Below are 56325 nucleotides of genomic sequence, written 5' to 3' on the forward strand. Positions count from 1 at the left end.
CCCCGAGCTCCCCCGCCCTCACCCCCGCCCGCCCGTGCGCCACCACAACCCCCCCCCCCCCCCCCCCGCCCGCCTCTACCGGGTGGTCACCGGGCATGGCCCGGCGCCACCTGCGGCTCAGTGCGCCGGGGCGCCGTTGCCGTCGATCTTGCTCAGCTGATACAGCTCCAGGCCGATGCGCTTGATCAGGCCCAGCTGCTGTTCCAGCCACCAGGCGTGGTCTTCCTCGGTGTCCTTCAGCTGCGCCAGCAGGATGTCGCGGCTCACGTAGTCGCCGTTCTCTTCGCACAGCTTCATGCCGGCGGCGAGGTTGTTCCGAACCGCGTATTCAGTGTCGAGATCCTTCTGCAGCATCTCTTCCACGGTCCTGCCCGGCTCGGTGGCATGCGGGCGCATGTCCGGGTCGCCGCCGAGGAACAGGATCCGGCGCAGCAGCGCATCGGCGTGCTGGGTTTCCTCTTCCATCTCGTGGTTCAGGCGTTCGTACAGCGCGAACAGGCCCTGGTCCTCGTAGCGGCGGGAATGGATGAAGTACTGGTCGCGGGCAGCAAGCTCGCCGCGCAGCAGTTCCTTCAGGCAGGCGATGACGTCCGGGTTGCCTTTCATGGGGGGCTCCTGTGAATCGATGTGGCATAGGGTGCCGCATTTCAAAATACGGTGATCTAATCGGAATCAGTCGCAGTTGCGCCTGCGGCTACAATCGGCCCACGAGTTCGAAAAGGACGTGCGATGCGACGTACATGGCGTTGGGTGCTGGGCGTGTTGGTCGCCATCGTGCTGGTCACCGCACTGGCCCTGTGGCTGCTGCTGCGCGGCAGCCTGGCCGACCTGGACGGCGAGCATGCGCTGCCGGGCCTGGCCAAGCCGGTCACCATCGAGCGCGATGCGCTGGGCGTGGTCACCATCACTACCGGCAGCCAGACCGACGCGATGCGCGCACTCGGCCATGTGCATGCGCAGGAACGCTATTTCGAGATGGACCTGATGCGCCGCAGTGCCGCCGGCGAGCTGTCGGCGTTGTTCGGGCCGAAGGCCATTGAAGCTGACAAGCGCATGCGCGTGCACCGCCTGCGCGCCCGCACCGAGGCGCATCTGGATACCGCGCTGGGCGACAACGGCGCGGCCGTGCGTGCCTATGTGGAAGGCGTCAACGAAGGCCTGGCTGATCTCTCCGTGCGGCCATGGGCCTACCTGCTGCTGCGGCAATCACCGCACCCGTGGCGGGCCAGTGACAGCGTGCTGGCCGGTCTGGCCATGTACGCCGACCTGCAGGACCCGAACAACCAGACCGAGCTTGCACTGAGCCGCATCCGCGCGGTGGTGCCGCCGGCGCTATACGCGCTGATCGCCCACGACGGCACCGAATGGGATGCACCGCTGTTTGGCGGAGCCACCGGCAATGCGGCCCTGCCCGATGCCAGCCAGCTGGACCTGCGCACTTTGAAGAGCAAAAAGGGCACCGAGCAGGAGGAGGCGGACGTCATCGGCAGCAACAACTTCGCGGTGGCCGGCGCACTCACTGCCGACGGCCGCGCCATCGTCGCCGACGACATGCACCTGGGCCTGCGCGCGCCTGGCCTGTGGTTCCGGGTGCGCCTGCGTTACCCCGACCCGCAGGCTGCCGGCGGCCAGGTCGACGTCACTGGTTTCTCGCTGCCTGGCCTGCCGGCGGTGATCGTCGGCAGCAATGGCCACGTCGCCTGGGGCTTCACCAACAGCTACATCGACACGGCGGATTACCGCACGGAACCGGCCAACGCCACGGTGACCGTGCACGAAGAACGCATTGCGGTGGCCGGCCAGGCCGACGTGCTGTTCCCGGTACGCGAAACCGCCTGGGGGCCGATCCTGCATACCCATGCCGATGGCAGTGGCGATGCGCTGCGCTGGGTCGCGCACCTGCCCGGCGCCGTGCGCCTCGACTTCGCTGATCTGGCCCGCGCCGGTGACCTGGACGGTGCACTGCACTTCGCCGACCGCGCCGGCATCCCCGCGCAGAACCTGGTGGTCGGTGATCGCAGCGGGCGCATCGCCTGGCGCCTGATCGGCGCCCGCCCGGACCGTGGCCCCGGCTGTGCACCGGTCGGCTTCAATGCCGCCAGCAACCAGGACTGCGCGCCATGGCCGATCCGCAGCGATGCCTCGCCGGCATTGATCGATCCCCCCAACCATCGCCTGTGGACCGCCAATGGACGCGTCCTCAACAGCGAGGCACTGGCCAGCGTCGGCAACGGTGGCTATGACCTCGGTGCCCGCGCGCGGCAGATCCGCGACCTGCTCGCCATCCAGGACCGCTTCGACGAACACGACCTGCTGGCGATCCAGCTCGATGATCGCGCCGTGTTCCTGCAGCGCTGGTGGGCGTTGCTGCATGACGTCATCGAACGCAGTGACGATCCTGCACTGAAGCGCTTGAAGGCGATCAGCCATCAATGGGGCGGCCGGGCCTCGGCCGACTCGGTCAGCTACCGGGTGGTGCGTGAGTTCCGCACGCAGGTGATGGATACCCTGTCCGATGCACTGCTGGCGCCGGCAAACGCGCAGCTGGGCGATGACTATCTGGACCCGCGCCTGGCACAACTTGAAGGCGTGGCCTGGCCGATGCTGCAGCAACGCCCCGCCAACCTGCTGCCACCGGCCTACGACAGCTGGGACGCGCTGCTGCTTGATGCCGCACGCCGCACCGAGAGCGAGCTGGCCAAGCAGGGCCCACTGGCCCAGCGCAGCTGGGGAGAGCGCAACACCGCGGCGATCTGCCATCCCATCGCGCGTGCATTGCCGGACATCGCCAAGCGCTGGCTGTGCATGCCCGCCGATCCCCTGCCCGGCGACCGTGACATGCCGCGCGTGCAGACGCCGAACTTCGGCGCCTCCGAACGCATGGTGGTTTCGCCTGGCCACGAGGCCGACGGCATCGTGCACATGCCCGGCGGCCAGAGCGGGCACCCGCTGTCGCCGTACTGGGGCGCCGGCCACGAAGACTGGGTGCACGGGCGGCCGACGCCGTTCCTGCCCGGCAAAGCGCAGCACACGATGACGCTGGTACCGGCGCGGTAGTGCCGGCCGCTGGCCGGCAACCTCACGATCCTGGACACACCCGCATGGATGCTGGCCAGCGACCGGCACTACTGCAGAGCGCTCAGCCCCTCCGCCGCTCGATCAGGTTCAGCAGTGGCCCGGTCATCGCCGTGGTCACCAGCGCCATGATCACCAGCACCGCGAACAGCCGATCGCCGAGCAGGCCCAGCTCGTAGCCCAGGTTGAGCACGATCAGCTCCATCAGGCCGCGGGTGTTCATCAGCGCCCCCAACCGCCACGCTTCGCGCGTGGGCATGCCCGCGCTGCGTGCGGCACTGAAGGTGCCCAGCAGCTTGCCGGCCGTGGCCACCGCAATCACCACCACGCACAACACGATATCGCTGGCCTGCAGCGCATCGGCGCGCATGCGCAGGCCGGTCATGGCGAAGAACAACGGCAGCAGCAGGGTCACCGCGAACGGTTCGACGCGGGCCATCAACAGGTCACGCAGCTGCGCGTTGGACGATACCGCGACGCCCGCAGCGAATGCACCGAACAACGCGTGGATGCCCAGCATCTCGGTGACCAGCGCACTGGCCAGCGACAACAGCAAGATGCCCAGCAACCAACGTCCCTCACGGCCCGGCGCGATCTGCTGGCGGGCGAACCATGGCTTCACCAGCCCCAGCATCAGCGCTACGAACGCGACCACGCACAGCAGGTTGAGGCTGGCCGGCAACCAGCCGCTGGCCTGGGCGGCGGCGACGATCAAGGCCAGCAGGCACCAGGCGGTGGCATCGCCCAATGCCGCGCAGGCGATCGCGGTCTGGCCCAATGGCGTCTGTGTGATCCCACGATCGGCAAGGATGCGCAGCAACACGGGGAACGCGGTGATGCTCATCGAGATGCCGACGAACAACGCGAATGCAGTAAAGCCCACACCCCGTGGGCCGTGCTGCGGGTACAGCCAGATCGCCAGCGCCACGCCGAGCCCGAACGGCACTGCAATACCGGCATGGCTGACCGTGAAGGCGAAGCGCCGGCGGCCACGCAGCGCCGCCAGATCGAGCTCGGCACCGGCCACCAGCAGGAACATCAGTACGCCCAGCTGGCTGAGCATGCCGAGCGGCCCCAGCGAGCTGGCCGGGAACAACGCACCATGCAGCTGCGGCAACAGGCTGCCGAGCACCAGCGGCCCCATCATCAGACCGGCGGCCATCTCGCCGATCACCGCCGGTTGTCCCAAGCGCTTGAGCAGCGCACCCGCGCCCTTGGCCACCAGCAGCAGCACCAGCAGCTGCAGCAGGAACAGGCCCAGCGGTGACGCCAGGTGCTGCACCCAGCCACCTTCAGCGGCGGTGGTGGCGCGGGCAACCGCCTCGGGCGCCGCCGGCCCGGCATACCGCGCCAGCAGTACGCCAGCCAGCAACGGCACCCCGGCCCAGGCCAGATAACGCCATCCCCATTTCGTGGGCGGCACGTCGCCACCTGCCTGTACGTCCATGAACATTCCCCAATGCGCAGGGGGCGATCATACAAAAAGGGGACGGAGGGAATTAAGTCGTTAGTGGCACAAACGACTTAATCCCCTTCGTCCCCTTTTTGGGGGCTTAGGCCAGTGCCTGTTCGTGCACGCCGGCGATCGCGCGGCCCGACGGATCTGCCGCCGCGGCGAAGCTGGCGTCCCAGGCAATGGCGGCCGGCGACGAACAGGCGATCGACTTGCCGCCCGGGACGGTTTCGGCGGCCGCACGGCTCGGGAAGAACTGCTCGAACAGGTGGCGGTAGTAGTACGCCTCCTTGGTCTGCGGCGGGTTGTGCGGGAAGCGCTTGTCGGCCGCCGCCAGTACACGGTCGCTCACCTGCGCTTCGGCATGCGCCTTCAGCCCGTCGATCCAGCCGTAGCCAACGCCATCGCTGAACTGTTCCTTCTGCCGCCACAGGATGCTGTCCGGCAGGTAGCCATCGAACGCCTCGCGCAGCACCGCCTTCTCGATGCGGCGGCCGCCAAAGCCGGCACCGACCATCTTGTGCGCGGCATCGAAGCGCATCGCCACATCGAGGAACTCACGATCGAGGAACGGCACGCGCGGCTCCACGCCCCAGGCCATCATCGACTTGTTGGCACGCAGGCAGTCGTAGTTGTGCAGCGCGTCCAGCTTGCGCACCAGCTCGTCGTGGAATTCACGTGCATCCGGCGCCTTGTGGAAGTACAGGTAGCCACCAAAGATCTCATCGCTGCCCTCGCCGGACAGCACCATTTTCACGCCCATCGCCTTGATCCGCCGTGCCAGCAGGAACATCGGCGTCGAGGCGCGGATGGTGGTGACGTCGTAGGTTTCGATGTGGCGGATCACTTCCGGAAGTGCATCGAGGCCTTCCTCGAAGGTGTATTCGAAGCCGTGATGCACGGTACCAAGTGCCTCGGCAGCGATCGCTGCGGCCGCCAGATCGGGCGAGCCCTTCAAGCCGATCGCGAACGAATGCAGGCGCGGCCACCAGGCTTCGGTCTGCCCGCCATCCTCGATGCGACGACGCGCATAGCGTGCGGCCACCGCCGCCACCAGCGACGAATCGAGGCCACCGGACAGCAGCACCCCATACGGCACGTCGCTCATCAGCTGGCGCTCCACTGCATGCTCGAAGGCCTGGCGCAGTTCGGCCAGGTCGGCCTGGCGGCCCTGCACGTCGGCGTAGTCGCGCCACGGCTGCTGGTAATAGCGCACCAGCTCACCGCTGGCACTGTCGAAGTAGTGACCCGGCGGGAACTGTGCGACGTCGGCACAGGTGTCGACCAACGCCTTCATTTCCGAGGCCACCCGCAGGCGCCCCTGGGCATCGTGGCCCCAGTACAGCGGCACCACGCCGACCGGATCGCGCGCCACCAGCACGCGTCCGCTGTCACGGTCCCACAGCGCGAAGGCGAAGATGCCGTTGAGCTGTTCCAGCCACTGCGCCGGCGAGCTGCCCTGGCGATACAGCGCGTTGATCACCTCGCAGTCCGAGCCGGTCTGGAAGTCGTAGGTGGTGGTCAGCGCCGCCTTCAATACCTGGTGGTTGTAGATCTCGCCGTTCACCGCCAGCGCCAGTTGGCCATCGGCCGACAGCAGCGGCTGCGAACCACCGGCCGGATCGACGATGGCCAGCCGCTCATGGACCAGCAGCGCGCCTTCATCGAGGTACACGCCGCTCCAGTCCGGGCCACGGTGGCGCTGGCGCTGCGACAGTTCCAATGCATGGCGGCGCAGGGAAGGAAGATCGTCACCGGCCTGCAGGCCGAAGATTCCGAAGATCGAACACATGGGGGAGCTCCTGTTGGGATTTCACGGGTGGGAAGGTGTTCGACCGGCCATCCAGGCCCGGGTGGGGCTGCGCCCGGGCACAAAAAAACCCGCATCGGCTGATGCGGGTTTTCTGGTGTCCGGGCGTGTGTTGCTGTCTATCTACCCAGGGCGCAGTCCCGCATCGGCCGCGCACGATTATTCGCGCGCAGATTATTGCGGTTGTTGTTATTGACGGCGGTGGTCAGGCAGATCGACATGGCATCGACCCTACCCCGGTTTCCGGCGCGGCGCAACCGTTGCATTGGCAACCACGCCTGGAGCGCATAATGGCGCGCCCTGGGCCGTGTAATGGAAATGCAACACCGCAATGGACGCACCGGGGCGCTGGCCGCCCTGCTCTGCCTGGACCTGGCGGCCTGCCAGACCCTGCCTCCGCCGCCGGCTCAGCTGCAGGGCCTGGAACAACGCGGCACCGACGGCAGCTTCGAGAGGGCGGTCGAGCCGCCGTTCTTCATTTTCTCAGAGTAGAGCCGGCAGGAGGCATGCCGACCAACGGCCGGCACCCACCGTCGCAGCGTCACGCCAGCAGCCGTTCCACCAGGCGCTGGTACAGCCCCGGCAACGCGTCCAGATCGTCCACGCGCACATTCTCGTCCACCTGGTGGATGCTGGCGTTTACCGGCCCCACTTCGATGCACTGCGCGCCCAACGGCGCGATGAAGCGTGCATCCGAGGTGCCGCCGCCGGTGCTTTCTTCCGGGGCACGGCCGATGTGCTCGGCCAGCACCGCACGCGCGGTGGCGCGCAGTGTGCCTTCCGGGGTGTAGAACGGCTCGCCGCTGCGATGCCACTTCAGCGTGTACTGCAGGCCATGGCGGTCCAGCAATGCAGTGATCTCCGCCTCCAGCTTCGGTGCATCCCAGTGCGGGTTGTAGCGGATGTTGAAATCCACCTCCAGCTCGCCGGGAATCACGTTGTTGGCACCGGTGCCGGCATGGATGTTGGAAACCTGCAGGCTGGTCGGCGGGAAACTCTCGTAGCCCTCGTCCCAGCGCCGCGCGCTCAGTTCGGCCAGGGCCGGCGCCGCCTGGTGGATCGGGTTGCGTGCCTTCTCCGGATACGCCACATGCCCCTGCACGCCCTGCACCCGCAGCTTGGCCGACAGGCTGCCACGACGCCCCACGCGCAGCAGGTCACCCAGGGTCGCGGTGGACGACGGTTCGCCGGTGATGCACCAGTCGATGCGCTGGCCACGCTCGGCGAACAGTCGCGCGACGTGGCGCACGCCGTCGATGGCATCGCCTTCCTCATCGCTGGTCAGCAGTACCGCCAGCGTACCGGGGTGATCGGGATGCGCGGCGACGAACTGCTCGGCGGCGACCACGAACGCCGCCACGCTGCCCTTCATGTCGGCGGCGCCACGGCCATACAGCACGCCATCGCGAATCTGCGGCGTGAACGGGTCGCTGGCCCAGGCCTCGCGCGGGCCCGTCGGCACCACGTCGGTGTGGCCCAGCAGCACCAGCACCGGCGCGCCCTGGCCGTGGGTCGCCCACAGGTTGTCGACCTCGCCCAGGCGCAGGTGATCGCACTGGAACCCGGCCTGCTTCAGGCGTGCCGCCAGCAGGACCTGGCAGCCAGCATCATCCGGCGTCACCGAAGGTCGTGCGATCAGTTCGCAGGTCAGGTCGAGAACCGCACTCATGCGTCACCCACGCCGAAGCGTGCCTTGAAGCCGTTGTCACTGAAGCCCTGGCTGACCATGCCATCGGCCGTGACCACCAGCGGGCGCTTGATCAGCTGCGGGTATTCACGCAGCAGCAGCTTCCATTCGGCCTCGGAGTCGGCGGCCTTGCGGTTGTCCGGCAACTGCCGCCAGGTGGTGGACGACTTGTTCACCATCGCGGCCAGGCCCCCCAGCTGCCCAGCCCACGCCAGCAGTGTTTCCGGGCTCGGCTTGTTGTCGCGGTAATCGACGAAGGTGTAAGGCACGCCGAAGCGGTCCAGCCACTTGGTCGCCTTCTTGCAGGTATCGCAGTTCTTCAAACCGTAGACAGTGGTGCTCATGGCCATCTGTGATGCTGGAAAACAGAGGACCAGAATCTCACAACAGGCGCTCGGACACGACCCGGAACGGCACCCTTGGCAGCCGGAAGGCCAGCCCCTCGTGCAGCGCCACGCCCATTGCCTGCAGACGCGGGCACTGTGGTTTCCCTTCCAGCTGCAGCGGTTGCAGCTGTGCGATCTCCACCGGCAGCGCGATGCGGGTGCTGGCCCAGCGGCCGTCGCAGGTACGGGCGATGGCCTCGTCCTGGCAGGTGAGGAAACGCAGCAGGGCCTGGTGGCCGCCGAAGGCCGCCGACCACGCCGCCGCATCCTCCCGGCCTGCAGCGGCCTGCCAGTGCAGGTGCAACCTCGGCGCACTGCCCTGCCCGCCTTCGATCAGGGTGTGCCCATCGCCATCGGTGCGCACCACATGCTCGAAGCGGGTGGACAGATGCGGCTGCATGGCATCGCTGAAAACGCGCGCGCCGGCGACGAAGGCCAGCTGGTCCATCACGTTGCGATCAAACAGCACCACCGGCGTCCCGTCCGGATCGTCGTCACGACGCAGGTACCAGCGTCAGTTGCTCTGCCTTGGCGACGACATCAGGGAACGCAGCGGCCCGGCCAACGCGGGCCCGAAGTGGCCGTGACGGTAACTGAGAATGGTGTAAGGCGTGCGTCCGGCATGGACCACGTAATGGTGGCCCGGCGGTGGCATTGGTGCGTGACGCACGTCGACCCACCAGTTCACGTAGACCACATCGCGCACATCACTGACCAGCGCCGGCATCGGCCAGCGCCGCGACAGTGCACGGCGCAGCCGGGTCCAGCGCGGGGCGTGCAGCAGGCGCGGCAGCATCCGCCCGACCAGGGTGTCGGACGGATGCCGGTAGATCGCGGACTGCGCCAGATCCTCCGGCGCAGTCACCTTCAGTCGGCCAGGCCGCGCAGCAGGTCGTTGACGCTGGTCTTGCTGCGGGTCTTGGCATCAACCTGCTTGACGATCACCGCGCAGTACAGCGAATGGGTACCGTCCTTGCTCGGCAGCGAGCCGGACACCACCACGCTGTACGGCGGGATGTAGCCGTAGGTGATCTCGCCGGTGGCGCGGTTGTAGATGCGGGTGCTCTGGCTGAGGAACACGCCCATGCCGATCACGCTGTGGTGACCGACCACCACGCCTTCCACCACTTCCGAACGCGCACCGATGAAGCAGTGGTCCTCGATGATGGTCGGGCTGGCCTGCAGCGGCTCCAGCACGCCGCCGATGCCGGCGCCGCCGGACAGGTGGCAGTGCTGGCCGATCTGCGCGCAGGAGCCGACCGTGGCCCAGGTATCGACCATGGTGCCTTCGCCGACATAGGCGCCGATGTTGGTGAAGCTCGGCATCAGCACCACGTCCTTGCCGAAGTAGGTGCCGCGGCGCGCGATCGCACCCGGCACCACGCGCACGCCACCACGGCGGAACTTCGCTTCGTCATAGCCGGCGAAGCGCGATTCGACCTTGTCCCAGAACGGCGCCGGGCGCGCATCGACCACCGCCATGTCATTGACACGGAAGTACAGCAGCACGGCCTTCTTCAGCCACTCGTTGACCTTCCAGCCACCGTGGCCGTCCGGCTCGGCGACGCGGAATTCGCCGCTCTCGAGGCCGTCAATCACGCGGTTGACCAGCGGCTTGGTCGAGCCTTCCAGCTCGTGCAGGGTCAAGGTGGCGCGACGTTCGAAGGCACTTTCGATGCCGAACTTCAGTTCTTCCACGCCCGGCGCCGACGGCTTGCGCAGCGACTTGCGCGCGATGGTTTCGGCGCGAACCGCTTCGACACTCCTGGCCGGCGTCTTCTTCACCTCAGCCGCTTTCTTCGCCGGGGCCTTCACCGCAGCGGCCTTCTTCGGCACTGTGGTCTTCTTCGCGGCCGGTGCGGCAGCAGCAGGTTTCCGGGCCGCTGCGCTCTTGGGGGTCGCGGCGGTCTTCTTGGCGGGCTTGGTGGCCATCAGGCGGGGTCTCCGGCGTTTCGATCAGGGTCCAGGCAGGCCAGCATCGCGTCATGCAGCTGCTGCCGGGCAGGTTCAGTCAGGGGGAGGTCGTGTTCGTCACTGATCACGAAGGTGTCTTCGGCGCGCTCGCCGAACGTGGCAATGCGTGCATCATGCACGCGCAGGCCCTGATTGCGCAGCACGAACGCCACATCGGCCAGCAGGCCGGGGCGGTCGGGGGCGACCAGGGCGAAACGGGTTGCGCCCGGCTCATCGCGGAATTCGATGCGCGGGGCGAAGCGGAAGTGCCGCAGCTGCCGTGGCACCACCCGGCGTGACGGCCGCAGGCGCGACAGGTCACCACTGAGTGCCTCGCGCAGCGCCGCTTCCAGGTTGGCACTGCTGCCATCGGCGAAAGTATCGGCCGGGTTCACTTCAAAGGTATCGAAGATGGTATCGGCCGGACCGTCCAGCACGCGTGCGCGGTGGATGCCGTAGCCCTTGCGGTCCAGCGTCATCACGATCGCGGCGAACAGGCCGTCGCGGTCCGGCGAATGCACGAATACTTCCAGCGCGGGGTCGTCGACACTGATCCGGCGTACCTTCACCAGCGCCTGGCCCTGCTTCACCGGCACCAGCGCGGCAGCCTGCCAGGCCAGCTGCTCCGGGCGCAGGCGGATGAAGCCTTCGTCGGGCATCACCGCGAACTGGCGGTCGATGGTGGCATCGTCGTAACCCCGCTCGCGCACCAGCGCGCGCACGCTGTCACGCGCTTCGGCCACGCGCTCGGCCGCCGGCACCGGATGCTCAAGCCCCTCGCGCAAAGCGCGCCGGGTGGCGAAGTACAGATCGGCCAGCAGGCGATCCTTCCAGGCGTTCCACAGCTTGGGACTGGTGCCGGCGATGTCGGCGCAGGTCAGCAGGTACAGGTAGTCCAGGCGGTCGCGGCTGCCGACCAGCGTGGCGAAGCGATGGATCACCTCCGGGTCGGCGATGTCCTGCTTCTGCGCGGTCACCGACATGCGCAGGTGCTGTTCGACCAGCCACGCCACCAGTTCGGTGTCGGACGTGCTCAGCGCATGCGCCTGGCAGAACGCGCGCGCGTCCACCGCGCCCAGCTCCGAATGGTCACCGCCACGGCCCTTGGCGATGTCATGGAACAGGCCGGCCAGCAGCAGCAGCTCGGGCTTGCGCAGGCGCGGCCACACTTCGTGCGCGATCGAGAAGCGCTCGTCGGCACGACTGCTGGCGAACAGGCCGATGTTGCGCAGGACCATCAGCGTGTGCTGGTCGACGGTGTAGACATGGAACAGGTCGAACTGCATGCGCCCGCTGACCTGGGCAAAAGCGGGAATCCACTGGCCAAGCACGCCCAACCGTGCCATGCGCGAGAGCGTATCGACCGGTCGCTGGCCGCGCAGCAGCGCCAGGAACTGCTCGCGCGCATCGGCATCGGCCTGGTCGTAGGCCGGCAGCAGCGGCAGCGCTTCGGCCAGCGCGCGCGCGGTCAGCGAATGCAGGCCGCGCACCTGCGGATTGTTGGCCCAGCTGGCAAACAGCGCGAACACCTGGCCGATATCACCACGCGGCCAGTCGGCCTCATTGGCCGCCAGGTAGCCACGGCGCAGGGAAAAACCCACGGTCAGCGGCTCCGGCTGCGCCTCGCCATCGAACTGCTCCTCGAAGCGCTGCAGCAGGCGGTCGCTGATCCGGCGCACCACCAGCGCGGCGCGGTAGAAGCCCTGCATCATCTTCTCGACACCGAGGTTCTCGGCATCGTCTTCAAAGCCCAGGCGTGCGGCCAGGGTCTTCTGGTAATCAAAACGCAGGCGCTCTTCCGGGCGACGCGCGACCAGATGCAGGCCAAAGCGCAGCCGCGCCAGCACCGCACGTTCACGCTTCAGTGCTGCCGCTTCGTCTGCGCCCAGATGGCCGAGCCCGACCAGCGCCTCCAGGTCACGCACGCCGAACGCACGCAGTGCCATCCAGCCAAGCGTGTTGAGATCGCGCAGGCCACCGGGGCCATCCTTCAGGTCCGGCTCCAGGTTGTCGGCGGTGTCGCCGAAGCGCTGGTGTCGGTTGCGCAGCTCTTCCAGCTTGGCCAGGAAGAAAGTGCGCGCCGGCCACAGTTCACGATCGTCGACGGCCTCGCGCAGCGCGCGGCGCGCCACATCATCGGCCAGGATCGGGCGCGCCTCGATCAGCGCGGTCAGCACGGTCTGGTCCGCTGCCGCCTCGCGGCACTGCGATGCAGAACGCACCGCATGGCTGACGGCCAATCCGCAGTCCCACAGCAGCGCGAACAGGCGCGCCAGCGCCGCCTCATGGGCCAGCTGCGCCGGCGGATCGCCGAACACCAGCAGATCGATGTCCGAACGCGGAAACAGTTCACCGCGGCCATAGCCGCCGACCGCGAACAGCGAAAGCCCGCTGTTGGCCGGCAGGCAGCGCTGCCAGGCCAGGCGGATCAGATGGTCGGCAGCACGCGCGCGCAGCGCCAGCAGGCGCTCGATGTTGTCGCCCTGGTCGAAGCGGCGGTACAGGCGTGCGTCGGCCTGCTGCAGCGCCTGGCGCGCGGCAGCAGCCCAGTCCGGGTCGTTGAGCGACGCAGCCGGCGTGTCCAGCAGCGAACTCGCCGGCAGCATCTTCAGGAAACCTGCGACTCGCCCGGCGACAGGGTCAGCACGTCCACGCCGGTCTCGGTGACCGCGATCATGTGCTCCCACTGTGCCGACAGCTTGCGGTCCTTGGTCACCACGGTCCAGCCATCCGGCAGCACCTTGTTGTAGCGGGTGCCCTCGTTGATCATCGGTTCGATGGTGAAGGTCATGCCCGGCTGCAGCACCAAGCCCTGGCCCGGGCGGCCGTAATGCACCACCTGCGGTTCATCGTGGTAGACCTTGCCGATGCCGTGGCCGCAGTACTCGCGCACCACGCTGAAACGCTCGCCTTCGGCATAGCTCTGGATGGCATGGCCGATGTCGCCCAGGGTCGCGCCCGGACGCACCGCGCGGATGCCGCGCCACATGGCTTCGTAGGTGGTTTCCACCAGGCGGCGGGCCATCACCGACGGGGTGCCGACGAAGTACATGCGGCTGGTGTCGCCGTGCCAGCCATCCTTGATGACGGTGACGTCGATGTTGATGATGTCGCCATCCTTGAGCACCTTCCCTTCGCTGGGAATGCCGTGGCAGATGACGTTGTTGACCGAGGTGCACACGGTCTTGGGGAAGCCGCGATAGCCGACGTTGGCCGGAATGGCGCCCTGCACGTTCACGATGTGGTCGTGGCAGATGCGGTCCAGTTCCTCGGTGGTGACACCGGGCTTGACGTGGGGAGTGACGATGTCGAGCACTTCGCTGGCCAGGCGGCCGGCGATTCGCATCATCTCGATTTCCTGCGGGGTTTTCAGATTCACGCTCATGGCGCCCATTATCGCCGATCCGGCCGCAATCTGAACGAACGCCAGCCAACTCGCGATCCCGCCCATGCACGGTTCCGGCAATGAGGGTGAAAGCGTGATGACCCGCACCCTTTCGATTCCCTCTTTCTCACGAAATACAGACACTTGCGCTGCCTAAGCTGGGGTCACCGACGTAAAAGCGGCGCTGAATGCGCTGTCTTCGCTCTGTTCAACGGACCTTCGGGTCAGGGAGGTTGTCCATGCGATCCGCCGTTCGTTCCCCGCTGGCCTGGGCCCTGGCCCTGCTGGTGGCAGGCCCCGCCGCCGCCGCCGACACCGTCACCTTCAATGTGCTGCTGACCATCAACAAGGCCTGCACGATCACCGCGGCGTCGGCCACCAACGTCAACTTCGGCAATGCCGATTCCAGCTCGACCACGCCGCTGAACGCGCAGGGCACGGTCACCGCGCAGTGCAGCGTTACCACGCCCTACACCATCGCGCTCAATGCCGGCCTCAACCCGACCACGGCCGGCGACGTCACCACCCGGCGCATGCGCAATACCGATCCGGCGGTGACCGCCAACAACTTCGTCGGTTACCAGCTCTACCAGGACTCCGGACACAACACGGTCTGGGGCGCGACCACCGGCACCAACACGGTGGCCGGCACCGGCACCGGCGCCAACCAGGTCTACCAGGTCTACGGGCAGGTGGCCAACCCCAGCGTCAACAACGCCGCACCCGGTTCCTACCAGGACACCATCACCGCCACCATCACCTACTGAGGGCGTGCCGATGCCACTGCCCCCTGTGCGCCGGTTGCTGCGGCTGGCGTTGAGCGCGTTCGCGCTGCTGCCGGCCGCCTGCCTGGCGGCCAGCCTGCAGGTTTCGCCGACCCAGTTCGAGCTGCGCCCCGGGCAGAATGCCGAGGCGCTGTGGATCAGCAACAGCGGTACCGAGCCGGTGCAGGTGCAGGTCCGCATCTACCGCTGGCAACAGGTCGACGGCCGCGACCAGCTGGAACCCAGCGATGCGCTGCTGCCCAGCCCCCCGATGCAGTCGCTGGCCGCCGGCCAGCGCCAGCTGATACGGCTGGTCCGTACCGCCCCGGGCGCAGCGGCCGGGCAGCAGGCGTTCCGGGTGGTCGTCGATGAGATACCGGCCTACGACCCGGCACGGCAGGGCATGCAGTTCGTGCTGCGCTATTCGATTCCCCTGTTCGTGCAGCCCGACGGCGAGGCGCCGGCGCCGCAGCTGCAGGCGCGGCTGCTCGCGGCAGATGCCGGCCCGGCCACGCTGGAAGTGCACAACCGTGGCAACGGCCAGGCCCAGATCGCCGACCTCGCCGTTGCCATCGGCGGGCGCAGCACCCCCCTGCTGCCGGGCCTGGTCGGCTATGTGCTGCCCGGCCAGACCATGCGCTGGGCCCTGCCGCAGGCGCCGGCAGGCCTGGCCAGCGGCACCTTCAGCGCGAGGATCAATGGTGGGTCGCAGCTTACGCCCCTGCCTGCAACGCCGCCGGCTCGCTGAGGCCTGCGTGCTGGCCTGCTGCACCGGTCTGGCTTCCGTCTCCGCGCACGCGGCCGGCCGTGCGCTGAGCGCGCCGGGCGCCGATATCGCCGCCGAGGCATCGCTGCCGGCGCCGACCCCGCTGACCGCACCGCAGGCACTGTACCTGGAGACCACGCTGAACCAGGCGCGGCGTGGCCTGCTGCTGTTCCATGAACTGGGCGGGCGTCTGCAGGCGCCGGCGGCGACCCTGCGCCAGCTCGGCTTCCCGGTGCAGGGCGACGCGCCGGTCTACCTGGACCAGATCGCGCAGCTGGTGGTGCACTACGACGCCAGCCTGCAGGTACTGGACCTGCAGGTCCCGCTGCAGCAACTGCAGCTGCCGGTCACGCAGCTGGGCAGGACCGCGGAAGCCGACGCCGTCGCCCAGGCATCGCCCGGCATGGCGCTCAACTACGACCTCTACGCCAGCCACAGCGACGGCCTGGGCAATGTCAGCCTCAACAGTGACTTGCGCGTGTTCGGCTTCGGCAACGGCAGCCTGCGCAACACGGCGCTGATGCGCAGCTACCAGCTGCCCGGCGAAGGCTGGCGGCAGGAGTCGGTACGGCTGGACACCAGCTGGCGGCTGGACCTGCCCGATCAGGCCCTGAGCCTGACCGTGGGCGATTTCTACAGCGGCTTCCTGGAGTGGACGCGCCCGGCGCGCATGGCCGGCGTGCAGATCGGCCGCAACTATGGCCTGCAGCCGTATCGCGTCCTGACACCGACGCCGGCCTTCCTTGGCGAAGCGGTGGTGCCGTCCAGCGTGGAGCTGTACATCGACGGCCTGCGCCAGTACAGCGGGCAGGTCCCGGTGGGGCCGTTCCAGCTGGCGGCGCAACCCGGCATCAGCGGCACCGGCAGCGCCCAGGTCGTGGTCACCGATGCCTTCGGCCGCATGCAGACCCTGGATTTCGCCTTCTACGGCACCCAGCAGCTGCTCGCCGCCGGCCTGTCGGACTGGTCGGCCGGCATTGGCCGCCTGCGCCGTGACTATGGCATCCGCTCGTTCCGCTACGACGCCGATACCGTGGCCAGCGCCACCCTGCGCCGCGGCGTGAGCAACCGCTTCACCGCCGAAGCCCACGCCGAAGGTGGCGGCGGCATCGTCAATGCCGGCCTCGGTGGCGCCTGGCTGCTCGGCCAGGCCGGCGTGCTCAGTGCCAACTGGAGCGAAAGCCGCGACGGTCCGCGCAGCGGGCGCCAGTATGGGCTGGGCTACAACTGGAACAACCGCCGCTTCAACGTCAATCTCGCCAGCCGCCGCACCCACGGCGACTACCGCGACCTCGGCAGCTTGCAGGACAGCGTGCCGCCACGGGTCAGCGAGCAGGCCTCGTTCGGCGTCGACCTGCAGCAGCTGGGGTCGTTCAGCATCAGCTACCTGCGCCTGGACCAGCCGCAGCCGCTGCTCGACGCCCCACAACCGGCGCCGCCGCAGGCACTGCCGTTCAGCCGCAGCCGCTACCTCAGCCTGTTCTGGTCGCGCGCCTTCGGCCGCTGGAACGCCTACCTGTCCGCCACCCAGGACATCGACCAGCGCCGCAATCGCAGTGTCTACCTGTCGCTGGGCACCCGCCTGGGCGAAGACCGCCAGGCCAGCGTATCGGCCCAGCGCAATGGCGACCGCCACTACGCCAGCGCCGAGGTGATGCGGCCGGTGCCCGGCGACGGCGGCCGCGGCGGCCCGGGCTGGCGGCTGCAGGCCCGCGATGATGGTGGCGGACTGGCCGAAATCGGCGCGCTGGGCACCCATGGCCGCTACTCGGCCGGCGTCTCGCGCGACAGTGGCCAGACCTTCGCCTATGCCAATGCCAGCGGCAGCCTGGTCTGGATGGCCGGCAGCGTGTTCGCCGCCCGCGAGGTCCCGGACGCGTTCGCGGTGGTGTCCACCGGACGCCCCGGCGTGCCGGTCCTGCTTGAGAACCGGCCGATCGGCGTGACCGATGCCAAGGGCCTGCTGCTGGTCACCCCGCTGCTGTCGTGGCAGCGCAACCGCCTGACCATCGACACCCTGGGCCTGCCGGCCGACCTGCGCGCCGACCAGGTGGAGACACTGGCCACGCCGCGCCAGGGCGCAGGCATGCGCGTGGACTTCACCCTGCGCCAGTCGCGCGGCGCGCTGGCCACCCTGCTCGACGCCCAGGGCCAGCCACTGCCGCTGGGTGCCCGGGTGCAGGGCGACGGGGTGACGTCGACCGTGGTGGGCCACGATGGCCAGGCATGGCTGGAGTTCAGCGCCGATGCGGCCACGCTGCTGATCGACAGCGAACAGGGCCGCTGCCGGGTGCAGGTGCAACGGCCGGAGGCGGGCGTGCGACGGCTTGCACCGGTGCGCTGCCTGCCGGAGCCGCAGCCATGACCCGCGTGCTCGGCCTGCTGCTGGCGCTGTGGCTGGGCAGCCTCGCACTGCCGGCCCAGGCTGCCACCAGCTGCTCGCTGACCAGCCCCACGCTGTCGTTCGGCCCGGTGTCCAACGGCCAGGTCGATACCACCACCACCTTCACCATCAACTGCACCACCGGTGCGGTCGCGCTGCTGGCCAATGTCCGGGTGACCTTCTGCGTGGGCCTGCCGGCCGGCACCGGCGGCACCACCATCACTCCCTCGCGCACGTTCGCCAATACCTTCGGCGACCGCCTCAACTACCAGATCTACAGCAATTCCACCCGTACCACCGTGATCGGCAGCAGCAGCGCCAGCAGCCCGGCGTGGGCCATGTACCAGATGCAGTACTCGGTTCCCGCGCTGGGCGGCTCCGGCGCCGGCACGGTCACCCTGTATGGCCGCTACCCTGCCAACCAGGTGCTGTCGGCCGGCACGTTCACCAGCACCCTGGCCGCCACCTTCCAGTACGCCTACAACGAGCCGGTGCTGGGCACCCCGCCCTACCCGGCCAACTGCACGACCGCCCCGCCCGCCGTGACCGGCAATTCCGGCCTGATCACAGCGACGATGTCGGTGGTTGCCAACGCCACGGTCAACCCGGCCTGTGGCACCTATGTGACTGCACCGATGGATTTCGGCATCAGCACCGGCGCGGTGACGGCCAATATCGACCGCACCGCCGTGTTCAGCCTGACCTGCGTCAACCGCAGCCCCTTCCAGGTGGGACTGAACAACGGCAGCAATGCCGATGGCAGCGGCAACCGGCGCATGCGCATCGGCAGCACCGGTGCCACCGTCCCGTACGAGCTGTACCAGAACGCCGCGCGCACCGTGCGCTGGGGCAACGTGCTCAACACCAGCACCGTGCCCGGCACCGGCACCGGATCGGCGCAGACCCTGACCATCTACGGACGGGTCGCCCCCACCAGCGCAACGCTCACGCCGCCCGGCGCCTACACCGACACCGTTACGGTCACCATCACCTACTGAGCGACCGGCCCGCGCCCTGCCGTGCTTCAGATCGGACCGAAGCGGCCGATACCGCCAGCGTCTCCTTCCACCGGCCTACGATGCACCTGCGTTCTCTCCTCGCGCTGGCCTGCGCCGCGTCATCGTGCATCGCCTCCGCGCAGGCGGCCGATGCGCCCGCGCAGGTTGGCCTGGCCATCACCCTGCAGATCACCGACGCGCGCGCCGCGCCACCGCCCCAGCAACGCAGCGATGCCGCCGAAGCGGTGCCGCCGCAGGTCCAGGCGTTGTCGCCGGCACTGTCTGCGGACGAGGCCGCACAGCGCACGGTAACGGTGACCTACTGATGCTGCGCCGGCTCTGCCTCGCGCTCGCGCTGGCGGTGCCGGCGCACACCTTGGCGGCGCTGGAAGTGTCCAGCACCCAGCTGCGGCTGCCGGCCACCCAGGCCGATGGCGAGCTGTGGCTGCGCAATCCGGAGGCGATGGCGTGGAGCGGTGAGGCGCGGCTGTACCGTTGGGAGCAGCAGGGCGCGGATGAACGGTTGCTGCCCGCAGACGGGGTCGCGCTCAGCCCGGGCCGGCTGCAGATCGGCGCCGGGCAGCGGCAACGGCTGCGGGTGGTCCGGCTGCGTCCGGCGCCCGTCGCCACGCAGCAGGCCTACCGGCTGGTGATCAGCCCGACGCCCGGCCCGCAGGCCGCATCCGCCATCCGCTACTCGCTGCCAGTGTTCCTTGATCCGCCTGCGCCGCTGGCCGCCGCCCTCCAGGTGAAGCTGCAGGCGGAGGCCGGACAGCCGCCCCGGTTGTGGCTCTACAATGCCGGCAATGGCCATGCGCAGCTGGCCGATCTGGTGTTCATCGATGCCGGGGGGCAGCGCCACCCGGTGATTGCCGGCCTGGCCGGTTACGTGCTGGCGGGCCGGCAGCGCCTGTGGCCCTTGCCGGCGCGGGCCGGAGGCTACGGCGGAGGCCATTTCCAGGCCCGGCTGCAGGACGGCCGCGTGGTCGATCTGACCGCGCCGGACCCGGCAATTGCAGCGAGCGCTCCCAGCAGGCTATAATCGACCGGATTCCTGCCGCCTGCGTGCGCGGGAGACCGTCCACACCGGACGTCACCGGTGAATCCACACCTGCTGCCCCCATCCGTGCCGGGGTGCTCCGCAAGGAGTTCGGCCACGGAGGCAACAGGGAAGCCCAACCCCGGAACCAATCGCGCTTCCACGCGTCCCGCATACCCATCCCCGCGGGCGGAATCGCTGGTTCCATATCAGGAGTATTGCAATGCCCCAGGTCACCATGCGTCAGATGCTGGAAGCCGGCGTCCACTTCGGCCACCAGACCCGCTACTGGAACCCGAAGATGGCTCCGTACATCTTCGGCGCCCGCGGCAAGATCCACATCATCAACCTGGAAAAGACCGTCCCGCTGTTCAACGACGCGATGAACTTCATCTCGTCGGTTGCCCAGAAGCGCGGCACCGTCCTGTTCCTGGGCACCAAGCGCAGCGCCCGCGAAACCATCAAGGAAGAAGCCGAGCGTTGCGGCATGCCGTTCATGAATCAGCGTTGGCTGGGCGGCACCCTGACCAACTTCCGTACCGTCAAGCAGTCGGTTGCCCGCCTGAAGGAACTGGAAGCCGGTGAAACCGACGGCACCTTCGAGAAGCTGGTCAAGCACGAAGTGCTGGGCCTGCGTCGCGAGCGCGACAAGCTGGAAGCCTCGCTGGGCGGCATCAAGGACATGAACCGTCTGCCGGACGCCATCTTCGTGATCGACATCGGCCACGAAGACATCGCGATCAAGGAAGCCAAGAAGCTGGGCATCCCGGTCATCGCCGTGGTCGACACCAACTACAACCCGGAACTGGTGGACTACGCCATCCCGGGCAACGACGACGCCATCCGCGCTGTGCAGCTGTACGCCCGCGCCGCTGCCGACGCCGTGCTGGAAGGCAAGGCTGCTGCTCCGCACGCTGCTTCGGTGCGTGAGGAAGAGTTCGCCGAAGCCGCTGCTGAAGGCGAAGAGAAGCCGGCCCGCCGCGCTCCGGCCAAGAAGGCTGCCAAGAAGGGCGACGACGCCCAGGCCTGATCCAGGCCCCGGGGTGGACGCCCGGCGTCCACCCTCCCTGCGCGCAGCCTCTGGCGCGTGACAGGACCGTGTCACACGGGCCGGCCACCATGCCGGCCCAACCCCTTTCTTTCGTGAGGTAATCCCGTGGAAATCACTGCTTCCCTGGTCAAGGAACTGCGCGAGCGCACCGGCGCCGGCATGATGGAATGCAAGAAGGCTCTCACCGAAGCCAACGGCGACATCAACGCTGCTGCTGAAGCCATGCGCAAGTCCGGCGCTGCCAAGGCCGACAAGAAGGCTGACCGCGTGGCCGCCGAAGGCCGCCTGGGCCTGGCCCAGGATGGCGGCAAGGCCGTGCTGGTCGAAGTCAACTCGGAAACCGACTTCGTCGCCAACGATGACAACTTCAAGTCCTTCGTCAATGCCGTCGCCGCTGCCGCCCTGGCATCGGGCGCCAACGACGTCGAAGCCGTGAAGGCTGCCAAACTGGCCGATGGCCGCACCGTTGAAGAAGCCCGCGCCACCGCCGTGCAGACCCTGGGTGAAAACATCCAGATCCGTCGCATGGTGAAGGTTGATGGCAACAACACCATCGGCGCCTACGTCCACACCAACGGCAAGGTTGGCGTGCTGGTCGACCTGGTCGGCGGCGACATCGAGCTGGCCCGTGGCCTGGCCATGCACGTGGCAGCCCTGAAGCCGCCGCACAACAAGGCTGCGGACGTCCCGGCCGAGTTCGTCGAGAAGGAAAAGGAAATCGAGCTGGCCAAGATGTCCGAAAAGGACAAGGCCAAGCCGGCCGAGATCCTGGAAAAGATCATCAGCGGCAAGATCAACAAGATCGTCAGCGACGTGACCCTGTACGGCCAGACCTACGTGCTGGGCGATACCACCGTCGAGCAGGTGGTCAAGGCCGCTGGCGCCGACGTGGCTGGCTTCAAGCTGCTGATCGTCGGCGAAGGCATCGAGAAGGTGGTGGAAGACTACGCCGCTGAAGTTGCCAAGGCGATGCAGGTCTGATTGCAGCCTTCCGGCTGTGAAGCGACCAGAAGGAGCCGCGGGAAACCGCGGCTCTTTTTTTTATGCCGGCGGGCCTATGGGTGCCCTTCACCTGTGGGTGGCCGAATCTGTGGGTGCACACCGTTGGTGCGCCCACCGGCACCTTTGCGTTGCGCGCGAATCAAGCCGATACTCGGCGCAGGGAATCCACAGTCACATAGCAGGAACGAAAATCGCGGACTGTGATGCATTCCTAGGTATTCTTGTCCTAATGGAATTGAACGACCCGACATGCCTCCCGAGCTGACAGCTGCCCTGGCGCTCTGCCGCAACCTGCCTTCGCCACCCGGTATTGCCCTGCGCATCATCGAACTGGCCCAGGACCCGGAAGCGGACATCGCCACCGCCGCCGACATCATCGCCATCGACATGGCGCTGAGCGCTCGCATGCTGCGCATCGCCAATTCGCCGCTGTACGCCAGCCGCCGCCGCATCGAGAACCTCGGCCAGGCGCTGACCATGCTCGGCCTGAATGCCACGATCAGCCTCGCCCTCGGCTTCACCGTCACCCAGGGTCTGACCGGTGGCGGCGGTGCCGACCACGACCTGCGCCAGCGCGCGTGGAAGCGCAGCATTCTCAGCGCCCTGGCCGCCAGCCAGCTGGGCCAGGCGCGCGGCCTGCGCCGGCTGGAGGAACTGATGCTGGCCGGGCTGCTGCAGGACCTGGGCGTGCTGTGCCTGGCCCAGGCCGAATCGGAGCGCTACCTGCCACTGCTGCGCGAAGCCCGTGACAATACCGATCTGGTCGCACGCGAGCGCGAGGAACTGGGCTGCAGCCACGCCGATGTCGGCGCCTGGGTGGCCGAGCAATGGGGCCTGCCGCGCTACCTGGTGGAAAGCATCAGCCACAGCGAGGACGACGACGCTGCCGATTCGCCGTTCCAGGCCTGCGTGCAGCTGTCCGGCGCTGTCGCCGACATCTGGCTGGACGAAGACGCCGATGCCGCCCGCGAACGCGCCCTGCACCAGGTGCATGACCGGCTGGAGCTCGACAGCGCCCGTTTCGATCAGGTGCTGACCCGCATCAGCGATGCCCTGCCGGATATCGCCAGCCTGTTCGAGGCCGGCCTGAACTCGCCCTCGCGGGTCCGTGAGCTGATCGACCACGCGCAGGAACTGGCCACCCTGCGCAACCTGCGCGAGCTGCAGGATGCCGACCAGGCGCGCCGCCGCGCCGACGAATTCGAGGCGCGGGCCAAGCGCCTGGCCGACCAGGCCCACCGCGACGCCCTGACCGGCGTGCTCAACCGCCGCCAGCTGGAGGCGGTGCTGGAACAGGAGTTCCTGCGCGCCGGGCGCCAGGGCTGGCCGCTGTCGGTGGCCTTCATCGACCTGGACGACTTCAAGAAGATCAACGATGCCCACGGCCACCTGACCGGCGACGAGGTGCTGCGCGCCTTTGCCGGCAAGCTGCAGGGCCAGCTGCGCAACAGCGACACCGTGGCCCGCTTCGGTGGCGAGGAATTCGTCGCGCTGCTGCCCAACACCAGTGAATCGGTGGCGCTGGACGTGATCCGGCGTGTGCTGGCCAACATCGTCGCCACGCCGATGGCCGAGCTGGAGGGAGGCCCGCTGTTCGTCACTTTCTCCGCCGGCGTGGCCACCCAGGGCGGCTACGAACGCTTTGCCGACGTGCAGGACCTGCTGCGCGCAGCCGACGATGTGCTGTACCGCTCGAAGAACCTGGGCCGCAACCGGGTGATCGCCCGCTCCCCCGGCGCCCTCGGCCACGACGAGCTTTCAGCCACCGCCGGCGCCGAGCTGGGCTGAACGGGACGCCCCGCGTGAGCGGGGCGGACGGCAGGATTTCGCGCCGCAGTGCACAAAACACTTTGGCCCAACGCCGCATGCGCGTAGAATCGCCCGCGATTTCCACGCACCCGAGGTCCCTATGTCCAAGCTCGCCTATCGCCGCATCCTTCTGAAACTGTCCGGGGAGGCGCTGATGGGAGATGAGGACTACGGCATCGACCCGAAGATCATCAATCGCCTGGCTCGTGAAGTCATCGAAGCCCAGCAGGCCGGTGCCGAAGTGGCGCTGGTGATCGGCGGCGGCAACATCTTCCGCGGCGCCGGCCTGGCCGCTGGCGGCATGGACCGGGTCACCGGCGACCAGATGGGCATGCTGGCCACGGTCATCAACGCCCTGGCCATGCAGGACGCCCTGGAAAAGCTGGGCGCCAAGGCCCGCGTGATGAGCGCAATCAAGATCAACGACGTGTGCGAGGACTACATCCGCCGCCGCGCCATCCGCCACCTGGAAAAGGGCCGCCTGGTGATTTTCGCCGCCGGCGTCGGCAGCCCGTTCTTCACTACCGACTCCGGCGCCGCGCTGCGTGCGATCGAGATCGGTGCCGACCTGCTGCTGAAGGCCACCAAGGTCGATGGCGTGTACGACAAGGACCCGAACAAGCACAGCGACGCGGTCCGTTTCGACAGCCTGAGCTACGACGAAGTGATCCGCCGCGGCCTGGAAGTGATGGATACCGCGGCCTTCGCACTGGCCCGCGACAGCGACCTGCCGATGCGCGTGTTCGACATGGGCCAGCCGGGCGAGCTGCTGAAGATCCTCAGCGGCGAGAACATCGGCACCCTGGTCCAGGGCCGCGACCCGGCCTGAGCCTGAGCGCCAGGCGAGCTCCGGGCCGATTCTGGCCCGGCAGCGTCCCGTATTCGCCTATAATCGCCCGATTCCAGTTACACCCAGGACCGGGCGATGCTCAACGACATCAAGAACAACGCGCAGACGCGCATGGCCAAGAGCATCGACGCTCTGAAGCACACCCTCACCTCGATCCGCACCGGCCGCGCCACCCCGGCCCTGCTGGACCGCGTCACGGTCAGCGCCTATGGCAACGCCAGCACCCCGCTGAACCAGGTCGCATCGATCTCCAACGCCGACGCCCACTCGCTGCTGGTCACGCCGTTCGACAAGAGCATGATCAAGGAGATCGAAAAGGGTCTCTACAACGCCGAGTTCACCCCGAACACGCTGGGCACCGCGATCCGCATCAACATGCCGCCGCCGACCGAAGAACGCCGCAAGGAGCTGGCCAAGCAGGTGCAGAAGGAAGGCGAAGGCGCCAAGATTGCGATCCGCAACATCCGTCAGGACGCGAACAAGGAAATCGCCAAGCTGGTCAAGGACAAGGCGATCAGCGAAGACGAGAAGAAGCGCGGTGAGGACGACATCCAGAAGTTGACCGACACCAACATCAAGGACGTCGACAAGGTCGTTGCCGACAAGGAAAAAGAACTGCTGTCGGTCTGAAGTCGATGCCTTCAGTCCCGCCTCCGTTGCCGGCCGCCCTGCCCCGCCACATTGCCATCATCATGGATGGCAATGGGCGCTGGGCACAGCAGCGCCGTCGTCCGCGCGTGATCGGCCACCGGGCCGGCGCGCGTGCGGTCAACCGCACCATCGAGCGCTGCCTTGAGCTGGGCATTCCGGCGCTGACCCTGTTCGCGTTTTCCAGCGAGAACTGGGGCCGGCCGCAGGAAGAAGTCGATGCGTTGATGAAGCTGTTCCTCGGCGCGCTCGACCGCGAAGTGGACGAGCTGCATCGGCGTGGCGTGCGCGTGCGCTTCATCGGCGAGCGCGAACGCTTCGGTGCCGGGCTGGTCAGCCGCATGCAGCTGGCAGAGCAGCGCACCGCAGACAACACCAGCCTGACCCTGTCGATCGCCGCCAGCTACGGTGGCCGCCAGGACATCGCCCGTGCCGCGCGCGCGCTGGCCGCTGAAGTCGCCGCCGGCCGCCTGCTGCCCGAACAGATCGACGAATCGCTGCTGGGCAGCCAGGTCGCCCTGGCCGACCTGCCGCCACCGGACCTGTTCATCCGCACCGGTGGCGATACCCGCATCAGCAACTTCCTGCTGTGGCAGCTGGCGTACACCGAGCTGTGGTTCACCGAGGCGCTGTGGCCAGACTTCGATCCCGCCCTGCTGCAGCAGGCGCTGGACGCCTACGGCAGCCGTGAGCGTCGTTTCGGCCTGACCAGCGCCCAGATCGCCGCACTGGCCACCGAGACTTCCAGCCCATGACCAAGACCCGAGTCCTTGCCGCGCTGATCATGGCGCCGGTCGCCATTGCCGCGATCCTGCTGCTGCCGACCCAATGGCTGGCAGCGGCGGCCGCTGCGGTGCTGCTGATCGGCCTGTGGGAGTGGCTGAAGCTGGCCGGCATCGAAGACACCCTGGCGCGCACCGTGCTGCTGGTACTGAACCTGCTGCTGATGGTGCTGCTGGTGTGGGCCGATGGCAGCACGCTGGTGCTGTTCCAGATCACCACATTGGCCGGTGTTGCCTGGTGGCTGGCGGCGCTGGTCTGGCTGCGCTTCTTCAATTTCGGCGCGCAACCGTCGGCACCCTCGCGCATCGTGAAGATGCTGGCCGGTACGCTGGCCATCGTTCCGGCCTGGGCCGCGCTGGTGCTGATCCACGCCGGCGGCGATCCGCCGGGCAAGCAGGGCCACCTGTGGCTGCTGGCTGCGCTGGCACTGGTCTGGGCGGCCGATTCGGGCGCCTATTTCGCCGGCCGTCACTTCGGCAAGCACAAGCTGGCCCCGCGCATCAGCCCCAACAAGACCTGGGAAGGCCTGTTCGGCGGCCTGCTGGCCGGTGTCGCCGTGGCCGTCGGCCTGGGCCTGCTGGCCGGGGTCGACACCGCGCACCTGCCGGGCCTGCTGGTCACCGCCGTGGTGGCCGTGTTCGCCTCGGTGCTGGGTGATCTGTTCGAAAGCCTGATCAAGCGCCACGCGGGCGCCAAGGACTCGGGCCACCTGATTCCGGGCCATGGTGGCGTACTCGACCGTGTCGACGGCGTCCTGGCTGCAGTGCCGGTGTTCGCACTCGGCAAGGAAATCTTCGGGTTCTGACCATGAATGCTGTCGCAGACCTGCGCCGGGTCGCCGTATTCGGCGCCACCGGCTCGATCGGTGCCTCCACGCTGGACGTGATCGCCCGCCACCCGCAGCGCTACCAAGCCACCGTGCTGGCCGCCGGACGTCAGGTGCAGGCGTTGCTGGCACTGTGCCGCCAGCACCGGCCCGCGCACGCGGTGATCGCCGACGAATCGCTGTTCGCTGAGCTGCGCGATGGCCTGCGCGATGCCGGACTGGCCACCGAGGCGCATGCCGGTCATGCCGCGCTGGACCAGCTGGCCGCCAGCGATGCCTGCGACACCGTGGTCGCCGCCATCGTCGGTGCGGCCGGACTGTCTTCCACCCTGGCCGCCGCCGCCGCGGGCAAGCGCATCCTGCTGGCCAACAAGGAATCGCTGGTGCTGGCCGGTGAGCTGCTGACCCGCACCGCTGAACGCGCCGGCGCCGAGATCATCCCGATCGACAGCGAACACAGCGCGATCTTCCAGTGCCTGCGCTCGCGCGATGCCAGCGTCGATGGCGCCGGCGTGCGCCGCATCCTGCTGACCGCCTCCGGCGGCCCGTTCCGTGGCCGCAGCCGCGCCGAACTGGCCCAGGTCACCCCGGCCCAGGCCGTTGCCCACCCGAAGTGGTCGATGGGGCCGAAGATCTCGGTCGATTCGGCGACGTTGATGAACAAGGGCCTGGAAGTGATCGAGGCCCACCACCTGTTCGGCATCCCCGGTGAGCGCATCGAAGTGCTGGTGCACCCGCAGAGCCTGGTCCACTCACTGGTCGAGTTCGTGGACGGTTCGACTCTGGCGCAGATGGGCCTGCCGGACATGCGCACCACCCTGGCCGTTGGCCTGGGCTGGCCACAACGCATCGAATCGGGCGTGTCCGGGCTGGATCTGCTGGCCCAGGGCCGGCTCGATTTCGAGGCCCCGGACACCGACGCCTTCCCCTGCCTGGCCCTGGCCTGGCAGGCGATGCAGGCCGGCGGCACCGCCCCGGCGGTGCTGAACGCTGCCAATGAAGAGGCGGTTTCAGCGTTTCTTCAGGGCCGGATCGGTTTCCTGACCATCCCGGAGCTGGTTGCTAACGCTCTTTCAACACTGCCGACCCAGCCAGCCGATACACTGGAGGTCCTGTTGTCCGCCGACCAGCGGGCACGCCAGCTGACCCTGAACGCCATCGACGCCGCCTGAACGACCGCCTCGCCCAGCATGACGACGCCGCCCCTGCCCGCCACTGTGAGCCTGCATGACTGACTTCATCGGATCGGTCTGGTGGATGATTGTCAGCCTCGGGCTGCTGGTCACGTTCCACGAGTTCGGGCATTACTGGGTCGGGCGCCTGTGCGGGGTCAAGATCCTGCGCTTCTCGGTCGGCTTCGGCCGGCCGCTGTGGTCGCGCCGGGACAGGCACGGCACCGAGTTCGCCATCGCCGCCATCCCGCTGGGTGGCTATGTAAAGTTCCTGGACGAGCGCGAAGTCGAAGTGCACCCGCACGAGCGCGGCCAGGCCTTCAACCACAAAACCGTCTGGCAGCGCATCGCCATCGTCGCCGCCGGACCGATCGCCAACCTGCTGCTGTGCATCCTCCTGCTGTGGGCGATGTTCGTGATCGGCAAGCAGGATTATTCGCCGACCATCGGCCGTGTCAGCGGCATCGCCGCCAGCGCCGGCCTGACCAGCGGCGACCGCGTGCTGCGCGTGGACGAGCGCCCGGTGGTCACCCTCGGCGAGGCCAGCATGGCGCTGACCGCCGCTGCGATGGACCGCCGCGACGTGACGCTGGAAGTGCTGGACCCGGCCGACCAGGTGCGCGTGCGCACCCTGCCGCTGTCGCAGCTGCCCCCCGGCTTCGATGAACGGCGCGTGCCGATCCTGGCTGGCCTGTACTGGCAGTCGTGGCTGCAACCGGCGCTGGTCGAGTCGCTCACCGCGGACTCCGCGGTGGCCGGGCAGCTGCAGCCGGGCGATCTGATAGTGGCGATCGACGGCCAGCGGATCGACGGCGCCGACCAGGTCATCGGCGAGATCCAGACGCTGGGCCGCGCCGGCGGCCCGGGCATGATCGAGGTCCTGCGGGGCGGCGAGCGCCTGGCGCTGGAAGTCACCCCGCGCCAGGGCAAGGATTCAAAGGGCGAGCCGATCTGGCAGATCGGCGTGCAGTTCCCGACCTCGTTCAGCCCTCCCTACGACACCCTGCTGCGCTATGGCCCGCTCGACGCGGTCACCGTGGCCGTGCGCGAAACCGGCCGCCTGGCGGCCGATTCGCTGGGCATGATGGGCCGCATCGTCACCGGCAAAGCCTCGCTGCAGAACGTTTCCGGGCCCGTCACCATCGCCCGCGTGGCCAACATCTCGGCCAAACGCGGCCTGGACTGGTTCCTGCAGTTCCTTGCCCTGCTGTCACTCAGCCTGTGCATCATCAACCTGTTGCCGATCCCGATCTTGGACGGCGGCCACCTGCTGTATTACCTTATCGAGTTGGTCAAGGGCAGCCCGCTGAGCGAGCGTGCCATCGCCGCCGGCCAGTACATCGGCCTGGCGTTGCTGGCCGGGCTGATGGGGTTGGCGTTCTACAACGACATCCTCGGCCTGGTCCCGCGATGAACTTTTCCACGTTGTTGCCGTCTACAGCGTCGGCATCCCGCACCAATGAAATCGACCTTCCTACCGGACGTGACATGACGCGACTCCCCAATCGCCGCCTGCTGGCCCTCGCCCTCGCCGCCGTCACCGGCGCTCCCGCCCTGGCCCAGGCAGCCGAGCCCTTCACTGTCAGCGACATCCGCGTGGATGGCTTGCAGCGCATCAGCTCGGGCACGGTATTCACCTACCTGCCGGTGGAGCGTGGCGAGACGGTCACCGACAACAAGGTCGGCGAGACCATCCGCGCCCTGTACAAGACCGGCTTCTTCGAAGACGTGCAGCTGGACCGCCAGGGCAGCATCCTGGTGGTGACCGTCAAGGAACGCCCGGCGATCAACAAGCTGACCGTGACCGGCAACAAGGACATCAAGTCCGAGCAGCTGCTCAAGGGCCTGTCCGACATCGGCCTGACCGAGGGCGGCACCTTCGATCGCCTGAGCCTGGATCGCGTGACCCAGGAACTGCGCCGCCAGTACAACGACCGCGGCAAGTACAACGTCGAGATCACCCCGACGGTGAGCCCGCTGGACCGCAACCGCGTGGACATCGCGATCGCCATCAAGGAAGGCAAGGCGGCCAAGATCCGTCACGTCAACCTGGTCGGCACCGAGAAGTTCGAGAGCAAGGACATCCTGGAGACCTGGGAGTCCAAGGAGCACAACTGGGCGTCGTGGTACCGCCGTGACGACCAGTACTCCAAGGAAAAGTTGTCCGGCGACCTGGAAAAGCTCAATTCCTGGTACCTCGACCGCGGCTATGTCGACTTCAGCATTGATTCGACCCAGGTGTCGATCAGCCCCGACAAGCGCGACATGTTCCTCACCGCCGGCGTGACCGAAGGTGCGCAGTACAAGATCTCCGAGATCAAGGTCAGCGGCGACACGATCCTTCCGCAGGAGGACGTCGAGCGCATGGTGATCCAGAAGTCCGGCGACACGTTCTCGCGTGCGCTGCTGGAATTCAGCTCGGACACCATCACCAACTCGCTGTCCAACATCGGCTATGCGTTCGCCAAGGTGAACCCGATCCCGACCACCAACCGCCCCGAGCAGACTGTGGCGATCAACATGCAGGTCGTGCCCGGCCCGCGCGTGTCGGTGCGTCGCATCCTGTTCCGTGGCAATACGCGTACGTCCGACGAGGTGATGCGTCGCGAAATGCGCCAGTTCGAGAACAGCTGGTACTCGCAGGCCGCGATCGACCGCTCCAAGATCCGCCTGCAGCGCCTGGGCTACTTCGAGTCGGTGGACGTTGAAACCCCGGCCGTGAGCGGCAGCAACGACCAGGTCGACGTCGTCTACAACGTCAAGGAAACCACGTCCGGCAGCTTCGTGTTCGGCCTGGGCTACTCGCAGTCCTACGGCATGACCACCTCGGTGCAGCTGTCGCAGAACAACTTCCTCGGCGGCGGCAACCGCGTGTCGGTCGAAGCCTCGCGCAGCAGCTACCTGCAGCGCTATGGCTTCAGCTACACCAACCCGTACTTCACCGATGACGGCGTGTCGCTGGGCTACAACCTGTCCTGGCGCGAACTGGACTACTCCGACTTCAACACCGCGCAGTACAACAGCACCAATGGCTCGGCGCAGGTGGTGTTCGGCGTGCCGATCACCGAGACCGATACCGTCTCGCTGATGTTCGGCATCGACAGCAACCAGATCACCACCTACCAGAACGCGACGCCGCAGTCGATCATCGACTACATCAACGTACTGGGCAGCAAGACTTTCCATGCCTGGCGCACTGAGCTGGGTTGGGCGCGCGACTCGCGCAACGATTACTTCATGCCGACCCGAGGCACCTACCAGCGCGTTGGCCTGGAAACCACGCTGCCGGGCTCGACCATCGAGTACTACAAGCTGAACTACCAGATCAGCAAGTACTGGCCGATCATGCCGTCGCTGGTGATCAACACCCGTGCCGAAATCGGCTACGGCGACAGCTATGGCAACGACAAGACCGCGATGGTGCCGGACAAGGACGGCAACCTGCGTTCGGTTACTGCATCAGGCCTGCCGTTCTACGAGAACTTCTATGCCGGTGGTACCAACTCGGTGCGCGGTTTCGAGGACAACACCCTCGGCCCGCGTGAAGCCACCGCCGGTTATCCGGAAGGCCAGCCGCTGGGTGGTTCGCTGAAGACCGTCGGTTCGGTCGAAGCCTACTTCCCGCGCCTGTTCGACAGCCCGTCCGCACGCGTGTCGGCCTTCGTCGACTTCGGTAACGTCTATACCGGCGTGGACAACTTCAAGGCCAACGAACTGCGCGTGTCGACCGGTGTGGCCCTGCTGTGGCGCGCCCCGGTCGGCCCGATCTCGATCAGCTATGCCTTCCCGCTCAAGAAGGAAGATGGCGACAAGATCGAGCGTCTGCAATTCACCTTCGGTGGGCAGTTCTGACGAACCGCCCTGCGGTTCATCAGAACTGCACGCGCATCCCTCCTATCCCCCGCGCCGCTGGCGCGCCCCCCTTAACAAAGGGGGGCTCTCCACCAGACGGGGTGCGAAGCGCCGGGCTCTGCCCGGCGTTTTCGTTTTGCTTGCTCGCCGCCCGCCGTTACTTCCCGCGCTCGCGTGAAATCATCTGGTGATGGCGCAGGGGGCTGACCAGGACCGTTGGCGCCATGGATGGCGCCATCGAGCCCCCAGGGATGGGTTTACGGCGTGTCCTGGGCAGCCCCCTGCGCCATCACCCCGGGACATCAGGCAGGCGCCGCTTTTGACCCCGCATGACCGCAATGGCGTCACACGTTAAACTCCCGCCGTGAATACTCCCACCTACACCGCCCAGCAACTCGCCGAGCAGTTCGGCCTGCAGGTCCATGGCGACCCCGCCACCGCCATCCATGGCGTGGCCACCCTCGCCCATGCCGGTCCTGGCCAGCTGACCTTCCTCGCCAACCCCCGCTACCGCGCCCAGCTGGCCGACAGCCAGGCCTCGCTGGTGGTCCTGCGTGCCGACGACGCCGAGGCCGCCCCCGGCGCCGCGCTCGTGGCCAAGGACCCGTACACCACCTTCGCCAAGATCGCCGCGCTGTTCGACATCGCGCCGACGCGCCCGCCGGGCATCCACCCCAGCGCCGTCATCGATCCCAGCGCGCAGGTCGCCGCCAGCGCGCACATCGGCCCGTTCGTCTCCGTCGGCGCACGCAGCGTGGTCGGCGAAAACTGCATCATCGGCACCGGCAGCGTGATCGGCGAAGACTGCAGCCTGGACAACGGCTGCGAGCTGATCGCGCGGGTCACCCTGGTCACCCGGGTCAAGCTCGGCAAGCGGGTTCGTGTGCATCCCGGTGCCGTGCTCGGCGCCGATGGCTTCGGCCTGGCCATGGACGCCGGCAAGTGGATCAAGGTGCCGCAGCTCGGCGGCGTGCGCATCGGCGATGACTGCGAGATCGGCGCCAACACCTGCGTCGACCGCGGTGCGCTGGAAGACACCGTGCTGGACGAAGACGTGCGCCTGGACAACCTGGTGCAGATCGCGCACAACGTGCAGATCGGCGCGCACTCGGCCATCGCCGGCTGCACCGGCATCGCCGGCAGCGCCAAGATCGGCCGCTACTGCCTGCTCGGCGGCCACGTCGGCGTGGTCGGCCACCTTGAGATCTGCGACAAGGTCGTGATCACCGGCAAGTCGGTGGTCCGCAATTCCATCCATGAGCCGGGCGAGTACTCGTCCGGCACCCCGTTGACCGACAACCGCACGTGGCGCAAGAACGCCGCGCGCTTCAAGCAGCTGGACGCATTGGCTCGCCGCGTCCTGGCTGCTGGCAAGGAGAAAGAATGAACGACACGCTGCAGCTTCCGATCGACGTCTGCCAGATCCAGGAACTGCTCCCGCACCGCTACCCGTTCCTGCTGGTGGACCGGGTGCTTGAGCTCGACATCGAAGCCAAGCGCATCCTTGCGCAGAAGAACGTCAGCATCAACGAGCCGTTCTTCCAGGGCCACTTCCCGGGCCGCCCGATCATGCCCGGCGTACTGATCATCGAAGCGCTGGCGCAGGCCGGTGGCGTGATGACCCAGCTCACGCTCGGCCGTGACTCGCAGTCCAAGCTGTTCTACATGGTCAAGGTGGAAAACGCCCGCTTCAACAAGCAGGTCGTTCCCGGCGACGTGCTGATGCTGGATGTGCAGATGAAGCGCCTGATCCGCAACATGGGCTGGTACTACGGCGAAGCCAAGGTCAACGGTGAAGTCGTTGCCTCGGCCGAAGTCATGTGCGCCGGCGCCAAGGGCTGATCCACTGGAGGCAGGAATGACTGACAACGCACCGCGGATCCACCCGACCGCCGTCATCGACCCGGCCGCGCGCCTGGCCGATGACGTCCAGGTGGGCGCGTTCACCCTGATCGGTGCCGATGTGGAAATCGGTGCCGGCACGGTGATCGGCCCCCACTGCAGCATCCACGGCCCGACGAAGATCGGCCGCGACAACCGCTTCATCGGCCACGCAGCCGTCGGTGGCGAACCGCAGGACAAGAAGTATGCAGGGGAGCGCACCGAGCTGGTGATCGGCGACCGCAATGTGTTCCGCGAGTTCGTCACGCTGAACCGCGGCACCGGCGGCGGCGGCGGCATCACCACCATCGGCGACGACAACTGGATGCTGGCCTACACGCACGTGGCGCATGACTGCCATGTCGGCAACTTCTGCGTGTTCTCCAACAACACCACTCTGGCCGGCCACGTGACCGTGGGTGACTACGTGATCATCAGCGGCTTCGCCGGGGCCCACCAGTTCTGCCGGATCGGCGCGCATGCCTTCCTCGGCATGGGTGCGCTGACCAATGGCGATGTTCCGCCGTTCACCATGGTCGGCACCGATTCGTTGGGTCGCCCGCGCGGCATCAACAGCGAAGGCCTGAAACGCCGCGGCTTCGACGCCGAGCGCATTTCCGCCATCAAGCGTGCCTACCGCACGCTGTACGTGGCGGGCCTGCCACTGGCCGAAGCCAAGGTGCAGCTGACCGAACAGGCGCGCGACAGCGATGACGTGAAGGCCATGCTGGACTTCATCGAGCACGCCGAGAGGCCCTTGCTGCGATGAGCAGCACGACCGGCCAGGCGCCAGCCGGCGCCGCCGTGATTCCGCTGGCCTCGCTGGCCGGCAGCGTCCCCGCGCAGCGGGTGCTCAGCGAGCGCCCGTTGCGGATCGCGCTGGTGGCCGGTGAGGCCTCCGGTGATCTGCTGGGTGCGGGCCTGGTGCGCGAACTGAAGGCACGCTTTCCGAATGCCGAATTCGCCGGCATCGGTGGCGATGCCATGCGTAGCGCCGGCTGCCTGACCTGGCACGATGCCAGCGAGCTGGCGGTGATGGGCCTGACCGAAGTACTACGCCACCTGCCACGCCTGCTCAAGCTGCGTTCCGCGTTCCGCCAGCGTGCGCTGGAATGGCAGCCGGACGTGTTCATCGGCATCGACGCGCCCGACTTCAACCTGGGCATCGAACGCTGGCTGAAGCAGCGCGGCGTGCGCACCGTGCACTACGTGAGCCCCTCGGTCTGGGCCTGGCGCGAGAAGCGCGCCGAAAAGATCGGCAGCAGCGCCGACCTGGTGCTGTGCCTGTTCCCGATGGAACCGCCGATCTATGCCAGGCACGGCATCGACGCGCGTTTCGTTGGCCACCCGATGGCCGATGACATCCCCCTGCAGGGCAACCGCGAGGAAGCGCGCGCCGCACTTGGGCTGCCGACATCGGCCAAGGTGCTGGCGGTGTTGCCAGGCAGCCGCCTGGGCGAAATCTCGCGCCTCGGTGAACCGTTCTTCGAAGCCGCCTGGCAGGTCTCCGAGCGCATCCCCGGCCTGCACGTGGTGGTGCCTGCCGCCAACCCCGCATGCAAGCGGCTGATCGAAGAGCAGCTGTCGCGCTCGGCACTGCCGGTCGCGTACTCGCATGTGCTGGACGGCCAGGCTCGCAACGCGATGATCGCGGCCGACGTAGTGGTGCTGGCGTCCGGTACCGCGACCCTGGAGGCGATGCTGGTGAAGCGGCCGATGGTGGTCGGCTACCGTGTCAACGAGCTGACCTACCGTCTGGTCAAGGCATTGGGCCTGATCAAGGTCGACCGCTTCGCCCTGCCCAACATCCTGGCCGGCCAGGACCTGGCACCGGAGCTGATGCAGCATGACTGCACGCCGGACAAGCTGGCTGCGGCCATCCAGCAATGGTTCGACCACCCGCAGCGGGTGACCGACCTGCAGGACACCTATGCCCGCCTGCATGAGCGCCTGCGCCGCAATGCGTCGGCACGTGCCGCCGACGCCGTCGGCGAGCTGCTGATGCGCGACCAGGCCCAGGCATGAGCCGCCGCCACGCCGCAGCGGCCAGCTTGACCCTGTTCGATGGCGCGGCGGTGGTGGAGCCGGAGCGCCTGGTCGCCGGCGTCGACGAAGCGGGTCGTGGCCCGCTCGCCGGGCCGGTCGCGGTGGCGGCGGTGGTATTCGACCCGGCACGGCCGCGGATCAACGGGCTGGACGATTCCAAGCAGCTCACCGCGGCGCGCCGCCAGCAGCTGCATGACCGCATCATCGAGCGCGCCCTGGCCTGGCATGTGGTGCTGGTGGACGTGGACACCATCGACCGCCTGAACATCTACCAGGCCACCCTGCAGGGCATGCGCGACGTGGTCGCAGCGGTCGCCCACGTGGCCGGCTTCGCGCGCATCGACGGCAACGTGGTGCCCAAGGGACTGGTACTGCCGGCGCAGGCGCTGGTCGGCGGCGATGGCATCGACCGCGCGATCATGGCCGCCTCGATCTTGGCCAAGGTCTCGCGCGACCGTTACATGCAGGAGGTGCATGCCCGCCATCCGCAGTATGGCTTCGAGCAGCACAAGGGCTACGGCACCCCGGCCCACCTGGCCGCCCTGCGCGAGCACGGCCCCTGCGTGGAGCACCGGCGCAGCTTCGCCCCGGTGCGCGAGTGCCTGGAAGTGCCGCAGGCCCTCGCGGCCGACATCGCGATTGCCTGAAGCGCGTGAACGCCCGCTGCAACCCGTCTGGGGAAAAGTCCCCCTGAGTCAGGGGGACGCGCCCCTGGGAATCGCAGGAGCGATTCCCAACGTTGCCATGCAACGGCCCGAAGGGCGCATGCCATGGATGGCATGCGTAACGGCACGGGGGTCTGGAAGCATGGTGAGACGGGGCCCGCGGTTCGCCTGCGAACCGTGGGAAGCGATAGCGCGAATGCGATCTCGCGTACCGTCAAGTCCTTGTCGCTTCCCCCTGCCCTCGCTACCCTGACCGGGCACTCCAGCGCATCCCGACCCCGGCGACGATCTTCCGTCAGCACCCGGGGCCCGCGCGCTCCAACCTGGTCCGGCATGTCCAACTCCCGCTTCGTACATCTCCACGTCCACACCGAGTTCTCGCTGGCGGACTCGACCATCCGCGTGCCGGCCAAACCGGACCAGGCGGACCCGAAGAAGGCCAAGCAGGCCAACCTGCTGTCGCGCTCGGTCGAGCTCGGCCTGCCCGCGCTGGCGGTGACCGACCTCAACAACCTGTTCGCGCTGGTCAAGTTCTACAAGGCCGCCGAAGGCGTGGGCATCAAGCCGATCGCGGGCGCCGACGTACTGATCGCCGAGGAAGGCCAGGACCCGTGGCGGATGACCCTGCTGTGCCGCGATCGCGAAGGCTACCTGAGCCTGTCGCGGCTGCTGACCCGCGCCTGGATGGAAGGTCATCGTCCGGAAGGCGGCGTGGCCGTGCACCCGGACTGGTTGAAGGCCGGCAATGCCAACCTGTTCGCGCTGGCCGGCCGGCAGAGCCTGGCCGGGCGCCTGGCACTGGACGGCAAGCATGAACTGGCCGAGCAGCAGCTGGCCGACTGGCAGCGCGTGTTCGGCGATGGCCTGCACCTGGAGCTGACCCGCACCGGCCGCGAGGGCGAGGAAACCTTCAATCAGTTCGCGCTGATGGCCGCCGGCCAGCGTGGCCTGCCGGTGGTGGCCAGCAATGACGTGCGCTTCCTGTCGCCGTCGGACTTCAGCGCGCACGAAGCGCGCGTGTGCATTTCCACCGGCCGCGTGCTGGACGATCCCAAGCGTCCGCGCGAGTACAGCGACCAGCAGTACCTGAAGTCGGCCGAGGAGATGTGTGCGCTGTTCGCCGACATCCCCGATGCGATCGACAACACGCTGGCGCTGGCGGAGCGCTGCAACATCGAGATGCGGCTGGGCACCTACTTCCTGCCCAACTACCCGGTGCCCGACGACGAAACCCTGGACACCTGGATCCAGAAGATGTCGCGCGATGGCCTGGAAGAGCGCCTGGAGAAGAATCCACTGGCGCCGGGCAAGACCCGCGAAGAGTATTTCGAGCGCCTGGAGTTCGAGCTCAACACCATCATCAAGATGGGCTTCCCGGGCTACTTCCTGATCGTGGCCGACTTCATCCAGTGGGGCAAGAACCAGGGCATCCCGATCGGTCCCGGCCGTGGTTCGGGTGCCGGTTCGCTGGTGGCGTGGGCGCTGAAGATCACCGATCTGGACCCGCTGCCCTACAACCTGCTGTTCGAGCGCTTCCTCAATCCGGAACGCGTGTCGATGCCCGACTTCGACATCGACTTCTGCATGGACCGCCGCGACGAGGTGATCGACTACGTCGCGCGCAAATACGGGCGCGAGCGCGTCAGCCAGATCATCACCTACGGCACCATGGCCGCCAAGGCGGTGGTGCGCGACTCCGGCCGCGTGCTGGGCTTCCCGTACGGTCTGGTCGACGGTGTCTCCAAGCTGATCCCGAACATCCTCGGCATCCACCTGAAGGATGCGCTGGGCAAGGGCAAGGAAGGCCCGAGCTCTGAGATGGCGTCGGCCGAACTGATCCAGCGCTACGAGACCGAGGACGATGTCCGCGACCTGATCGACCTGGCGCTGCAGCTGGAAGACCTGACCCGCAACGCCGGCAAGCACGCCGGTGGTGTGGTGATCGGGCCCGAGCCGCTGAGCGAGTTCTGCCCGCTGTACGCCGAACACGACGAGAACGGCCTCGGCAAGAACCCGGTTACCCAGTTCGACAAGAACGACGTGGAAGAAGTGGGCCTGGTGAAGTTCGACTTCCTTGGCCTGCGCACGCTGACCATCATCGACTGGGCGGTGAAGGCGATCAACAAGCGCCATGAGCGCGCCGGCATCCCGCCGGTGGACATCGCCGCGATCCCGCTGGACGACACGCCCACCTACAAGGACATCTTCGCCAACGGCAATACCGGCGCGGTGTTCCAGTTCGAATCCTCGGGCATGCGCCGCCTGCTGAAGGATGCGCGCCCCGACCGTTTCGAAGACCTGATCGCGCTGGTGTCGCTGTACCGTCCCGGCCCGATGGACCTGATTCCGTCGTTCAACGCGCGCAAGCACGGCCAGGAAGAAATCATCTATCCCGATCCGCGTACCGAAGCCATCCTGAAGGACACCTACGGCATCATGGTGTACCAGGAGCAGGTGATGCAGATGGCGCAGATCGTCGGCGGCTACTCGCTGGGCGGCGCCGACCTGCTGCGCCGTGCGATGGGCAAGAAGGTGCCGGCGGAAATGGCCAAGCACCGCGAGATCTTCCGCGAAGGCGCGGCCAAGGATGGCGTGGACGAAGCCAAGGCCGATGCGATCTTCGACCTGATGGAGAAGTTCGCCGGCTACGGCTTCAACAAGTCGCACGCCGCTGCCTACGCGCTGGTCAGTTACCAGACCGCGTGGCTGAAGCGCCACTACCCGGCCGAGTTCATGGCGGCCACGCTGTCGTCCGACCTGGACAACACCGACAAGGTGGTCGGCTTCCTCGACGAAGTGCGCAACCTCGGCCTGACCGTGCTGCCGCCAAAGGTGAATCAGTCGGCCTTCATGTTCGAAGCAGTGACGCCGGACACCATCCAGTACGGCCTGGGCGCGATCAAGGGCGTTGGCCAGGGTGCCTGCGAAGCGGTGGTGGACGAACGCCTGAAGGGCGGCGACTACAAGGACCTGCTCGACTTCTGCACCCGCGTCGGTTCGGCCAAGCTCAACCGCCGCACGCTGGAAGCGATGATCAACTGCGGTGCGCTGGACGAGCTCGGTCGTAACCGCGCCTCGCTGATGCTGCAGCTGCCGGAAGTGATCAAGGCCACCGACCAGATGGCGCGCGAACGTGCGTCCGGGCAGAACTCGCTGTTCGGCGGCCCCGACCCGAGCGCGACCACGATCCAGCTGGACCTGCCCGAAGCCGAAGAATGGCCGCTGCTGCAGCGCCTGAACGGCGAGCGCGACACGCTGGGCTTCTATCTCAGCGGCCACCCGTTCGATCCCTGGCGCGATGATGTACGCGACCTGGTCGGCAACGACCTGGGCTCGGTGGAGAAGATCTGGAGCGCCAACAGTGGCGGCGGTGGTGGCGGCGAGAAGCGCTGGCGCCCGGAAGTGCAGACCGTGCTGGCCGGCCAGGTGGTCGGCGTGCGCCGCAAGGGCGAGAGCCAGATCTTCATCCAGCTTGAGGATGGCCGCGGCCGCGTCGAGTGCAGCGCATTCTCCGACGCGATGGCCGAGTTCGGCCACCTGATGACCAAGGACCGCATCCTGGTGGTCAAGGGTGGCCTGCGCGAGGACGAATTCAACGGCGGCTTTGCGCTGCGCATCCGCCAGTGCTGGGACTTCGACGAAGTCTGCGCCAACTACGCCACGCGGCTGTCGCTGCGCCTGGACCTGCGCCAGCAGCGCCCGGTCTGGGAACGCATTGATGCGCTGCTCGACCGCCATCGCCCTGGCCGCACGCCGCTGCGCCTGGACCTGCTGCTGAAGGGTCCGCACGGCGGTGTCGCCGGCATGCTCGATGTGTCCGGGCAAAGCGCGGTACGCATCGATTCCAAGCTGATGGAGGCGCTGCGCGCTGATCCGGCCGTGCGCGCGCTGAAGGTGCGCTACAGCCCGCCGTGGGCCAGCTGAAGCTGGCTCCCTGGTTTTGCTGAACCCCCTGCTTTCCCGTTCCATGTATCAAGGACGATTGCCGATGAAGACCCTGCTGTTCCCGTTCGCCGCCGCGCTGGCCCTGGCCGCCTGTTCGCCCTCGAAGGTCGAGTTCCAGATCGACAACCCGACCGACACGCCGCTGGCACTGAGCATCGATGGCAAGGACCTGCCGGTGGCCGCACAGGGCTCGCGCCCGATTTCGCTGGCCGTCGGCGAGCACCGCCTGCACACCGAAAAGCTCGGCGACGTGCGCTTCATCGTCTACGTCGACGGTCGTGGTGGCCTGATCAACCCGACCCTGAGCGAGTACGTGATCGCCCGCGAGATCTACGTCACCGACGAGAGCAAGCTGAAGAACTTCGGCACCGGCAAGGCCGGCATCGAGCTGGGCGGCGTCGACTTCGAAGGCCCGTTCGAGAAGCGCCACGACCTGTTCATCGACAAGACCTGGACCTACGGCGTGCGCGAGCCCTTCCCGAAGGAAAAGGTGGTGGCCCACGTCGACGCCAGCGGTGGCCAGATCGTGGCCAAGGTGTTCACCGCGCCGGACTTCATCGCTTACGTGGAAGAAGGCATGGGCGAGCCCGGTGCGTTCAAGCGCGAGCAGCCGGCCGGCTACGTGGCCCCGGCGTTCAGCCTGGAACCGGCCCCGGCCAGCCTGCCGGCGCTGGTGCCGGCCTTCGAGGCGCATGCCGCGCCGCTGCGTGAAGTGTATGCGCGCTGGCTGAAGGCTACCACCGCCGATGAACAGAAGGCCCTGCGCAAGCAGGACTTCGCCGCGCAGATGGCCTTCACCTCGGCCACCGCCACGCTGGGCAGCGGGCTGGGCCGTGAGGCCAACGAGGCCTACAACGACTTCGTTTCCCAGCGCAGCCAGCTGATGGGCCGCAGTGCCCTGGTGGTGCCCTGAGCTGACTGGCGCGCCCTGCCCGGCTGCGCTACCGTCGCCTTCCAGACGAAGGCGTACGGGTGCTTTGCACGCATTCGGCTAGAATTCCCCACTTCTTTACACGACGGCTTCCGATGAATCCGAACTACCTCGACTTCGAGCAACCCATCGCCGACCTGGAAGCCAAGATCCAGGAACTGCGCAACGCCAGTGCCGGGCCGGCGGTCAATGTCGAGGCGGAAGTGCACGCGCTGCAGGACAAGCTGCGCATGCGCACCGCGCAGATCTTCCGCAACCTGACCTCGTGGCAGGTGCTGCAGCTGGCCCGTCATCCGTCGCGCCCCTACACCGCCGACTACCTCCGCGTCATGTTCGATGAGTTCCAGGAGCTGGCCGGCGACCGTGCCTTCGCCGACGACAAGGCCATCATGGGCGGCTTGGCCCGCATCAACGGCCGTGCGGTGATGGTGATCGGCCACCAGAAGGGCCGTGACACCAAGGAAAAGATCAAGCGCAACTTCGGCATGCCCAAGCCGGAGGGCTACCGCAAGGCGCTGCGCCTGATGAAGATGGCCGAGCGCTTCGGCCTGCCGGTACTGACCCTGATCGACACCGCCGGCGCCTGGCCGGGCATCGACGCCGAATCGCGCGGCCAGTCCGAAGCGATCGCGCGCAACCTGATCGAGATGGCCGAACTGAAGGTGCCGATCATCTGCACCGTGATCGGCGAAGGCGGCTCCGGCGGCGCGCTGGCGCTGGGCGTGGGCGACCGCACCGTGATGCTGGAGTACTCGGTGTACTCGACCATCACCCCGGAAGGCTGCGCCTCGATCCTGTGGAAGGACGCCGGCAAGGCCAAGGATGCCGCCGAACAGCTGGGCCTGACCGCCCCGCGCCTGAAGAGCCTGGGCCTGGTCGACAAGGTGGTGCGCGAGCCGACCGGTGGCGCCCACCGCAACCCGACGCAGATGGCCAAGCGCCTGAAGGCGGTGCTGCTGAACGAGTTGGATGCGCTGGAAAAGCTGTCCACCGAGCAGCTGCTGGAACAGCGCTACACCCGCCTGCGCAGCTACGGCACGTACGAAGCGGCCTGATCGCTACCTGACGTCGGACAAAAAAAGAGCTGGGCAGATGCCCGGCTTTTTTTGTCTGTACCTCGCACGGCATCTACGCATAGCGTGAATTCACTGGGTGCAGCTGCGGCCGTTGACGTTCGGGCCCGCCATGAGCGAGCCGAGCATCGCAGGGGAATCAGGGGCGAAGAGGCGCCGGTGTCTGAGCGCAGCGAGTTCGGCGCCGTCCCCTGATTCACCGAGAAGCACAGGGAACCGGTGCGCAGCGCCGGCTCGCGTTCGGCGGCGTGTTCTTTGGTTACTTTCTTGCACGAGCAAGAAAGTGACATGTTCGAACGCCCGGGATCTCAGAACGGCTTGGCCAGCACCAGCCACACGATCGGAATGAAGGCCAGCAGCGGGATCTCGTTGATCCAGCGCAGCGCGCGCGACGACGGCAGCGCCCTGCCCTTGGCCACGCCCTTCAGCAGCCGCCCGATCCAGATGAAATACGCCAGCAGCACGACCACCAGGCCCAGCTTGGCGTGCAACCAACCGGCACCGCCCGCGGCGACCATGGTCGGGAAATCCGGGATGACCTTGTAGCCCAGCCACAGCACCAGACCCAGCAGGAATGCCAACCCGAACATCGAGTGGCCGAAGCGGTACAGGCGCAGGCCCATCAGCTGCAGGCGCTCGCTCACCGCCGGTTGGCCTGCGGTCTCGGCCAGGTTCACCAGGATGCGCGGGAGATAGAACACCGTCGCCATCCACGCAACCACGAACACGATGTGGAAGGTCTTGACCCAGTAGTAGCTCTGCATGCGCTCGCTCCGGCGGCTGGCGTAGGTTGGCGGCCATTCTCGCATGCCGTGGCCGGGCCACCCCACGCGTCAGCGCCGCGACACATCGACGCATGGCACGCCGCAACGCCGTACGATAAGCGCCGTTTTCACCACTGCGACCGCCCTATGGACAAGACCTACGACGCCGCCTACTTCCAACGCTGGTACCGCAGCGCCGACATCGGCGGCAGCGCTCGGCTGGCGCGCAAGGTTGCCTTGGCCGTGGCCAGCGCCGAGTACTACCTGGAACGGCCGGTGCGCAGCGTGCTCGATATCGGCTGCGGCGAAGGCGCCTGGCGTGCGCCGCTGCTGAAGCTGCGTCCGAAGGTCCAATACCTCGGCTTCGACAGCAGCGAGTACGCTGTGCGCCGTTACGGACGTACCCGCAACCTGCACATGGCCAGCTTCGGTGATTTCGCCTGGCTGCGGCCCTGTGCCCCGGTCGACCTGCTGATCTGCTCGGATGTGATGCACTACGTACCCAATCGCGAACTGCGCGCAGGCCTGGCCGGCGTGGCTGAACTGACCGCGGGCGTGGCCTTCCTGGAGACCTTCGCCGCCGAGGACGCGTTCGAAGGCGACCACGATGGCTTCCAGGCCCGCCCGGCGCGCTGGTACCGGCGTGAACTGGCCCGGCATGGCCTGCAGCCGGTAGGGTCGCATTGCTGGCTCGGCCCCGCTCTGGCAGGCGATACGGCCGCGCTGGAGCGGATGTGAATCCGGATTCATTATTTTCAGCCAACTTAACCTGCGGGACACCCGGATGGGATATGCTGCGGGGCAACATATGACCATACATATTCGGTCGGCATGCTCTATCAACTGCACGAACTGACCCGCAACCTGCTCGCCCCCTGGGTGCACCAGGCCCAGGCCAACGCAAAGTTCTTCGCCACCCCGGGTCACTGGTGGTCGCAGATGCCCGGTGCCGATCGACTGGCGGCCGTCAATGAGCTGTTCCATCGCATCGGCAAGGATTACGAGAAGCCCGAATGGGGCATCAACGAAATCGACGTCGAAGGCGAGCGCGTGCCGATCGTCGTGCACGAGGAAGTGAGCAAGCCGTTCTGCAAGCTGCTGCGCTTCAAGCGCCACAGCAATGAAGCCGACCAGCTGCACACCATGCTCAATCAGCCGTTCGTGCTGGTGGTGGCGCCGCTGTCCGGCCACCACGCCACGCTGCTGCGTGACACCGTGCGCACCCTGCTGCGCGACCACCGCGTGTATGTGACCGACTGGGTCGACGCGCGCATGGTGCCGGCCAGCGAAGGCGAGTTCGGCCTCGACGACTACATCGCCTACATCCAGGAGTTCATCCGCCACCTCGGCGTGGAGCGCCTGCACGTGGTGAGTGTGTGCCAGCCGACCGTACCGGTGCTGGCCGCGGTTTCGCTGATGGCCAGTCGTGGCGAGCCGACGCCGCGCACGCTGGTGATGATGGGCGGCCCGATCGATGCGCGCTGCAGCCCGACCGCCGTCAACAACCTGGCCACGCAGAACCCGCTGTCGTGGTTCGAGAACAACGTCATTCACACCGTGCCGGCCAGCTATCCCGGCGCCGGCCGTCGCGTGTACCCGGGCTTCCTGCAGCACGCCGGCTTCCTGTCGATGAATCCCAGCCGCCACTTCAGCTCGCACTGGGATTTCTACACCGACCTGGTCAAGGGCGACCTGGAAGACGCCGACGCGCACCGTCGTTTCTACGACGAGTACAACGCGGTGCTGGACATGCCGGCCAAGTACTACCTCGATACCATCCGCGTGGTGTTCCAGGACTTCCTGCTGCCGCGCGGCGAGTGGGTGGTCAAGGGTGAGAAGGTCGATCCGTCGGCGATCCGCGATACCGCGCTGCTGAGCATCGAAGGCGAGCTGGACGACATCGCCGGCCTCGGCCAGACCGAAGCGGCGCAGGCGCTGTGCACCGGCATCGACGCTGACCGCCGTGAGCATTTCATCGTCGAAGGTGCCGGCCACTACGGCATCTTCAGCGGCCGTCGCTGGCGCGAAGTGGTGTACCCGAAGGTGCGCGACTTCTTCGCCGCGCACGCCGAAGCACCGGCGGCGAAGGCCTCGAAGAAGAAGAGCAACGTCACCCCGTTGCGGCGGAAGGCGGGGTAAACCGCCCCTGGTGGGTGCCGACCTTGGTCGGTACGCCTTGGTAGATGCCAACCTTGGTTGGCGCTCTACCCTGAATCCCGGTATCTGAAGGATTGTGCCAACCAAGGTTGGCACCTACCAAAGCGAATTCCACCAAGCGCCCCTGCACCGATGGATCGTGCCAACCAAGGTTGGCACCTACCAGAGCGTCGGCCCCTGCTTACAAGCGCACCAGCAGGTTCTTGGCGATCAGCCCGTGCAGCTTGCCGATGCCGCGTGCCAGGTGCATCGTCAGCAGCAGCAGCAGGGCGCCCGCCGCGGCAACCGCGATCGCAACCAGCGGCGAGGCCGCCATCGGCAGTACATTCACGCCGTCGACGTACACGCCCGGAATGTCGCCACTGAAGATCGCCGCGACCGGCGCCCAGATCAGGCTCAGCGACAGCGACAGCAGCGTCACCGCGATGGTGAAGTAGATGACGCCCAGCGGCAGCATCAGCACGAAGTACAGCAGCGTCAGCCAGGTGCGGCCATCGGTGAACATGTCCCCGATGCGCTGCAGCCATGTGCGGCTGCGGTCGGTGTAACGCGGACGGCGCGGCATGCGCTCGCCCAGCAGCGCTTCCACCAACCGCCCTTCCAGCAGCGCCAGCCCGCGCACCGAACCGAAGAACAGCACGGTCAGCGGGATGCCGATGATCAGGATCAGCAGGCCCAGCGACAGCGACAGGCCCGTCACCACCCAGGTGAAGAAGAAGATGCCGGTGGCCAGCGACAGCAGCATGTAGAACAGCGCGCCATAGGTATGCGGATCGGTCACCACACCGAAGAAGCGCGCCAGCAGCGAGCGCTGCACCGGCGCCGGTGGCGGCGCAGCGGGCTCGACACCACTGGCTTCGGCCGCCGCACGCAGCACCGGCGCGGTATCCGCACGTGGCGTGCGCAGCGCGCGGTTCACCGTCACTTCGGTCTCGCGGTAGATCTCGGCCACTTCGTCCGGCGCACCGTAGCTGCCGGCGACGTCGGCGATCACCTCGGCCTCGCTGCGGCCGGGCTGCGCCGCCAGTTCCGAGCGCAGGTACTCCTCGGCGTCGTACAGCGCGTCCTGCACCATCGCCGGATCGGCGCCGTCCAGCGCCGCGCGCAGCTGCGCCAGGTACTGCGGGATGGTGGTCGGCAGGGCACGGCCTGCCAGGCTCGGGTCGTTCATTGCGGTACCCCCTCCAACACGGAATCGACGGAATCGCGGGTGGCCTGCCAGGCCTGGCGCCATTGCGCCAGCACCTCGCGGCCACGTTCATTGATGTGGTAGTAGCGCCGCGGCGGCCCGCTGCTGGACGGCTCCACATGGCTTTCCAGCAGGCCGGCGCCTTCCAGGTTGCGCAGTACCGGGTACAGCGCGCTCTGCTTGCCGCTCAGCACGCCTTCGCCGACACGCTCCAGCTCCTTGGCGATCAGGTAGCCGTACAGCGGCTCGCCGGCCCGGGCCAGCACCGCCAGCAGGGCCAGCGACACCGTTCCGGCACTGAGCTCCTTCTGGAACTTCTTCAGGTGGACGTCGTCTTCGGACATGCCCGGCCCTCCACTACGTTGAAGTCCACAGTAGTGCGAAGTTCGGTATAGCGAATGTGTCGTTAGTCACTCTGCCGGTTGGCGAGGGTCGGCTGACCACCTGGCCGGCAGGCCCATTGGCTTGCTTGTCCCTCTGCGAGCCGCGGCATACCGTCGTATTCCAACAGCGCAGCGGCTGATCCAGCTCTTGCGAGCACGACGATCCCGGGAATATCCACTTATGACTGAGTTTTATTATTGCGACTTCTGGTTTGGCGCAAAGAAGTCCGCCCGAAACATAATCAGTGAATCCGAAGCCAAATCGAGACATGAGAGCCAGGCTCGCTATACGGTTCTCGTTGGCTCCCCCACCACGCCATCAGCGACTGTCGATGTGCTATTGGACAAAGACATGATTGGCGTCGACTTTCTGGATGAACATCTAAGGGAGCGCCTGACGTATCAGTTCCAGCAGGTAGCACCGGGAAATCTGTTCCTGAGCATGGCGGTACATAGAACGTTCGATGAGAAGAGTGACAGCATTGCCGAAGGGACCAGCCACCTCTTCAATGAAGATGGTCGGCTTACGATAACCAGGGAGAATTTCTCGCCTCATCATCTGGAAGAGTCTTCAACTACACACGATCCGACAGGCAACTATGAACCTGTTCCTGTCTTCGGCCATTACTCCGGTCTAATTGCAGAAGAAAGATAGGCGTTGATGCCAGACCGTTTGGATCGTCCAAGAGGCGGCGCGCAGGCTGACGCGAATGCCCCGCATGTCACTTGGCGATACGGTATCTCGTCGCGCAGAATCGAAGCCTCGTTCATGTTCCGGGGTTCCCATGCCGCACCGTCGTCGCCTTGCCCTGACCGCCCTCGCCCTGTCCTGCCTGCTGCCCGCCCTGGCCAGCGCGGCCACGCCGTACCGCAGCCCGCAGCAGATCCTCGATGCGTCGGCGGCCAGCGACCGGCAATATTGGGATGACTGTTCAGATGACCCCAGGCAATCAGCCTGCCGCACGCCGCTCAACTAACGACTTGATGTATTTCAGCTGCTCCAGGATGAAATCAGAAAAGCTCGATGCCAACACGTCGACACCGTCCGATTCGGAACTAACCTCTACGACTTGCCAATTATTTTCCGCATCGAAAGCGTACAGCACATCGCCAGAATTTCCACCGAATACGTAAATACCCTCATAACCTTCAACTTCCCGACCGCAAATAGTCGAATACCTCTCTGGACCATCATCAAGGTGAAATGCCGCATCCAATTCTCCGAAACCAAATTCGGCGATAAATTCCAGATAGTCACCTGGAACCTGTTGACGATGTGACTCATCAACACTGGATAACGTCGCGTCCGTGCCCGTTGCGCGGCATCCATAATTACCCTCATAGTCCTCAGAGGACGTCACTGCATCAACCAGCAACCTTAACTGCTCTTTATTCTTCATAATCACTTTCCAAATATTCTCTAGCAGACATCTAGACCCTGCGAATGTCAATGCCACCATGGCGCTCCACGAACTGCGGTGCGCAGGCTGACGGGATTGCCCTATATACCGCTTGGCGATGTAGTCCCTGGTCACGCAGAATCGAAGCCTCGTTCATGTTCCGGGGTTCCCATGCCGCACCGTCGTCGCCTTGCCCTGACCGCCCTCGCCCTGTCCTGCCTGCTGCCCGCCCTGGCCAGCGCGGCCACGCCGTACCGCAGCCCGCAGCAGATCTTGGACGCCTCGGCGGCCAGCGACTGGCGCACGCCGGACCCGGCCAACCTGCTGTACATGGACCTGCCGGCCGGGCGGGTGATCATCGAGCTGGCGCCGCAGTTCGCTCCGCGCCATGTCGCCAACATCCAGACCTTCGCCCACGAGCACTTCTGGGACGGCACCAGCATCTACCGCTCGCAGGACAACTTCGTGGTGCAATTCGGCGATGCCGACGCCGATGACGCGGCCAAGGCCAAGCCGTTCGGCAGTGCCGCGCGCAAGCTGCCGGCCGAATTCGATCGCGCCAGCGCTGGCCTGAAGGTCAGCGTGCTGCCAGATCGCGATGGCTGGGCCGCGCAGACCGGTTTCATCGACGGCTTCCCGGTCGGCCAGGACCCACAGGCCGGCAAGGCCTGGCTGGCGCACTGCTACGGCATGCTGGGCGCGGGCCGCAGCAACGAGGAAGACAGCAGCATCGGCGCCGAACTCTATGTGGTGACCGGGCAGTCGCCGCGCCAGCTGGATCGCAACATCACCCTGGTCGGTCGCGTGCTGAAGGGCATGGAACTGCTCAGCGCGATCCCGCGCGGCCCGGCGCCGATGGGCTTCTACAGCGACCCGAAGCTGCGCACGCCGATCATGTCGATCCGCCGCGCCAGCGACGTGCCGGCGGCCGAGCGCACGCCGATCCAGGTGCTGCGCACCGATTCAAAGGCCTTCGCCGATACGGTGGAGGCGCGTCGCAATCGCGTGGATGATTTCTACAAGCGCCCGGCGGGGCACATCGATCTCTGCAATATTCCGGTGCCGGTGAAGTAACGCCGTCGCGGGTTGTGCACGTGGCGCGTGCTGAAGGTGCTTCATCGTTCATGGGCGTCACTTTTCTTTTCGCGCGAAAAGAAAAGTAACCAAAAGAAAAGCGCCGCCAGGTCGCGAGCCGCCGTGCTTCGCACGCCGGTCCCCTGCGCTTCTCGGTGAAGCAGGGGACGGCGCCGAACTCGCTGCGCTCAAACATCGGCGCCTCTTCGCCCCTGATTCCCCTGCGATGCTCGGCTCGCTCAAGGCGGACTGGAAGGTCAAGATCAACCGCAAAAGCATCCACGCATGGCGTGCATCTACTGGGTGCTGCTGTGGCCTTTGATCTGGGTCCGCCTTGAGCGAGCCGAGCACCGCAGGTCCGGCGAGGGCGAAGAGGCGCGGGTGTCTGAGCGCAGCGAGTTCCCGCGCCGTCCCTCGACGGGCCGAGGAGCGCAGGGCACCGATGCGCAACGCGCATCGGCTCGCGGCCGGCGGAACGTTTCTTTTGGTTACTTTTCTTTGCGTACAAAGAAAAGTAACGCCCATGAACAATGAAGCACCTTCAGCACGCGCCACGCGCTAAACGCCTCAGCCCTTCTGACTCACCGCCACGCTACCCAGGATCAACACACCGGCAATCAACATCTGCACCGTCACCGCTTCCCCCAGGAACAACCATGCAAACGCCGCGCCGAACAGCGGAATCAGGTAAGTCACCGTCGACGCGCGCGACGGTCCGATACGCCCGATCAGGCGATAGAACATCAGGAACGCCAGCCCGGTGCAGGCTACGCCCAAGGCGATCGCCGCGCCCCAGGCCTTCAGCGGAATCGCCGCCTGCGGCCAGTGGCTGACCGCCATCGGCAGCATCCACAGCGAGGCACACGACAGCGTGGCCGCCGCAGCCGCCGCCGACGGCAGGCCGGACATGTGCCGCTTCACCAGGTTTACGCCGAGGCCATACAGCAGCGACGCCGCAGCGCCGGCGATCACCGCGGTGCCGATGCTCAGGCCGGACACCTTGGCCGTGGCCAGCACCACCACGCCGGCAAAGCCCACCAGCAACGCGCCAGCGCGGCGCATGCCGATCTTTTCACCGAAGAACAGGAAGGCGATCAGCGCGGCGAACAGCACGGTCATCGCATTGCAGATCGCGCCGATCGCGGCCGGCGCCCGTTCGGCGGCATAGGCGAACAGCACGAACGGCAGCGCCGAGTTGATCAGGCCGATCGGTGCCAGCCACAGCCAGCGCCGCGGCGGGAACTGCGCCCGCGCGTGCCACAGGAACGGCAGCAGCACCAGCGCGCCCAGCACCAGTCGCACCTCGACCAGCGCGAACGGACCGAACGAAGGCACTGCCACCCGCATGAACAGGAACGAGCAGCCCCAGATGGCGCCCAGCAGGGTCAGTTCCAGCGGCGTGCGCCAGTCGCGCTCGGCCGCCTGTGGTACCGCATTCATGCCCTGCCTCCGTCCATCGCCTGTTCCTCGCCAAGGCAGACAGGATCGGGCGCAGACGCCTGCCGCACAAGCGCGTAGTATCGCTGCCAGCCACAAATATGGTTTGAGGCTGGACATGCAGCTACGCCCTTCCCTGCTCCCCGCACTGGCCGTGTTCGCGGTTGCAGCGCGCCACCAGAACTTCGCCCAGGCCGCCCAGGAGCTGCACCTGACTGCCAGCGCGGTCAGCCACCATGTGCGCCGGCTGGAGGAGGTGCTGGAAACCCGGCTGTTCCTGCGCCACGCCCGCGGCGTGCGCCTGACTGCCGAGGGCCGGCAGCTGGCCGACGCCGCCAGCGCCGCCTTCTCCGATGTCGCAGCGGTCGCCCATCACCTGCAGCCGGATGCCGACAGCGTGCCGCTGCGGATCACCACGCTGCGCTCGCTTTCCTACTGCTGGCTGCTGCCGCGACTGCCACGCTTCACCCAGGCCTACCCGCACATCCGCATCGAGCTGCATACGGGCAGCGGGCTGGATCGCTACGACGATAACGGGCCGGAAGTGGGCATCCGCTATGGCCTGGGCCAGTGGCCGGGCCTGCGTACGCAGCACCTGATGGATGACTACCTGTTCCCGGTGGCCTCACCGGCGCTGGCCGGGGTGGAAACGCTGGTCGATCCGGCGCGCATCGCCGGGTTGCCGCTGCTGACCGATCTTTCGCCGCAGGGCTGGCGCGACTGGTTCCGCCACGCAGGCGTGCGTCCACCGTCGCCGCTGCCGCCGATGCATACCTTCGCCGACAGTACCGATGCGATGCGTGCCGCGGTGTACGGCATGGGCGCGGTGCTGGCACGCACCCACATCGCGCAGCCCTACCTGCAGCGCTACGAGGTGGTGCGCCTGCCCGGCCCGGCGCTGAAAGCGCGCTACGCGTATCACGTGGTGCATGCAGAAGGGCAACCGCCGAGCCACGCCGCGCGCCTGTTCATCGACTGGTTGCTGGAGCAGGCGCAGGACGAACGCACGCCGATTCCCGCATTGCCGGAAAGCCTGCTCGGGCGCCCGGCCACACGCGCCTGACTGCGCCCTCACCCGTTCTTTGCTTCACGCTGGCTAGGCTGCTGGCAACCCCACAACGTGACTACGCCATGGCCATGCTGCGACTGCGCATCACCGGAACCGAAGACGACGCCCGCGCCATCAGCGACCTGCTGCTCGGCCTGGACGGCATCGAGCATGTCGAGGAAACCGACGACCTGATGCCGCACATGGACGACGACGATTCCAGTTCGGCCGGGCTGTCCGATGACATCGGCCCGGGCATCCACGAGCTGGAAGTGGAAGTCGGCAATGAAAGCACCGCGCAGAAGGTGCGCGATGCGGTGCAGGAACTGGCGCTGGAGCTGGATGTGTTCGTCGAGTACGAGACCGACGAGGGCTGATGCCGGCAGGCTACCGGCATCAGTGTTCACCTCAGAGGTTGGGCGGTAGCTTGCGACGGCGGCGGCGCCACCAGGCCCGCACACCCCAGGCTGCGATCAGGGCCAGCACTGCCACCGGCAGCAGCGCGGCCGCGGCGCGGATCAGGAACGCAATACTGGTGCTGAGGATGCTGCCCGACTCGCTCAGCGCCTCACCGATCTCGCTGCGGCTGCGCTGGCCGGACGTCGTATCGAAGTGGATCGTCACCAGCTGGGTATCAATGCGCCGGCGCTGTTGCGCGGCATCCTTGTTGGCCTGCTCGACACCGGCTTCGATCTCCGACAGACGCGTGGTGATCGTCATCAGATCTTCGATCTTCAGGTCCTTGCGGTCCTGGTAGGACAACAGCCGCGCGTGTTCCTTCTCCAGCCGCGCCTTGGTCAGTGCCGTATCGGCCACCTCCCGTGCAAGGTCCTCGGCGCGCGTATTGCGCGACTGCAGCGTGCCGCCTTCACCGGCCATCGCGATCAGCGGCTCGGTGCCCTTCGGCGCGATGCGTACCTTGACCTCACCGCTGGGCTGCTCGCCACTGCGCTGGTCGACCTGCAGCACCGCGCAGTCACCGAACTTCGAGCTCTGGCAGGCCTGCGCCACCTGCTGGATGCGCGGTGCGATCTGCGCCGCCTCCAGCTGCACCTGCACGTCATGCTCGTAGGCGAGGAATGCGCCTTCCGGGGACGTGATAGCGGCATCGGCAGCGGCGGCACCCGCCTCCTGTGCCCTCTCGCCGTTCTTGGCACAGGCCGCCAGCGCCAGCAGCAGCACCGGCATCGCCACCGCACGCGTCCACGCGCGCAGCGGCGTCACAGTGCCGCTCCGTCGTAGGACATCACCGCCAGCGTGGCCAGGTCTACCTGCGGCACGCAGCGAACGTTCACTGCCACCATTGGCGCACCGGTACGCGGGTCCACCGCTTCGCTGTACGGCGCGACGCCGCACTCACGGCAATGGTGATGATCGATATGGGCCTTGTTGAAGTGATAAGTCGCCACGTCCGCCGGATCGGTATCCAGCTGGAACGCCGCACGTGGGGCGAACCACAGCAGACTGCCGCGGCGGCGGCACATCGAGCAGTTGCAGTCGATGACGTCGCTGATCGGTGCCTCGGCCTGCACGGTGAATGCGATCCTGCCGCAATGGCAGCTTCCCTGGTATTCCATGTCCTGCGCTCCGCTGGAGAGTCCTTGTCTGCGTCCATGGTAATCCTATGGCACGGGGACAAAGCAGCCCCGGGGCCCTATGCTCGGGGTTTGACCCTGCACAGGAATGCCGATGCGCCCGCATCTTCTTGCCCTCGCCCTGGTCGCCGCCCTGGCCGGTTGCCAGCCGGCCGACGCCCCGACCAACGCTTCCACCCCGGCCGCCAGCCAGCAGGCCGGCGACGCGGCGGTGGATGCCGCCTTCGCCGATCTTTCCAAGCGCGCCTTGGACACCTGGATGCAGCTGTCGCCGGTCAGCGCCACCCAGATCGGTGACCACCGCTACGACAGCGAGCTGGATGACCTCAGTGCCGCCGGCCAGCAGAAGACCCTGGCCGCCTACAAGGCGCTTCTGGGCGAACTGGACAAGATCGACGTGGCCAAGCTGGGCCGCGAGAACCAGGTGGATGCGGCGATCCTGCGCAATCAGCTGCAGTCGGAAATCTGGAACGCCGAAGTGCTGCAGTCCGGCAAGTGGGACCCGCAGCTGTACAACGGCATCGCTGGCAGCGCGATCTACGGCCTGATGGCACGCGAGTTCGCGCCGCTGCCCGAGCGGCTGAAGTCGGCCACCGCACGCATGGAAAAGCTGCCGGCGATCTTCGCCCAGGCCCGCGAGAACCTGGATCCGGCGCGCGTGCCGAAGATCCATGCCGAGACAGTGGCCAAGCAGAACAAGGGCATCCTCAGCATCGTCGATACCTTCATCACCCCGCACATCGGTGAACTGCCGCAGGCCGACCAGCAGCGCCTGCAGGCCGCCATCGACGGCCTGAAGAAGGCCGTGGACGAGCAGCAGACCTGGCTGGACAAGACCCTGGTGCCGAACGCCAAGGGCGACTTCCGCATCGGTGCGGAAAAGTACGACCAGAAGCTGAACTTCGCGCTGAACTCGTCGCTGTCGCGCCAGGAGATCGGCGAGCGAGCACGCGCCGAACTCAAGCGCGTGCGCGAAGACATGTACGGCATCGCGCAGACCGTGCTGAAGGACAAGCCGGGCGCACCGGAGATGCCGGCACAGCCGACCGACGAGCAGCAGCAGAAGGCGATCGAGGCCGCGCTGGAGCTGGCCTACGCCGACAAGCCGGCGCGCGACAAGGTGGTCGACGATGCCAAGGCCGCGCTGGAGCAGTCCACCGCGTTCGTGCGCGAGCACGACCTGGTGACCCTGCCCGATGCACCGGTGGACATCATCCTGATGCCGGAATTCCAGCGTGGCGTGGCCGTGGCCTACTGCGATTCGCCGGGTCCGCTGGACAAGAACCTGAAGACCTTCTACGCCGTGTCGCCGATTCCGGACGACTGGAACGAGAAGCAGGTCGACTCGTTCCTGCGTGAGTACAACTCGCGCATGATCCACCTGCTGAGCATCCACGAAGGCACCCCGGGCCACTACCTGGAAGGCTGGCACTCGGCCAAGTTCCCGTCGACCCTGCGTGCGGTGCTGCGTTCGGGCCTGTTCGCCGAAGGCTGGGCGGTCTACACCGAGCGCATGATGCAGGAGCAGGGTTACCTCAACAACGACCCGCTGTTCCACCTGGTGCAGCTGAAGTTCTACCTGCGCACCATCTCCAACGCGATCCTCGACCAGGGTGTGCACGTGGACAACTGGGATCGCGAGAAGGCGATGCACCTGATGACCCATGACGCCTTCCAGCAGGAAAGCGAAGCCTCGGGCAAGTGGGTGCGCGCGCAGCTGACCTCGGCGCAGCTGCCGACCTACTTCGTCGGTGCGCAGGAACACTTCGACACCCGCAAGGCGATGCAGGACAAGCTGGGCGACAAGTTCAACCTGAAGGCCTATCACGACCAGATGCTGTCCTACGGCGCACCGCCGGTGCGTTTCGCACGCCAGCTGATGCTGGACCAGCCGATCGAGTGATCGCGCCGGTGTGAGGCAAAACAAAACGGCCCGGGGAAACCCGGGCCGTTTTCCGTTCGGCGTCCCGAAATGGACCCATCCACGCATGGCGTGGATCTACTACCCGCCTGCCAGTAGATCCACGCCATGCGTGGATGGCATTCAATTCACCGCGCGATGCAGCACGCGCTCGAACTGCACATCACTGCATCCGTTCTGCCCACAGCCAGGGAGGGCGAGCTCCACCCGACCGGGTGGCTGTACATCGTTCAACGGCAGCGCATCTCGCAGTTGCGCGGTGGTCGGGTAGACGTAGGCCAGGCGGAAACGCTCGCCACCGCTTTGGCGGTCGCGCCAGCGTTCAAACTGCAGCAGGCCGCCAATCGGTCTCTTCTCATACTGCCCCGGCAACGTGTAGTCCGTGATTCCCAGCGCCGCCAGCACGGAACTGATGTTGGAATCGTGGCCGACCAGCAGGCTCACCTTCGGCGATGCCGGGTCCTCGAACAGCGCATTCACTCTTGCCAGCAGCGGCGCGGCCACGTCCCGCGCCACCTCGGGCGTTCCGAACAGGATGTCCTGGTAGCGGTTGCGGACCTGCGCCAGCGCCTGCCATTGGGCCTCCGTGTTCAATCTGCCCCAGCCTTCGCGGGGGATGCCACTTCCCTGGTAGTGCTCCATCAACAAGGCATCGACCAACCCGCTTGCCAGGGCCAGCGAACCGGAAGTACGCGGTTCTTTGCCCGGCTCTGCGCTGAAAATGGAATCGGCCGGCGTCAGGTGGCATTCGCTGCGGCCTGCGCACGCAGCCGACTGCGGGTAGCGGGTGATCGCCTCCACCGCCGCCAACGCCGGTGCCAGATCCGATGCGGCCTGCGCCTGTTGCATCGCCGACAACGCGCGTTCGCGGAAGGCCGCATCAACGTTGTGGATCACCGGATTGAACAAGGGATCCATCGTGCCCAGCGGCATGCGCTGTTCCACCGTCACGTGGCAGCCCGGGAACGCACCGGCAACGAAAAACTGCGCGGTGGCCTGGGTGCGCTGCAGGCTGTTGGCATGGGCGTGGAAATCCGCCGGCTGCGGGCAGCCTGATACCGGCAGCAGCTGTGCGTGGCGCAGCCACTGGCCGATGTAACTGCCCATGTAGACCTCCAGCACGC

The 56325-nt window shown here is 67.0% G+C and carries 49 protein-coding genes and 2 pseudogenes (1 of these 51 only partly in view); 34 read left to right on the forward strand and 17 right to left on the reverse strand.

Features of this window, described 5'->3' with window-relative positions:
- Nucleotides 1–117: 117 nt before the first annotated feature.
- The gene (gene bfr, locus V3B46_RS04780) at nucleotides 118–606 is read right to left on the reverse strand and encodes a bacterioferritin (RefSeq protein WP_107230348.1); all 489 of its coding nucleotides are present in this window, start codon (nucleotides 604–606) and stop codon (nucleotides 118–120) included.
- 123 nt (nucleotides 607–729) lie between these two features.
- Between bfr and V3B46_RS04785 the strand changes: the two genes are divergently transcribed.
- Nucleotides 730–3057: a penicillin acylase family protein gene (locus V3B46_RS04785; RefSeq protein WP_329891254.1), complete on the forward strand. Its 2328-nt coding sequence runs from the start codon at nucleotides 730–732 to the stop codon at nucleotides 3055–3057.
- Nucleotides 3058–3139: 82 nt separating this feature from the next.
- Here V3B46_RS04785 and V3B46_RS04790 read toward each other — a convergent pair whose 3' ends face one another.
- Together V3B46_RS04790 and asnB are read right to left on the reverse strand one after the other, a co-directional pair.
- A complete protein-coding gene (locus tag V3B46_RS04790) occupies nucleotides 3140–4528 on the reverse strand; it encodes a cation:proton antiporter domain-containing protein (protein WP_329891255.1) in 1389 nt (462 codons plus the stop codon).
- Between the two features lie 100 nt (nucleotides 4529–4628).
- A complete protein-coding gene (gene asnB / locus V3B46_RS04795) occupies nucleotides 4629–6320 on the reverse strand; it encodes an asparagine synthase B (RefSeq protein ID WP_329891256.1) in 1692 nt (563 codons plus the stop codon).
- Nucleotides 6321–6650: 330 nt separating this feature from the next.
- Here asnB and V3B46_RS04800 point away from each other — a divergent pair, with 330 nt between their 5' ends.
- Nucleotides 6651–6830: a hypothetical protein gene (locus V3B46_RS04800; RefSeq protein ID WP_329891257.1), complete on the forward strand. Its 180-nt coding sequence runs from the start codon at nucleotides 6651–6653 to the stop codon at nucleotides 6828–6830.
- A 49-nt stretch (nucleotides 6831–6879) separates the two neighbouring features.
- Here V3B46_RS04800 and dapE read toward each other — a convergent pair whose 3' ends face one another.
- From dapE to map, 6 genes and pseudogenes are all read right to left on the reverse strand, one after another.
- Nucleotides 6880–8007: a succinyl-diaminopimelate desuccinylase gene (gene dapE / locus V3B46_RS04805; RefSeq protein ID WP_329891258.1), complete on the reverse strand. Its 1128-nt coding sequence runs from the start codon at nucleotides 8005–8007 to the stop codon at nucleotides 6880–6882.
- Nucleotides 8004–8375 (reverse strand): arsenate reductase, encoded by a 372-nt coding sequence (locus V3B46_RS04810; protein WP_195763244.1) that lies wholly within the window; start codon nucleotides 8373–8375, stop codon nucleotides 8004–8006. Before V3B46_RS04810 ends, dapE begins: the two co-directional genes overlap by 4 nt.
- Before the next feature lie 31 nt (nucleotides 8376–8406).
- A pseudogene (locus V3B46_RS04815) lies at nucleotides 8407–9276 on the reverse strand (hypothetical protein).
- A 2-nt stretch (nucleotides 9277–9278) separates the two neighbouring features.
- Complete coding sequence (gene dapD / locus V3B46_RS04820; RefSeq protein WP_154262914.1) at nucleotides 9279–10343, reverse strand: 2,3,4,5-tetrahydropyridine-2,6-dicarboxylate N-succinyltransferase; 1065 nt, start codon at nucleotides 10341–10343, stop codon at nucleotides 9279–9281.
- Nucleotides 10343–12952 (reverse strand): [protein-PII] uridylyltransferase, encoded by a 2610-nt coding sequence (locus V3B46_RS04825; protein ID WP_489686284.1) that lies wholly within the window; start codon nucleotides 12950–12952, stop codon nucleotides 10343–10345. The genes dapD and V3B46_RS04825 overlap by 1 nt, the downstream gene beginning before the upstream one ends.
- 20 nt (nucleotides 12953–12972) lie before the next feature.
- Nucleotides 12973–13815 carry a type I methionyl aminopeptidase gene (map, locus tag V3B46_RS04830; RefSeq protein WP_329891259.1) on the reverse strand — a complete coding sequence of 281 codons (843 nt, stop codon included), beginning with the start codon at nucleotides 13813–13815 and terminating at the stop codon, nucleotides 12973–12975.
- 173 nt (nucleotides 13816–13988) lie between these two features.
- On the opposite strand from map, the gene V3B46_RS04835 reads away from it, so the two are divergent.
- From V3B46_RS04835 to V3B46_RS04950, 24 genes are all read left to right on the forward strand, one after another.
- A complete protein-coding gene (locus tag V3B46_RS04835) occupies nucleotides 13989–14516 on the forward strand; it encodes a Csu type fimbrial protein (RefSeq protein ID WP_154262911.1) in 528 nt (175 codons plus the stop codon).
- Nucleotides 14517–14526: 10 nt separating this feature from the next.
- The gene (locus V3B46_RS04840) at nucleotides 14527–15261 is read left to right on the forward strand and encodes a fimbrial biogenesis chaperone (protein ID WP_329891260.1); all 735 of its coding nucleotides are present in this window, start codon (nucleotides 14527–14529) and stop codon (nucleotides 15259–15261) included.
- Nucleotides 15212–17644, forward strand: coding sequence for a fimbria/pilus outer membrane usher protein (locus tag V3B46_RS04845; RefSeq protein ID WP_329891261.1), 2433 nt, complete (start codon nucleotides 15212–15214; stop codon nucleotides 17642–17644). The genes V3B46_RS04840 and V3B46_RS04845 overlap by 50 nt, the downstream gene beginning before the upstream one ends.
- On the forward strand, nucleotides 17641–18660 hold the full coding sequence (locus tag V3B46_RS04850; protein ID WP_329891262.1) for a Csu type fimbrial protein: 1020 nt from the start codon (nucleotides 17641–17643) through the stop codon (nucleotides 18658–18660). The genes V3B46_RS04845 and V3B46_RS04850 overlap by 4 nt, the downstream gene beginning before the upstream one ends.
- An 80-nt stretch (nucleotides 18661–18740) precedes the next feature.
- A complete protein-coding gene (locus V3B46_RS04855) occupies nucleotides 18741–18986 on the forward strand; it encodes a hypothetical protein (protein ID WP_154262906.1) in 246 nt (81 codons plus the stop codon).
- A complete protein-coding gene (locus V3B46_RS04860; protein ID WP_329891263.1) occupies nucleotides 18986–19702 on the forward strand; it encodes a fimbrial biogenesis chaperone in 717 nt (238 codons plus the stop codon). The genes V3B46_RS04855 and V3B46_RS04860 overlap by 1 nt, the downstream gene beginning before the upstream one ends.
- 220 nt (nucleotides 19703–19922) lie before the next feature.
- A complete protein-coding gene (gene rpsB, locus V3B46_RS04865; protein WP_005408748.1) occupies nucleotides 19923–20729 on the forward strand; it encodes a 30S ribosomal protein S2 in 807 nt (268 codons plus the stop codon).
- Nucleotides 20730–20855: 126 nt separating this feature from the next.
- Complete coding sequence (gene tsf / locus V3B46_RS04870) at nucleotides 20856–21731, forward strand: translation elongation factor Ts (RefSeq protein WP_329891264.1); 876 nt, start codon at nucleotides 20856–20858, stop codon at nucleotides 21729–21731.
- Between the two features lie 270 nt (nucleotides 21732–22001).
- The gene (locus tag V3B46_RS04875; RefSeq protein WP_049399536.1) at nucleotides 22002–23540 is read left to right on the forward strand and encodes a GGDEF domain-containing protein; all 1539 of its coding nucleotides are present in this window, start codon (nucleotides 22002–22004) and stop codon (nucleotides 23538–23540) included.
- Between the two features lie 121 nt (nucleotides 23541–23661).
- Nucleotides 23662–24390 carry a UMP kinase gene (gene pyrH, locus V3B46_RS04880; protein WP_010486325.1) on the forward strand — a complete coding sequence of 243 codons (729 nt, stop codon included), beginning with the start codon at nucleotides 23662–23664 and terminating at the stop codon, nucleotides 24388–24390.
- Nucleotides 24391–24486: 96 nt separating this feature from the next.
- Nucleotides 24487–25041 carry a ribosome recycling factor gene (frr, locus tag V3B46_RS04885; RefSeq protein ID WP_032127942.1) on the forward strand — a complete coding sequence of 185 codons (555 nt, stop codon included), beginning with the start codon at nucleotides 24487–24489 and terminating at the stop codon, nucleotides 25039–25041.
- 5 nt (nucleotides 25042–25046) lie between these two features.
- Nucleotides 25047–25814, forward strand: a complete 768-nt coding sequence (gene uppS / locus V3B46_RS04890; protein ID WP_154262904.1) for a polyprenyl diphosphate synthase — start codon at nucleotides 25047–25049, stop codon at nucleotides 25812–25814.
- A complete protein-coding gene (locus V3B46_RS04895; protein WP_329891265.1) occupies nucleotides 25811–26647 on the forward strand; it encodes a phosphatidate cytidylyltransferase in 837 nt (278 codons plus the stop codon). The genes uppS and V3B46_RS04895 overlap by 4 nt, the downstream gene beginning before the upstream one ends.
- A gap of 2 nt (nucleotides 26648–26649) precedes the next feature.
- On the forward strand, nucleotides 26650–27840 hold the full coding sequence (locus V3B46_RS04900; protein ID WP_049399539.1) for a 1-deoxy-D-xylulose-5-phosphate reductoisomerase: 1191 nt from the start codon (nucleotides 26650–26652) through the stop codon (nucleotides 27838–27840).
- Nucleotides 27841–27895: 55 nt separating this feature from the next.
- The gene (gene rseP / locus V3B46_RS04905; RefSeq protein WP_154262903.1) at nucleotides 27896–29254 is read left to right on the forward strand and encodes an RIP metalloprotease RseP; all 1359 of its coding nucleotides are present in this window, start codon (nucleotides 27896–27898) and stop codon (nucleotides 29252–29254) included.
- Between the two features lie 74 nt (nucleotides 29255–29328).
- Entirely contained in the window at nucleotides 29329–31692 is a 2364-nt protein-coding gene (bamA, locus tag V3B46_RS04910; RefSeq protein ID WP_329891266.1) for an outer membrane protein assembly factor BamA, read from the forward strand.
- 364 nt (nucleotides 31693–32056) lie between these two features.
- The gene (gene lpxD / locus V3B46_RS04915) at nucleotides 32057–33079 is read left to right on the forward strand and encodes a UDP-3-O-(3-hydroxymyristoyl)glucosamine N-acyltransferase (RefSeq protein ID WP_010486339.1); all 1023 of its coding nucleotides are present in this window, start codon (nucleotides 32057–32059) and stop codon (nucleotides 33077–33079) included.
- On the forward strand, nucleotides 33076–33534 hold the full coding sequence (fabZ, locus tag V3B46_RS04920; protein ID WP_008265823.1) for a 3-hydroxyacyl-ACP dehydratase FabZ: 459 nt from the start codon (nucleotides 33076–33078) through the stop codon (nucleotides 33532–33534). Before lpxD ends, fabZ begins: the two co-directional genes overlap by 4 nt.
- 16 nt (nucleotides 33535–33550) lie before the next feature.
- The gene (gene lpxA, locus V3B46_RS04925; protein ID WP_032128327.1) at nucleotides 33551–34342 is read left to right on the forward strand and encodes an acyl-ACP--UDP-N-acetylglucosamine O-acyltransferase; all 792 of its coding nucleotides are present in this window, start codon (nucleotides 33551–33553) and stop codon (nucleotides 34340–34342) included.
- Nucleotides 34339–35598 carry a lipid-A-disaccharide synthase gene (gene lpxB, locus V3B46_RS04930; protein ID WP_154262901.1) on the forward strand — a complete coding sequence of 420 codons (1260 nt, stop codon included), beginning with the start codon at nucleotides 34339–34341 and terminating at the stop codon, nucleotides 35596–35598. Before lpxA ends, lpxB begins: the two co-directional genes overlap by 4 nt.
- Nucleotides 35595–36266 carry a ribonuclease HII gene (rnhB, locus tag V3B46_RS04935; protein WP_154262900.1) on the forward strand — a complete coding sequence of 224 codons (672 nt, stop codon included), beginning with the start codon at nucleotides 35595–35597 and terminating at the stop codon, nucleotides 36264–36266. The genes lpxB and rnhB overlap by 4 nt, the downstream gene beginning before the upstream one ends.
- Nucleotides 36267–36617: 351 nt before the next feature.
- Nucleotides 36618–40208, forward strand: a complete 3591-nt coding sequence (gene dnaE / locus V3B46_RS04940) for a DNA polymerase III subunit alpha (RefSeq protein WP_154262898.1) — start codon at nucleotides 36618–36620, stop codon at nucleotides 40206–40208.
- A 64-nt stretch (nucleotides 40209–40272) separates the two neighbouring features.
- Complete coding sequence (locus V3B46_RS04945) at nucleotides 40273–41142, forward strand: hypothetical protein (RefSeq protein WP_154262897.1); 870 nt, start codon at nucleotides 40273–40275, stop codon at nucleotides 41140–41142.
- Nucleotides 41143–41255: 113 nt separating this feature from the next.
- A complete protein-coding gene (locus V3B46_RS04950; RefSeq protein WP_329891267.1) occupies nucleotides 41256–42215 on the forward strand; it encodes an acetyl-CoA carboxylase carboxyltransferase subunit alpha in 960 nt (319 codons plus the stop codon).
- Between the two features lie 326 nt (nucleotides 42216–42541).
- On the opposite strand, the gene V3B46_RS04955 is transcribed toward V3B46_RS04950, so the two are convergent.
- Complete coding sequence (locus V3B46_RS04955) at nucleotides 42542–42997, reverse strand: CopD family protein (protein WP_154262896.1); 456 nt, start codon at nucleotides 42995–42997, stop codon at nucleotides 42542–42544.
- A gap of 147 nt (nucleotides 42998–43144) precedes the next feature.
- On the opposite strand from V3B46_RS04955, the gene V3B46_RS04960 reads away from it, so the two are divergent.
- Both V3B46_RS04960 and V3B46_RS04965 read left to right on the forward strand, forming a co-directional pair.
- Complete coding sequence (locus tag V3B46_RS04960) at nucleotides 43145–43735, forward strand: class I SAM-dependent DNA methyltransferase (protein ID WP_154262895.1); 591 nt, start codon at nucleotides 43145–43147, stop codon at nucleotides 43733–43735.
- Between the two features lie 93 nt (nucleotides 43736–43828).
- Nucleotides 43829–45136: a polyhydroxyalkanoate depolymerase gene (locus tag V3B46_RS04965; protein WP_329891268.1), complete on the forward strand. Its 1308-nt coding sequence runs from the start codon at nucleotides 43829–43831 to the stop codon at nucleotides 45134–45136.
- Nucleotides 45137–45335: 199 nt separating this feature from the next.
- Here the strand turns inward: V3B46_RS04965 and V3B46_RS04970 are convergent, their stop codons facing one another.
- Nucleotides 45336–46325, reverse strand: a complete 990-nt coding sequence (locus V3B46_RS04970) for a sensor domain-containing protein (RefSeq protein ID WP_329891269.1) — start codon at nucleotides 46323–46325, stop codon at nucleotides 45336–45338.
- Nucleotides 46322–46687, reverse strand: a complete 366-nt coding sequence (locus tag V3B46_RS04975; protein ID WP_329891270.1) for a PadR family transcriptional regulator — start codon at nucleotides 46685–46687, stop codon at nucleotides 46322–46324. Before V3B46_RS04975 ends, V3B46_RS04970 begins: the two co-directional genes overlap by 4 nt.
- 220 nt (nucleotides 46688–46907) lie before the next feature.
- Between V3B46_RS04975 and V3B46_RS04980 the strand changes: the two genes are divergently transcribed.
- Both V3B46_RS04980 and V3B46_RS04985 read left to right on the forward strand, forming a co-directional pair.
- On the forward strand, nucleotides 46908–47381 hold the full coding sequence (locus V3B46_RS04980) for a hypothetical protein (protein ID WP_329891271.1): 474 nt from the start codon (nucleotides 46908–46910) through the stop codon (nucleotides 47379–47381).
- A gap of 130 nt (nucleotides 47382–47511) precedes the next feature.
- Nucleotides 47512–47637 (forward strand): annotated as a pseudogene (locus V3B46_RS04985) (peptidylprolyl isomerase); the annotation flags it as partial.
- A gap of 39 nt (nucleotides 47638–47676) precedes the next feature.
- Here V3B46_RS04985 and V3B46_RS04990 read toward each other — a convergent pair.
- Complete coding sequence (locus V3B46_RS04990; RefSeq protein ID WP_329891272.1) at nucleotides 47677–48126, reverse strand: SMI1/KNR4 family protein; 450 nt, start codon at nucleotides 48124–48126, stop codon at nucleotides 47677–47679.
- Nucleotides 48127–48297: 171 nt separating this feature from the next.
- Here V3B46_RS04990 and V3B46_RS04995 point away from each other — a divergent pair, with 171 nt between their 5' ends.
- Nucleotides 48298–49200 (forward strand): peptidylprolyl isomerase, encoded by a 903-nt coding sequence (locus tag V3B46_RS04995; protein ID WP_329891273.1) that lies wholly within the window; start codon nucleotides 48298–48300, stop codon nucleotides 49198–49200.
- 567 nt (nucleotides 49201–49767) lie between these two features.
- Here the strand turns inward: V3B46_RS04995 and V3B46_RS05000 are convergent.
- The gene (locus V3B46_RS05000) at nucleotides 49768–50640 is read right to left on the reverse strand and encodes a DMT family transporter (protein ID WP_329891274.1); all 873 of its coding nucleotides are present in this window, start codon (nucleotides 50638–50640) and stop codon (nucleotides 49768–49770) included.
- 115 nt (nucleotides 50641–50755) lie between these two features.
- Here V3B46_RS05000 and V3B46_RS05005 point away from each other — a divergent pair, with 115 nt between their 5' ends.
- On the forward strand, nucleotides 50756–51700 hold the full coding sequence (locus tag V3B46_RS05005; protein WP_154262888.1) for a LysR substrate-binding domain-containing protein: 945 nt from the start codon (nucleotides 50756–50758) through the stop codon (nucleotides 51698–51700).
- A 68-nt stretch (nucleotides 51701–51768) separates the two neighbouring features.
- Nucleotides 51769–52062 carry a hypothetical protein gene (locus V3B46_RS05010; protein ID WP_005415831.1) on the forward strand — a complete coding sequence of 98 codons (294 nt, stop codon included), beginning with the start codon at nucleotides 51769–51771 and terminating at the stop codon, nucleotides 52060–52062.
- 31 nt (nucleotides 52063–52093) lie between these two features.
- On the opposite strand, the gene V3B46_RS05015 is transcribed toward V3B46_RS05010, so the two are convergent.
- Nucleotides 52094–52873: a DUF4349 domain-containing protein gene (locus V3B46_RS05015; RefSeq protein ID WP_329891481.1), complete on the reverse strand. Its 780-nt coding sequence runs from the start codon at nucleotides 52871–52873 to the stop codon at nucleotides 52094–52096.
- Nucleotides 52874–52905: 32 nt separating this feature from the next.
- Nucleotides 52906–53262: a GFA family protein gene (locus V3B46_RS05020; protein WP_329891275.1), complete on the reverse strand. Its 357-nt coding sequence runs from the start codon at nucleotides 53260–53262 to the stop codon at nucleotides 52906–52908.
- 112 nt (nucleotides 53263–53374) lie between these two features.
- Here V3B46_RS05020 and V3B46_RS05025 point away from each other — a divergent pair, with 112 nt between their 5' ends.
- The gene (locus tag V3B46_RS05025) at nucleotides 53375–55183 is read left to right on the forward strand and encodes a DUF885 domain-containing protein (RefSeq protein ID WP_329891276.1); all 1809 of its coding nucleotides are present in this window, start codon (nucleotides 53375–53377) and stop codon (nucleotides 55181–55183) included.
- 141 nt (nucleotides 55184–55324) lie between these two features.
- On the opposite strand, the gene agp is transcribed toward V3B46_RS05025, so the two are convergent.
- Nucleotides 55325–56325: the 3' portion of a bifunctional glucose-1-phosphatase/inositol phosphatase gene (agp, locus tag V3B46_RS05030; protein WP_329891277.1), read on the reverse strand. The gene runs 229 nt beyond the window's last position; the window shows 1001 of its 1230 coding nt (coding positions 230–1230); its start codon lies off the right edge, out of view; its stop codon occupies nucleotides 55325–55327.

It is taken from the genome of Stenotrophomonas sp. SMYL11, from assembly GCF_036320005.1.
Lineage (GTDB): Bacteria > Pseudomonadota > Gammaproteobacteria > Xanthomonadales > Xanthomonadaceae > Stenotrophomonas > Stenotrophomonas maltophilia_A.

What these genes read in the sequence shown, in the direction of transcription:
- bfr (WP_107230348.1), bottom strand. Translation starts at nt 606, where the DNA reads ATGAAAGGCAACCCGGACGTCATCGCCTGCCTGAAGGAACTGCTGCGC.
- V3B46_RS04785 (WP_329891254.1), top strand. Translation starts at nt 730, where the DNA reads ATGCGACGTACATGGCGTTGGGTGCTGGGCGTGTTGGTCGCCATCGTG.
- V3B46_RS04790 (WP_329891255.1), bottom strand. Translation starts at nt 4,528, where the DNA reads ATGTTCATGGACGTACAGGCAGGTGGCGACGTGCCGCCCACGAAATGG.
- asnB (WP_329891256.1), bottom strand. Translation starts at nt 6,320, where the DNA reads ATGTGTTCGATCTTCGGAATCTTCGGCCTGCAGGCCGGTGACGATCTT.
- V3B46_RS04800 (WP_329891257.1), top strand. Translation starts at nt 6,651, where the DNA reads ATGGAAATGCAACACCGCAATGGACGCACCGGGGCGCTGGCCGCCCTG.
- dapE (WP_329891258.1), bottom strand. Translation starts at nt 8,007, where the DNA reads ATGAGTGCGGTTCTCGACCTGACCTGCGAACTGATCGCACGACCTTCG.
- V3B46_RS04810 (WP_195763244.1), bottom strand. Translation starts at nt 8,375, where the DNA reads ATGGCCATGAGCACCACTGTCTACGGTTTGAAGAACTGCGATACCTGC.
- dapD (WP_154262914.1), bottom strand. Translation starts at nt 10,343, where the DNA reads ATGGCCACCAAGCCCGCCAAGAAGACCGCCGCGACCCCCAAGAGCGCA.
- map (WP_329891259.1), bottom strand. Translation starts at nt 13,815, where the DNA reads ATGGGCGGGATCGCGAGTTGGCTGGCGTTCGTTCAGATTGCGGCCGGA.
- V3B46_RS04835 (WP_154262911.1), top strand. Translation starts at nt 13,989, where the DNA reads ATGCGATCCGCCGTTCGTTCCCCGCTGGCCTGGGCCCTGGCCCTGCTG.
- V3B46_RS04840 (WP_329891260.1), top strand. Translation starts at nt 14,527, where the DNA reads ATGCCACTGCCCCCTGTGCGCCGGTTGCTGCGGCTGGCGTTGAGCGCG.
- V3B46_RS04845 (WP_329891261.1), top strand. Translation starts at nt 15,212, where the DNA reads ATGGTGGGTCGCAGCTTACGCCCCTGCCTGCAACGCCGCCGGCTCGCT.
- V3B46_RS04850 (WP_329891262.1), top strand. Translation starts at nt 17,641, where the DNA reads ATGACCCGCGTGCTCGGCCTGCTGCTGGCGCTGTGGCTGGGCAGCCTC.
- V3B46_RS04855 (WP_154262906.1), top strand. Translation starts at nt 18,741, where the DNA reads ATGCACCTGCGTTCTCTCCTCGCGCTGGCCTGCGCCGCGTCATCGTGC.
- V3B46_RS04860 (WP_329891263.1), top strand. Translation starts at nt 18,986, where the DNA reads ATGCTGCGCCGGCTCTGCCTCGCGCTCGCGCTGGCGGTGCCGGCGCAC.
- rpsB (WP_005408748.1), top strand. Translation starts at nt 19,923, where the DNA reads ATGCCCCAGGTCACCATGCGTCAGATGCTGGAAGCCGGCGTCCACTTC.
- V3B46_RS04875 (WP_049399536.1), top strand. Translation starts at nt 22,002, where the DNA reads ATGCCTCCCGAGCTGACAGCTGCCCTGGCGCTCTGCCGCAACCTGCCT.
- pyrH (WP_010486325.1), top strand. Translation starts at nt 23,662, where the DNA reads ATGTCCAAGCTCGCCTATCGCCGCATCCTTCTGAAACTGTCCGGGGAG.
- frr (WP_032127942.1), top strand. Translation starts at nt 24,487, where the DNA reads ATGCTCAACGACATCAAGAACAACGCGCAGACGCGCATGGCCAAGAGC.
- uppS (WP_154262904.1), top strand. Translation starts at nt 25,047, where the DNA reads ATGCCTTCAGTCCCGCCTCCGTTGCCGGCCGCCCTGCCCCGCCACATT.
- V3B46_RS04895 (WP_329891265.1), top strand. Translation starts at nt 25,811, where the DNA reads ATGACCAAGACCCGAGTCCTTGCCGCGCTGATCATGGCGCCGGTCGCC.
- V3B46_RS04900 (WP_049399539.1), top strand. Translation starts at nt 26,650, where the DNA reads ATGAATGCTGTCGCAGACCTGCGCCGGGTCGCCGTATTCGGCGCCACC.
- rseP (WP_154262903.1), top strand. Translation starts at nt 27,896, where the DNA reads ATGACTGACTTCATCGGATCGGTCTGGTGGATGATTGTCAGCCTCGGG.
- bamA (WP_329891266.1), top strand. Translation starts at nt 29,329, where the DNA reads ATGACGCGACTCCCCAATCGCCGCCTGCTGGCCCTCGCCCTCGCCGCC.
- fabZ (WP_008265823.1), top strand. Translation starts at nt 33,076, where the DNA reads ATGAACGACACGCTGCAGCTTCCGATCGACGTCTGCCAGATCCAGGAA.
- lpxA (WP_032128327.1), top strand. Translation starts at nt 33,551, where the DNA reads ATGACTGACAACGCACCGCGGATCCACCCGACCGCCGTCATCGACCCG.
- lpxB (WP_154262901.1), top strand. Translation starts at nt 34,339, where the DNA reads ATGAGCAGCACGACCGGCCAGGCGCCAGCCGGCGCCGCCGTGATTCCG.
- rnhB (WP_154262900.1), top strand. Translation starts at nt 35,595, where the DNA reads ATGAGCCGCCGCCACGCCGCAGCGGCCAGCTTGACCCTGTTCGATGGC.
- dnaE (WP_154262898.1), top strand. Translation starts at nt 36,618, where the DNA reads ATGTCCAACTCCCGCTTCGTACATCTCCACGTCCACACCGAGTTCTCG.
- V3B46_RS04945 (WP_154262897.1), top strand. Translation starts at nt 40,273, where the DNA reads ATGAAGACCCTGCTGTTCCCGTTCGCCGCCGCGCTGGCCCTGGCCGCC.
- V3B46_RS04950 (WP_329891267.1), top strand. Translation starts at nt 41,256, where the DNA reads ATGAATCCGAACTACCTCGACTTCGAGCAACCCATCGCCGACCTGGAA.
- V3B46_RS04955 (WP_154262896.1), bottom strand. Translation starts at nt 42,997, where the DNA reads ATGCAGAGCTACTACTGGGTCAAGACCTTCCACATCGTGTTCGTGGTT.
- V3B46_RS04960 (WP_154262895.1), top strand. Translation starts at nt 43,145, where the DNA reads ATGGACAAGACCTACGACGCCGCCTACTTCCAACGCTGGTACCGCAGC.
- V3B46_RS04965 (WP_329891268.1), top strand. Translation starts at nt 43,829, where the DNA reads ATGCTCTATCAACTGCACGAACTGACCCGCAACCTGCTCGCCCCCTGG.
- V3B46_RS04970 (WP_329891269.1), bottom strand. Translation starts at nt 46,325, where the DNA reads ATGAACGACCCGAGCCTGGCAGGCCGTGCCCTGCCGACCACCATCCCG.
- V3B46_RS04975 (WP_329891270.1), bottom strand. Translation starts at nt 46,687, where the DNA reads ATGTCCGAAGACGACGTCCACCTGAAGAAGTTCCAGAAGGAGCTCAGT.
- V3B46_RS04980 (WP_329891271.1), top strand. Translation starts at nt 46,908, where the DNA reads ATGACTGAGTTTTATTATTGCGACTTCTGGTTTGGCGCAAAGAAGTCC.
- V3B46_RS04990 (WP_329891272.1), bottom strand. Translation starts at nt 48,126, where the DNA reads ATGAAGAATAAAGAGCAGTTAAGGTTGCTGGTTGATGCAGTGACGTCC.
- V3B46_RS04995 (WP_329891273.1), top strand. Translation starts at nt 48,298, where the DNA reads ATGCCGCACCGTCGTCGCCTTGCCCTGACCGCCCTCGCCCTGTCCTGC.
- V3B46_RS05000 (WP_329891274.1), bottom strand. Translation starts at nt 50,640, where the DNA reads ATGAATGCGGTACCACAGGCGGCCGAGCGCGACTGGCGCACGCCGCTG.
- V3B46_RS05005 (WP_154262888.1), top strand. Translation starts at nt 50,756, where the DNA reads ATGCAGCTACGCCCTTCCCTGCTCCCCGCACTGGCCGTGTTCGCGGTT.
- V3B46_RS05010 (WP_005415831.1), top strand. Translation starts at nt 51,769, where the DNA reads ATGGCCATGCTGCGACTGCGCATCACCGGAACCGAAGACGACGCCCGC.
- V3B46_RS05015 (WP_329891481.1), bottom strand. Translation starts at nt 52,873, where the DNA reads ATGCCGGTGCTGCTGCTGGCGCTGGCGGCCTGTGCCAAGAACGGCGAG.
- V3B46_RS05020 (WP_329891275.1), bottom strand. Translation starts at nt 53,262, where the DNA reads ATGGAATACCAGGGAAGCTGCCATTGCGGCAGGATCGCATTCACCGTG.
- V3B46_RS05025 (WP_329891276.1), top strand. Translation starts at nt 53,375, where the DNA reads ATGCGCCCGCATCTTCTTGCCCTCGCCCTGGTCGCCGCCCTGGCCGGT.